General features: G+C 62.3%; 59 protein-coding genes (2 of these 59 running past the window's edge). 37 read left to right on the forward strand and 22 right to left on the reverse strand.

Annotated features, from left to right (window positions below; all coding sequences use genetic code 11):
• Window positions 1-123, forward strand: the 3' portion of a protein-coding gene (locus tag FFM53_RS11450; protein ID WP_138388358.1) for an antitoxin. Its footprint begins 96 nt before the window's first position; 123 of the gene's 219 nt are visible here — the last part of the coding sequence; its start codon lies off the left edge, out of view; it ends in the stop codon at window positions 121-123.
• 141 nt (window positions 124-264) lie between these two features.
• On the opposite strand, the gene FFM53_RS11455 is transcribed toward FFM53_RS11450, so the two are convergent.
• Window positions 265-651, reverse strand: coding sequence for a VOC family protein (locus FFM53_RS11455; RefSeq protein ID WP_138332266.1), 387 nt, complete (start codon window positions 649-651; stop codon window positions 265-267).
• A complete protein-coding gene (locus FFM53_RS11460; RefSeq protein WP_138388359.1) occupies window positions 648-1,898 on the reverse strand; it encodes an MFS transporter in 1,251 nt (416 codons plus the stop codon). The genes FFM53_RS11455 and FFM53_RS11460 overlap by 4 nt, the downstream gene beginning before the upstream one ends.
• A gap of 91 nt (window positions 1,899-1,989) precedes the next feature.
• Between FFM53_RS11460 and FFM53_RS11465 the strand changes: the two genes are divergently transcribed.
• On the forward strand, window positions 1,990-2,868 hold the full coding sequence (locus tag FFM53_RS11465; RefSeq protein ID WP_138388360.1) for a LysR family transcriptional regulator: 879 nt from the start codon (window positions 1,990-1,992) through the stop codon (window positions 2,866-2,868).
• 1 nt (window position 2,869) lies between these two features.
• On the opposite strand, the gene FFM53_RS11470 is transcribed toward FFM53_RS11465, so the two are convergent.
• A complete protein-coding gene (locus FFM53_RS11470) occupies window positions 2,870-3,775 on the reverse strand; it encodes a LysR family transcriptional regulator (RefSeq protein WP_138388361.1) in 906 nt (301 codons plus the stop codon).
• 126 nt (window positions 3,776-3,901) lie between these two features.
• Between FFM53_RS11470 and FFM53_RS11475 the strand changes: the two genes are divergently transcribed.
• The 3 genes from FFM53_RS11475 (at window position 3,902) to coaBC (ending at window position 6,934) form a co-directional block, all read left to right on the forward strand.
• Window positions 3,902-4,666 (forward strand): SDR family oxidoreductase, encoded by a 765-nt coding sequence (locus FFM53_RS11475; protein WP_138388362.1) that lies wholly within the window; start codon window positions 3,902-3,904, stop codon window positions 4,664-4,666.
• A 135-nt stretch (window positions 4,667-4,801) separates the two neighbouring features.
• Entirely contained in the window at window positions 4,802-5,551 is a 750-nt protein-coding gene (locus tag FFM53_RS11480; protein WP_138388363.1) for an SDR family oxidoreductase, read from the forward strand.
• A gap of 177 nt (window positions 5,552-5,728) precedes the next feature.
• The gene (gene coaBC / locus FFM53_RS11485; RefSeq protein WP_138388364.1) at window positions 5,729-6,934 is read left to right on the forward strand and encodes a bifunctional phosphopantothenoylcysteine decarboxylase/phosphopantothenate--cysteine ligase CoaBC; all 1,206 of its coding nucleotides are present in this window, start codon (window positions 5,729-5,731) and stop codon (window positions 6,932-6,934) included.
• 29 nt (window positions 6,935-6,963) lie between these two features.
• Here coaBC and FFM53_RS11490 read toward each other — a convergent pair whose 3' ends face one another.
• Window positions 6,964-7,776 carry a class II glutamine amidotransferase gene (locus tag FFM53_RS11490; protein ID WP_138388365.1) on the reverse strand — a complete coding sequence of 271 codons (813 nt, stop codon included), beginning with the start codon at window positions 7,774-7,776 and terminating at the stop codon, window positions 6,964-6,966.
• A gap of 524 nt (window positions 7,777-8,300) precedes the next feature.
• Between FFM53_RS11490 and FFM53_RS11495 the strand changes: the two genes are divergently transcribed.
• The 4 genes from FFM53_RS11495 to FFM53_RS11510 all read left to right on the forward strand — a co-directional run bounded on the left by FFM53_RS11495 (window position 8,301) and on the right by FFM53_RS11510 (window position 12,369).
• A complete protein-coding gene (locus tag FFM53_RS11495) occupies window positions 8,301-8,978 on the forward strand; it encodes a FadR/GntR family transcriptional regulator (protein WP_138332258.1) in 678 nt (225 codons plus the stop codon).
• A complete protein-coding gene (locus FFM53_RS11500) occupies window positions 8,975-10,267 on the forward strand; it encodes a CynX/NimT family MFS transporter (RefSeq protein ID WP_138388366.1) in 1,293 nt (430 codons plus the stop codon). The genes FFM53_RS11495 and FFM53_RS11500 overlap by 4 nt, the downstream gene beginning before the upstream one ends.
• A 101-nt stretch (window positions 10,268-10,368) precedes the next feature.
• Complete coding sequence (locus tag FFM53_RS11505) at window positions 10,369-11,901, forward strand: S10 family peptidase (protein WP_138388367.1); 1,533 nt, start codon at window positions 10,369-10,371, stop codon at window positions 11,899-11,901.
• A gap of 66 nt (window positions 11,902-11,967) precedes the next feature.
• Window positions 11,968-12,369: a GFA family protein gene (locus FFM53_RS11510; RefSeq protein WP_138388368.1), complete on the forward strand. Its 402-nt coding sequence runs from the start codon at window positions 11,968-11,970 to the stop codon at window positions 12,367-12,369.
• Window positions 12,370-12,395: 26 nt separating this feature from the next.
• On the opposite strand, the gene FFM53_RS11515 is transcribed toward FFM53_RS11510, so the two are convergent.
• The gene (locus FFM53_RS11515; protein WP_138388369.1) at window positions 12,396-12,977 is read right to left on the reverse strand and encodes an Lrp/AsnC family transcriptional regulator; all 582 of its coding nucleotides are present in this window, start codon (window positions 12,975-12,977) and stop codon (window positions 12,396-12,398) included.
• A 27-nt stretch (window positions 12,978-13,004) separates the two neighbouring features.
• On the opposite strand from FFM53_RS11515, the gene FFM53_RS11520 reads away from it, so the two are divergent.
• Complete coding sequence (locus FFM53_RS11520) at window positions 13,005-13,391, forward strand: RidA family protein (RefSeq protein ID WP_138388370.1); 387 nt, start codon at window positions 13,005-13,007, stop codon at window positions 13,389-13,391.
• Between the two features lie 45 nt (window positions 13,392-13,436).
• Here FFM53_RS11520 and FFM53_RS11525 read toward each other — a convergent pair whose 3' ends face one another.
• Window positions 13,437-14,144 carry a glutathione S-transferase family protein gene (locus FFM53_RS11525; RefSeq protein WP_138388371.1) on the reverse strand — a complete coding sequence of 236 codons (708 nt, stop codon included), beginning with the start codon at window positions 14,142-14,144 and terminating at the stop codon, window positions 13,437-13,439.
• 114 nt (window positions 14,145-14,258) lie between these two features.
• On the opposite strand from FFM53_RS11525, the gene FFM53_RS11530 reads away from it, so the two are divergent.
• Window positions 14,259-15,149 carry a LysR substrate-binding domain-containing protein gene (locus FFM53_RS11530; protein ID WP_138388372.1) on the forward strand — a complete coding sequence of 297 codons (891 nt, stop codon included), beginning with the start codon at window positions 14,259-14,261 and terminating at the stop codon, window positions 15,147-15,149.
• Window positions 15,150-15,152: 3 nt separating this feature from the next.
• Here the strand turns inward: FFM53_RS11530 and FFM53_RS11535 are convergent, their stop codons facing one another.
• Window positions 15,153-16,736, reverse strand: coding sequence for a peptide chain release factor 3 (locus FFM53_RS11535; protein ID WP_138388373.1), 1,584 nt, complete (start codon window positions 16,734-16,736; stop codon window positions 15,153-15,155).
• A 91-nt stretch (window positions 16,737-16,827) separates the two neighbouring features.
• Here FFM53_RS11535 and dut point away from each other — a divergent pair, with 91 nt between their 5' ends.
• On the forward strand, window positions 16,828-17,298 hold the full coding sequence (gene dut / locus FFM53_RS11540) for a dUTP diphosphatase (protein ID WP_138388374.1): 471 nt from the start codon (window positions 16,828-16,830) through the stop codon (window positions 17,296-17,298).
• Complete coding sequence (locus tag FFM53_RS11545; RefSeq protein ID WP_138388375.1) at window positions 17,298-18,197, forward strand: GNAT family N-acetyltransferase; 900 nt, start codon at window positions 17,298-17,300, stop codon at window positions 18,195-18,197. Before dut ends, FFM53_RS11545 begins: the two co-directional genes overlap by 1 nt.
• 6 nt (window positions 18,198-18,203) lie before the next feature.
• Here the strand turns inward: FFM53_RS11545 and FFM53_RS11550 are convergent, their stop codons facing one another.
• Window positions 18,204-18,668, reverse strand: a complete 465-nt coding sequence (locus FFM53_RS11550) for an Lrp/AsnC family transcriptional regulator (protein WP_138388376.1) — start codon at window positions 18,666-18,668, stop codon at window positions 18,204-18,206.
• A gap of 99 nt (window positions 18,669-18,767) precedes the next feature.
• Between FFM53_RS11550 and FFM53_RS11555 the strand changes: the two genes are divergently transcribed.
• Window positions 18,768-19,682, forward strand: coding sequence for a DMT family transporter (locus FFM53_RS11555; protein ID WP_173883575.1), 915 nt, complete (start codon window positions 18,768-18,770; stop codon window positions 19,680-19,682).
• Between the two features lie 47 nt (window positions 19,683-19,729).
• Here the strand turns inward: FFM53_RS11555 and FFM53_RS11560 are convergent, their stop codons facing one another.
• The gene (locus FFM53_RS11560; protein ID WP_018485292.1) at window positions 19,730-20,248 is read right to left on the reverse strand and encodes a Dps family protein; all 519 of its coding nucleotides are present in this window, start codon (window positions 20,246-20,248) and stop codon (window positions 19,730-19,732) included.
• 337 nt (window positions 20,249-20,585) lie between these two features.
• Here FFM53_RS11560 and FFM53_RS11565 point away from each other — a divergent pair, with 337 nt between their 5' ends.
• Complete coding sequence (locus tag FFM53_RS11565) at window positions 20,586-21,203, forward strand: LysE family translocator (RefSeq protein ID WP_138388378.1); 618 nt, start codon at window positions 20,586-20,588, stop codon at window positions 21,201-21,203.
• Window positions 21,204-21,348: 145 nt separating this feature from the next.
• Complete coding sequence (cysK, locus tag FFM53_RS11570) at window positions 21,349-22,311, forward strand: cysteine synthase A (protein ID WP_138388379.1); 963 nt, start codon at window positions 21,349-21,351, stop codon at window positions 22,309-22,311.
• Between the two features lie 234 nt (window positions 22,312-22,545).
• On the opposite strand, the gene FFM53_RS11575 is transcribed toward cysK, so the two are convergent.
• The gene (locus tag FFM53_RS11575; protein WP_138388380.1) at window positions 22,546-23,262 is read right to left on the reverse strand and encodes a hypothetical protein; all 717 of its coding nucleotides are present in this window, start codon (window positions 23,260-23,262) and stop codon (window positions 22,546-22,548) included.
• Between the two features lie 422 nt (window positions 23,263-23,684).
• On the opposite strand from FFM53_RS11575, the gene FFM53_RS11580 reads away from it, so the two are divergent.
• A complete protein-coding gene (locus tag FFM53_RS11580) occupies window positions 23,685-23,876 on the forward strand; it encodes a hypothetical protein (protein ID WP_138388381.1) in 192 nt (63 codons plus the stop codon).
• Window positions 23,877-24,027: 151 nt separating this feature from the next.
• On the opposite strand, the gene FFM53_RS11585 is transcribed toward FFM53_RS11580, so the two are convergent.
• From FFM53_RS11585 to rsmI, 5 genes are all read right to left on the reverse strand, one after another.
• Window positions 24,028-25,560 (reverse strand): YifB family Mg chelatase-like AAA ATPase, encoded by a 1,533-nt coding sequence (locus FFM53_RS11585; RefSeq protein WP_130673582.1) that lies wholly within the window; start codon window positions 25,558-25,560, stop codon window positions 24,028-24,030.
• Between the two features lie 172 nt (window positions 25,561-25,732).
• Window positions 25,733-26,680 (reverse strand): glutathione synthase, encoded by a 948-nt coding sequence (gshB, locus tag FFM53_RS11590; protein ID WP_138388382.1) that lies wholly within the window; start codon window positions 26,678-26,680, stop codon window positions 25,733-25,735.
• A 246-nt stretch (window positions 26,681-26,926) separates the two neighbouring features.
• Complete coding sequence (locus FFM53_RS11595; RefSeq protein ID WP_138388383.1) at window positions 26,927-27,430, reverse strand: cupin domain-containing protein; 504 nt, start codon at window positions 27,428-27,430, stop codon at window positions 26,927-26,929.
• 113 nt (window positions 27,431-27,543) lie between these two features.
• On the reverse strand, window positions 27,544-27,912 hold the full coding sequence (locus FFM53_RS11600; protein WP_138388384.1) for a YraN family protein: 369 nt from the start codon (window positions 27,910-27,912) through the stop codon (window positions 27,544-27,546).
• A complete protein-coding gene (gene rsmI, locus FFM53_RS11605) occupies window positions 27,902-28,819 on the reverse strand; it encodes a 16S rRNA (cytidine(1402)-2'-O)-methyltransferase (protein ID WP_138388385.1) in 918 nt (305 codons plus the stop codon). Before rsmI ends, FFM53_RS11600 begins: the two co-directional genes overlap by 11 nt.
• A gap of 259 nt (window positions 28,820-29,078) precedes the next feature.
• Here rsmI and dnaN point away from each other — a divergent pair, with 259 nt between their 5' ends.
• The 8 genes from dnaN (at window position 29,079) to FFM53_RS11645 (ending at window position 35,106) form a co-directional block, all read left to right on the forward strand.
• Window positions 29,079-30,197 carry a DNA polymerase III subunit beta gene (gene dnaN / locus FFM53_RS11610; protein ID WP_003544738.1) on the forward strand — a complete coding sequence of 373 codons (1,119 nt, stop codon included), beginning with the start codon at window positions 29,079-29,081 and terminating at the stop codon, window positions 30,195-30,197.
• A gap of 54 nt (window positions 30,198-30,251) precedes the next feature.
• Entirely contained in the window at window positions 30,252-31,163 is a 912-nt protein-coding gene (locus FFM53_RS11615; protein WP_138388386.1) for a DUF72 domain-containing protein, read from the forward strand.
• A 95-nt stretch (window positions 31,164-31,258) separates the two neighbouring features.
• Window positions 31,259-31,858 carry a phospholipid N-methyltransferase PmtA gene (gene pmtA / locus FFM53_RS11620; protein WP_017990040.1) on the forward strand — a complete coding sequence of 200 codons (600 nt, stop codon included), beginning with the start codon at window positions 31,259-31,261 and terminating at the stop codon, window positions 31,856-31,858.
• A gap of 1 nt (window position 31,859) precedes the next feature.
• Window positions 31,860-32,441 (forward strand): histidine phosphatase family protein, encoded by a 582-nt coding sequence (locus FFM53_RS11625; RefSeq protein WP_138388387.1) that lies wholly within the window; start codon window positions 31,860-31,862, stop codon window positions 32,439-32,441.
• A 6-nt stretch (window positions 32,442-32,447) separates the two neighbouring features.
• Window positions 32,448-33,155, forward strand: a complete 708-nt coding sequence (gene pyrF / locus FFM53_RS11630) for an orotidine-5'-phosphate decarboxylase (protein WP_138332241.1) — start codon at window positions 32,448-32,450, stop codon at window positions 33,153-33,155.
• Window positions 33,156-33,183: 28 nt separating this feature from the next.
• Window positions 33,184-33,471: a DUF1330 domain-containing protein gene (locus FFM53_RS11635; RefSeq protein WP_012759832.1), complete on the forward strand. Its 288-nt coding sequence runs from the start codon at window positions 33,184-33,186 to the stop codon at window positions 33,469-33,471.
• A 217-nt stretch (window positions 33,472-33,688) separates the two neighbouring features.
• Window positions 33,689-34,669 carry a complex I NDUFA9 subunit family protein gene (locus tag FFM53_RS11640; protein ID WP_138388388.1) on the forward strand — a complete coding sequence of 327 codons (981 nt, stop codon included), beginning with the start codon at window positions 33,689-33,691 and terminating at the stop codon, window positions 34,667-34,669.
• Window positions 34,670-34,953: 284 nt separating this feature from the next.
• On the forward strand, window positions 34,954-35,106 hold the full coding sequence (locus tag FFM53_RS11645) for a hypothetical protein (RefSeq protein ID WP_003544729.1): 153 nt from the start codon (window positions 34,954-34,956) through the stop codon (window positions 35,104-35,106).
• Window positions 35,107-35,351: 245 nt separating this feature from the next.
• Here FFM53_RS11645 and FFM53_RS11650 read toward each other — a convergent pair whose 3' ends face one another.
• Window positions 35,352-36,149, reverse strand: a complete 798-nt coding sequence (locus FFM53_RS11650) for an undecaprenyl-diphosphate phosphatase (protein WP_138388389.1) — start codon at window positions 36,147-36,149, stop codon at window positions 35,352-35,354.
• 232 nt (window positions 36,150-36,381) lie between these two features.
• On the opposite strand from FFM53_RS11650, the gene FFM53_RS11655 reads away from it, so the two are divergent.
• From FFM53_RS11655 to FFM53_RS11695, 9 genes are all read left to right on the forward strand, one after another.
• Entirely contained in the window at window positions 36,382-37,074 is a 693-nt protein-coding gene (locus tag FFM53_RS11655) for a glutathione S-transferase family protein (protein WP_003544722.1), read from the forward strand.
• 12 nt (window positions 37,075-37,086) lie between these two features.
• Entirely contained in the window at window positions 37,087-38,244 is a 1,158-nt protein-coding gene (gene queG, locus FFM53_RS11660) for a tRNA epoxyqueuosine(34) reductase QueG (protein WP_138388390.1), read from the forward strand.
• Window positions 38,244-39,116, forward strand: coding sequence for an SDR family oxidoreductase (locus FFM53_RS11665; RefSeq protein ID WP_138388391.1), 873 nt, complete (start codon window positions 38,244-38,246; stop codon window positions 39,114-39,116). Before queG ends, FFM53_RS11665 begins: the two co-directional genes overlap by 1 nt.
• Window positions 39,117-39,522: 406 nt before the next feature.
• The gene (locus FFM53_RS11670) at window positions 39,523-39,885 is read left to right on the forward strand and encodes a septal ring lytic transglycosylase RlpA family protein (RefSeq protein WP_003544717.1); all 363 of its coding nucleotides are present in this window, start codon (window positions 39,523-39,525) and stop codon (window positions 39,883-39,885) included.
• Window positions 39,886-40,029: 144 nt separating this feature from the next.
• Window positions 40,030-41,319 carry an RsmB/NOP family class I SAM-dependent RNA methyltransferase gene (locus FFM53_RS11675; RefSeq protein ID WP_138388392.1) on the forward strand — a complete coding sequence of 430 codons (1,290 nt, stop codon included), beginning with the start codon at window positions 40,030-40,032 and terminating at the stop codon, window positions 41,317-41,319.
• A 213-nt stretch (window positions 41,320-41,532) separates the two neighbouring features.
• Window positions 41,533-42,810 (forward strand): imelysin family protein, encoded by a 1,278-nt coding sequence (locus FFM53_RS11680; protein WP_138388393.1) that lies wholly within the window; start codon window positions 41,533-41,535, stop codon window positions 42,808-42,810.
• Between the two features lie 47 nt (window positions 42,811-42,857).
• Window positions 42,858-44,396 carry a di-heme oxidoreductase family protein gene (locus FFM53_RS11685; RefSeq protein WP_138388394.1) on the forward strand — a complete coding sequence of 513 codons (1,539 nt, stop codon included), beginning with the start codon at window positions 42,858-42,860 and terminating at the stop codon, window positions 44,394-44,396.
• On the forward strand, window positions 44,396-45,496 hold the full coding sequence (locus tag FFM53_RS11690; protein WP_138332234.1) for an imelysin family protein: 1,101 nt from the start codon (window positions 44,396-44,398) through the stop codon (window positions 45,494-45,496). Before FFM53_RS11685 ends, FFM53_RS11690 begins: the two co-directional genes overlap by 1 nt.
• Before the next feature lie 4 nt (window positions 45,497-45,500).
• On the forward strand, window positions 45,501-46,580 hold the full coding sequence (locus tag FFM53_RS11695; protein WP_138388395.1) for a DUF1513 domain-containing protein: 1,080 nt from the start codon (window positions 45,501-45,503) through the stop codon (window positions 46,578-46,580).
• A gap of 56 nt (window positions 46,581-46,636) precedes the next feature.
• Here FFM53_RS11695 and FFM53_RS11700 read toward each other — a convergent pair whose 3' ends face one another.
• Entirely contained in the window at window positions 46,637-47,713 is a 1,077-nt protein-coding gene (locus FFM53_RS11700; protein ID WP_138388396.1) for a DUF2252 family protein, read from the reverse strand.
• Window positions 47,714-47,980: 267 nt separating this feature from the next.
• On the opposite strand from FFM53_RS11700, the gene FFM53_RS11705 reads away from it, so the two are divergent.
• The 3 genes from FFM53_RS11705 to guaA all read left to right on the forward strand — a co-directional run bounded on the left by FFM53_RS11705 (window position 47,981) and on the right by guaA (window position 50,720).
• A complete protein-coding gene (locus FFM53_RS11705; RefSeq protein ID WP_003544704.1) occupies window positions 47,981-48,430 on the forward strand; it encodes a PaaI family thioesterase in 450 nt (149 codons plus the stop codon).
• The gene (locus FFM53_RS11710; protein WP_138332231.1) at window positions 48,427-49,065 is read left to right on the forward strand and encodes a 5'-methylthioadenosine/S-adenosylhomocysteine nucleosidase; all 639 of its coding nucleotides are present in this window, start codon (window positions 48,427-48,429) and stop codon (window positions 49,063-49,065) included. Before FFM53_RS11705 ends, FFM53_RS11710 begins: the two co-directional genes overlap by 4 nt.
• A 92-nt stretch (window positions 49,066-49,157) precedes the next feature.
• The gene (gene guaA / locus FFM53_RS11715; RefSeq protein ID WP_017962899.1) at window positions 49,158-50,720 is read left to right on the forward strand and encodes a glutamine-hydrolyzing GMP synthase; all 1,563 of its coding nucleotides are present in this window, start codon (window positions 49,158-49,160) and stop codon (window positions 50,718-50,720) included.
• A 128-nt stretch (window positions 50,721-50,848) separates the two neighbouring features.
• Here the strand turns inward: guaA and FFM53_RS11720 are convergent, their stop codons facing one another.
• The 5 genes from FFM53_RS11720 to FFM53_RS11740 all read right to left on the reverse strand — a co-directional run.
• Window positions 50,849-52,075: an MFS transporter gene (locus FFM53_RS11720; RefSeq protein ID WP_138388397.1), complete on the reverse strand. Its 1,227-nt coding sequence runs from the start codon at window positions 52,073-52,075 to the stop codon at window positions 50,849-50,851.
• A gap of 55 nt (window positions 52,076-52,130) precedes the next feature.
• Complete coding sequence (locus FFM53_RS11725) at window positions 52,131-53,507, reverse strand: aldehyde dehydrogenase family protein (protein ID WP_138388398.1); 1,377 nt, start codon at window positions 53,505-53,507, stop codon at window positions 52,131-52,133.
• A 25-nt stretch (window positions 53,508-53,532) separates the two neighbouring features.
• Window positions 53,533-53,832 carry a putative quinol monooxygenase gene (locus tag FFM53_RS11730; protein ID WP_138332228.1) on the reverse strand — a complete coding sequence of 100 codons (300 nt, stop codon included), beginning with the start codon at window positions 53,830-53,832 and terminating at the stop codon, window positions 53,533-53,535.
• A 102-nt stretch (window positions 53,833-53,934) separates the two neighbouring features.
• Complete coding sequence (locus tag FFM53_RS11735; protein WP_138332227.1) at window positions 53,935-54,618, reverse strand: type 1 glutamine amidotransferase domain-containing protein; 684 nt, start codon at window positions 54,616-54,618, stop codon at window positions 53,935-53,937.
• A gap of 121 nt (window positions 54,619-54,739) precedes the next feature.
• A protein-coding gene (locus FFM53_RS11740) for an NAD(P)-dependent alcohol dehydrogenase (RefSeq protein WP_138332226.1) crosses the window boundary here: on the reverse strand, window positions 54,740-54,913 show its 3' portion. 882 nt of this gene lie beyond the right edge of the window; 174 of the gene's 1,056 nt are visible here — the last part of the coding sequence; its start codon lies beyond the right edge, outside the window; the stop codon is at window positions 54,740-54,742.

The following is a 54,913-nucleotide window of genomic DNA, read 5'->3' on the forward strand; positions in this document are numbered from 1 at the left end:
CAGGGGCGTGCGATCATTATCGAGCCGATTTCCGATGATTGGGACTGGCTTGCCGACCTGGCCGGTCCGGTCGATGCCGATTTTGCAACAGCGGTGGAAGAACAGCCTGCTGGGCAGGAGTGATCCAAACTGGACTTCTTCAAATGAAGTAGCTGGTTGACGCGAGTGCCGTCATTCCAATGATGAAGGGCAACGATCGTCTCGTCGCAAAACTGGGCAAACACCCGCAAATCTTCGACGGATCGGCTGGAGCCGAGCAGCGCGTCAGGCAATCAGATTGGAGACTTCGATGAGGTTGCCGTCAGGATCTCTGAAATAGACCGAGCGCAGACGTCCTGTCGCACCAGTGCGTTCGACCGGACCCTCTTCGATCGCAACGTCCGCGGCCTGTAGATCAGCAATGACATCGGCAAGCGGTGTCTCGGCGATGAAGCAGAGGTCGCCGGAGCCGGGTGTGGGGTGTCTCGCCTTGGGATCGAATTCGTGGCCGGCCTGGTGCAGGTTGATCTTCTGCCTGCCGAATTTCAGCGCCTTGCGGCCTTCCGCAAAGGTTTCGACCGACATGCCGAGGATGCGGGAATAAAAATCGCAGGTGGTGGCGATATCGGCGACGGTCAGCACGAGATGGTCAAGACGGTCTATGCGGATCATGCTTTTCTCCCCGCGAATTGCTGGGCAAAACAGGCGGAGACAAAGGCCAGCGCCAGCATGGCAAGCGTGAAGATAACGACCGCGGCCCAGCCTTCAACCGCGAAGAACCAGCCGCCCGCCGAACCCATGAGGCTGGAGCCGACATAATAGGCGAGCATATAGAGCGATGAGGCGTGCCCCTTGGTGCCATGCGCCAGCTTGCCGACAAGGCCGCTGGCGATGGAATGGCTCATGAAGAAGCCGGTCGTGAGCACTGTTATACCGAGGATGATGACCGGGAGCGAGGCCGCGAGCGTCAGCGCGCTGCCGGCGGCGGTGAGTACCAGACCGAAGAGAAGCACGGAAAAGTGCCCGATCCGGTCTCCGAGCAGACCGCCGATCGAAGAGGCGCCGATGCCGAAGAGATAGACGGTGAAGATCAGCCCGAGTTCGGTCTGGTTGAGGTCGTAAGGCGACGCCACCAGGCGGAAACCGGCATAATTGTAGATCGTCACGAAGGAGCCCATCGCCAGGAAGGCGATGGCGAAGATGAAAGGCAGCGCTGGATTGGTGAGATGGCCGAGCCAGGCTTTTGCATGAAAGCGCGGATCGAAGCCCGGCCGGCGGACGAAATTGCGTGATGGCGGCAGGAGGGTGATGAAGCCGATCGCGGCGGCAAGGCCGATGGCGCCGATGATGAAGAGCGCCGGACGCCAGGTGAGATATTCGGCGAAGATGCCGGTCAACACACGGCCGGACATGCCGCCGAAGGCCGTGCCGCCGACATAGAGGCCCATGGTAGCGCCAAGGCCGCGCGGATCGATTTCCTCGGCGAGATAGGCCATGGCGACGGCCGGCACGCCGCCGAGAACGAGGCCCTGCAGGGCGCGGATGACGAGCAGAAGGTGCCAGTTCGGGGCAAAGGCCGTGGCGATGGTCAGCAATGCCGCGCCGACCAGCGATATCGACATCAGGCTGCGGCGGCCAAGGCCTTCCGAGACGGCAGCCGCACAGACGATGGCGACCGCGAGGAAACCGGTGGAGAGCGAGAGGGACAGCGAGCTTTCGGCCGGACTGACGGAGAATTGCTGCGAGAAGATCGGCAGCAGCGGCTGGACGCAATAGAGTAGCGAGAAGGTGGAGAATCCGGACAGGAAGAGTGCCAGGCTGGCGCGGCGATAGGCGCCGGTGCCACGGGTCAGGTAGTGCTTCTGCCCTAGGATCGCGGTTGTCTCGGCGGTCTTCGCGGCATGCGCTGACGTCGGCATATCTTCATCCTTCCGACCTCCGATCTAGTCAACGCCGCTCCATTTGTCCAATATATGGGACTGGCGATTTCGATAGGTTTTGGAGATGGCGATGGAGCTGCGGCATTTGAGATATTTTCTCGCGGTGGCAGAAGAAGGCAATTTCACCCGTGCCGCCGGCAAGCTCGGCATCGGGCAGCCACCGCTCAGCCAGCAGATCCGCGACCTGGAAAGGGAAGTGGGCGCGGCGCTGTTTCATCGCGTCCCGCACGGCGCCGAATTGACGGCGGCGGGCGCGGCCTTCCTCGGCGAAGCAAAGGCTTCGCTGGCGGCTGCGGAAAAGGCGAAGCTTGCGGCGCAAAGCGCCAATCGCGGCGAGACCGGCCGGCTGTCGCTCGGTTTCACCGCTTCCTCCGCCTTCAATCCCGTGGTCAGCACGACGATCCGCCGGTTTCGCGCGCGCTGGCCGGAGGTGCAGCTGTCGCTGACGGAAATGAATACGCTGGCGCTGATGCAGAAGCTGGAACGCGGCGAGCTCGACGCCACCTTCATGCGTCCCAGCCTGGACGATCCCGCCGGCATCCGGCTGCGGCGACTGCCGGATGAGCCGATGGTGATCGCCCTGCCCGCCAGCCATCCCTTGACGCGGCACCCCAGCCTGCCGCTTGCGGCGCTGGCGGACGAACCCTTCATCCTCTTTCCCCGGCTCGTGGGCTTGAGCCTTTACGACGATGTCGTGCTTGCCTGCCGCAAGGCGGGATTCGAGCTGACCGTGGCGCAGGAGGCGCCGCAGATTTCCTCGGTCGTCAATCTGGTGGCGGCCGATCTCGGCGTCTCGATCGTGCCGGCCTCGATTTCGCAGATCAAGCTCGAAGGTGTGGCCTACCGGCCGATCGAGGGACCGCCGGCCGTGGCGCGCCTGGCGCTGGCAATGCTGAAAACACATCGCTCGCCGGTCACCGAGAACCTGATCAGCCTGCTGAGTACATGAATTAACCCGCCGGATCCCAATAGGGCGGATCGCCGAAGCTCTTCTTCAGATGATCGGCGATGGCGCGAAGCTTGGCGGAGGGATTGCGGCCTTCGGGATGGGCCATGTAGATGAATTCGGCCTCCGGCCTGTGGCCGACATCGATTTCGGCAAGCCGGCCCTCGCGGATGGCGGGGCCGGCGATGAAGGCGGGCAGCAGCGCGATGCCGAGCCCGGCAATCGCGGCGTCGCGGAGCATGTCGCCATTGTTGATGCCGAGCGCCAGTTTCGCGCGGACGACGATCGCACCCTCTGGCGTCTGGAAGCGCCAGTCGGCAACGCCGCGATTGGTGTAGAAGATGCCGCGATGGCTGTCGAGATCAGAGAGCGACGAGGGAATTCCCTGGCGGGCGAGATAATCCGGCGAGGCGCAGAGAAGGCGGCGGCTATGCGCGAGCTTCCAGGCGACCAGCCTGTTATCGGCGATCGGACCGTTGCGGATGATGGCATCGTAACCGTCCGAGGCGGCATCGACGCGTCGGTCATCGATATCGAGGGTCAGTTCGATCTCGGGATGTTCGGCAAGAAAGGGATAGAGCACCGGGCCGAGATGCATGCGGCCGAAGGTGACGGGGGCAGCGATGCGGATCGGTCCCGATAGTGTTCCGCGCCGCTCGGCCATATCGGCTGCGGCTTCCTCGATCTCGCGCACGATGCGCGCGGCGCGCCCGAGGAAGACCGTGCCATCCTCCGTCAAAGTGAGCTTGCGCGTCGTTCGGTGCAGCAGCATGCCGCCGAGCGACTTCTCCAGTTCCGCCAGCCTTTCGCTGACGACGGATTTGGACAGCCGCAGGCGTCGGGCCGCCTCGCTGACCGAGCCTGCCTCGACCACGGCGACGAAAGCCGCAATACCTTCGATCCTGATCATCGTTCGGCTTTTCCGAATTCGAGTTCCCCGATCTGGAGACTAATCCGAACGAATGGAAAATGCCATCTTCCACTCATCGAAAGGGACGGCAGGGGCCGCCTCACCTTAAACGCAGGAGATGGAACCATGAACCGCTTGAACAACAGGGTCGCGATCGTCACCGGCGCAAGCTCCGGCATCGGCCGCTCCACGGCAAAGCTCTTTGCCGCCGAAGGCGCCAAGGTCGTCGTCGGCGCCCGCCGCCAGGGCGAACTCGACAGTCTCGTCGCCGAGATCAAGGCAGAGGGCGGCGACGCCATCGCCATTGCCGGCGACGTGCGCTCGGAAGACTATCACAAGGCGCTGGTCGCCGCCGCCGTGACGTATTACGGCAAGCTCGATATCGCCTTCAACAATGCCGGCACGCTCGGCGAAGCCGGTGCGAGCACCGCCGTTTCGGAAGCAGGCTTCAGCGAGGCGCTGGCGATCAATCTGACGGCCTCCTTCCTCGCCGCCAAGCACCAGATCGGCGCGATGGTGGAAAATGGTGGCGGCTCGGTGATCTTCACCTCGACCTTCGTCGGCTACAGCTTCGCTTTTCCGGGCGTTGCCGCCTATGCCGCCAGCAAATCCGGCCTGATCGGCCTGACGCAGGCGCTCGCCGCCGAATTCGGCCAGCAGGGCGTGCGCGTCAATGCCATCCTGCCGGGTGCTGTTGATACCGACATGTATCGGGACATGAACGATACGCCTGAGAAGCAGGCCTTCGTTACCAATCTGCATGCGCTGAAGCGTGTCGCGACACCCGAAGAACTCGCCCGCTCGGTTCTCTATCTCGCCTCCGACGATGCGAGCTTCGTCACCGGCACGGCCTCGCTGGTCGACGGTGGCGCTTCGATCACCCGCACCTGAGGCGGCGCGGCGCGATTATCCGCTGCGGGTTGACGATCCTTCAAGACGCCGGCTTATCGCGCCGCTTTTTTCAGAGCATTCTCCCATCCAACAACAACGGGCCGCGGCCCAAAATTCGATCAAAGGAACGTCATCATGTCACGTCTGCAAAACAAGACAGCCCTCATCACCGGCGGCACCAGCGGCATCGGTCTCGAGACCGCCCGCCAGTTCATCGCTGAGGGCGCCCGCGTCGTCGTTACCGGCAGCAGCGTGGCAAGCGTCGAGGCGGCCCGCGCCGAACTTGGCGGCAAAGCCACAGTCATCCAGGCCGATGCCGGCAATGCGGCCGGCCAGAAGGCCGTCGCCGACACAGTGAAAGAGGCTTTCGGCACGCTCGACATCCTCTTCGTCAACGCCGGCGTCGCCGAATTCGGGCCGCTGGAACAGTGGAGCGAAGCCGCCTTCGACAAGTCGGTTGATATCAACGTCAAGGGCCCGTTCTTCCTGATTCAGGCGCTGCTGCCGATTTTTTCGAAGCAGGCTGCGATCGTGCTCAACACCTCGATCAACGCCCATATCGGCATGCCGAACTCCAGCGTCTATTCGCTGACGAAGGGCGCGCTGCTGACGCTTGCCAAGACATTGTCGGGCGAACTCATCGGCCGCGGCATCCGCGTCAACGCCGTCAGCCCCGGTCCGATCGCCACGCCGCTTTACAGCAAGCTCGGGGCATCGGAAGCCGATTCCAAGGCGATGACCGCGCAGATCCAATCCCAGATCCCTGTCGGTCGCTTCGGGAACCCCAGCGAAGTCGCGAAGACGATCGTCTTTCTCGCCTCCGATGAGGCGGCCTATATCGTCGGCAGCGAACTCATCATCGACGGCGGGATGAGCAACCTCTGACCCCACGAGCGCGGCGGAGACCAGCTGCCGCGCTGCTTGCCGCCTTCAGCATGGCGATCGCGATCGTCATGCGGCGGCTGCCCGAGCAGATCCTATGCGTGTCGCCCGCGCGATTGCATGTTCTCCGCCAAAGGCTTAGGGTCGAGAGCGGTCAGAAAAGGCAACGGGAAGAAGGCCATGGCTCTCAGCGGCAAACGCATCCTCCTCATCATCTCCGGCGGCATCGCGGCCTATAAGAGCCTGGATCTGATCCGCCGGCTGCGCGAACGCGGCGCGAGCGTGCGCCCTGTGATGACCAAGGGCGCGCAGGAATTCGTCACGCCGCTTGCCGTCGGTGCGCTGACGGCGGACCATGTCTACCTCGATCTGTTTTCTCGGCAGGACGAACAGGATGTCGGTCATATCCGGCTGGCGCGTGACTGCGACCTTGTGCTGATCGCCCCCGCCACCGCCGATCTGATGGCGAAGATGGCGAACGGGCTTGCCGACGATCTCGCCTCGACCGTGCTTCTGGCGACCAACAGGCCGGTGCTTGCGGCACCGGCGATGAACCCCGCCATGTGGGCACATCCGGCTACGCGGCGGAATGCCGCGATGCTCAGAGCCGACGGCATCCGCTTCGTCGGGCCGATGGCCGGCGAGATGGCGGAAAGCCGGGAGGCCGGGCTTGGCCGGATGGCGGAACCGCTGGAGATCGTCGCTGCCGCCGAAACCATGCTCGACGACGGAGAAAAGCCGCTCAAGGGACGCAAGGCAATCGTCACGTCAGGACCGACGCACGAGCCGATCGATCCGGTGCGCTATATCGCCAACCGCTCCTCCGGCCGGCAGGGGCATGCGATCGCCGCAGCCCTGGCAAAGCTCGGGGCGGAGGTGACGCTGGTATCCGGGCCGGTGACGATCGCCGATCCCGTCGGCGTCAGCGTCGTGCATGTCGAGCGGGCCGAAGAAATGCGTGATGCTGTGCTTGCGGCGCTGCCGGCCGACATCGCGGTGATGGTCGCAGCGGTGGCGGACTGGCGCGTCGCCTCGGCGGCCGACCAGAAGCTGAAGAAACATCCCGGCGAATCCATTCCGACGCTGGCGCTGACCGAGAACCCGGACATCCTGAAAACCGTCGGCCATCATACGATGCGGCCGAAGCTGGTAATCGGCTTTGCCGCCGAGACGCAGGACGTCGAAAGCAATGCAAAGGCAAAACTCGAAAGGAAAGGCGCCGACCTGATCGTCGCCAATGACGTTTCCCCTGCGACCGGGATCATGGGCGGCAGCCGCAACAGGGTTAAACTCATTCGCCGCGACGGCGTCGAGCAATGGCCTGACCTGACGAAGGAAGAGGTCGCCGAAAGGCTGGCGGCGCTGATCGCCAAGCAGCTCCGCTGATCGCCAGCGGCTCAGCTGACGCCAAGCGTTCAGGCAGGAATGGCCACGCGCTGCGGCTTGGAGGCACTGCGCTTCTCCGGCCGGAAGTCGGCGACGTCAATGCCATCTTTGCCGATAGTGACCGCGCTGCCATCCGGAATTTCGGCCCAGGCATCGACATCATCGTTCAACGGCTCGGAGACGAGGCAATAACCGGCGTTGACGGGTGAGGCATAAAGCGTCGGCGCCTTGCGATCTGTTGCATAACGGATCGCATAGAGCGTGTTGCCGTCGGAGAAGGCGGCGGTAAAGCGCAGCAGGATCGAGCCGATGACGCTGTCGGCCAGATCTTCGACGACACCGATCATGTGAGCCATCGCGGCGATCGGCGCCTCACGCAGGCCGAACTGCAGCGCCAGCAGGAACATCAGCTCGGAATCGGTCGTGCCGCCGCGGGCATTGAACAGCTCGTCGTCGAGCATCGCCTCCATTGGCCGGCGCAGGCGCTCGAAGCCGGAGATCTGGCCGTTGTGCATGAAGGACCAGGTGCCATGGGTGAAGGGGTGGCAGTTGTCGCGGCGCGTGCCGCCGCCTGTGGCAGCGCGGACATGGGCGAGAAAGAGCGGCGAACGGATCTGCCGCGCCAGGCTTTTCAGATTGCAATCCGACCATGCGGGCAGGATATCGCGGTAACGGCCGGGCTCGGGCCTGTCGCCATACCAGGCGATGCCGAAGCCATCGCCATTCGTCGCCGTCTTGGCGCGGGTGGCGCAGTGGGACTGCTCGATCAGCGAGTGGGCGGGCGAGGATACCAGTTCCTCGAGATAGAGAGGGTCTCCACGATAGGCTGCCCAGCGACACATGGCTCTTTGCTCCGGAACCCCGCCGCCGCATCGGCGGGAATGCTCTAAATTGTCGAACGTCGCGGCTAATAACAGCTTAACGCGCGGCCGGTTTGCAAGGGCAACATGACGGTTTCGTGGCGCAAAACATCTTCAAATTCGGCGAACAGCTGTGTTCTCTCGTGAACACCCAATTTTCCCAAGACAGCGCATACGTGCATTTCTGCTTGCATCTCAGAAGAATCAGCCTAACTTTAAGCCATCAGCAACAGAACGAAAGGAAGGTGATCCAATGTCTAATGAGATTTCGGACCTCGTAACGGGCATGGAAGAGGTGACGAAGGCGAGGCAGCCCTCGCTCTAATCCCCGCCTTCCTGGGGCTGCATAGACAGTCCAGGCCAGTTTGAGGCCAAACTCATGGAAAGGGTCGCTGAGGCGGCCCTTTTTTATTGTCTTGATGTCCTTATTGTCTCGATGCCGAGCGTTGACGAAAGATTGAAATCCACTACTCATAAGGTCATCAGATGACTTTATGAGTAGTGGGATGCGAGCACTCATCAAGACCAATCTCGCCGATGAGGCGATCGAGGCGATCCGCGGCGACATTCTCGGCAAACGCTGGGTGGTCGGCGAAAAATTGCCGAATGAAGCCTCGCTGTCGGCCATGCTTTCCGTCAGCCGTGGCACGGTGCGCGAGGCGGTGCGCGTTCTGGTTTCCCAGGGTTATCTCGAAACAAGGCAGGGGTCGGGCACCTATGTCCGTGCCACCAGCGACGCCGGCCGGCCGCTGACGATGGCGCGGCGCGCCAGCCTGCGCGACCAGTTCGAGGCGCGCCTGGCGCTCGACGTCGAGGCCGCCCGGCTGACGGCGATCCGCAAGACGCCGGAGACGGTTGCCGGGCTCCGCCGGCTGCTTGCCGAACGCGGCAATTACGACGGCGGCAACCAGGCCGCCTTCATCGAACGCGACATCGCCTTCCACAAGGCTGTCATCGCCGCTTCGGGCAACCGGGCGATGATCGAGATCTACGACTTCTTCTCGGCCTCGATCGCCGACACCATCGCGGCGACGCTCGGCAAGGACATTCCCGAGCCGGATATGCGGGCGCATGCCGATATCATCGACGCCATCGAAACCGGCGATCCCGACAAGGCGGATGCGGCGGTGCGGCGCTTCATGGCACCGGTTCTTGCCGCACTCGAGCGGATGATCCTGTCATGAACACGCCTGCCAACCATGCCATAAGCACGCTTGAGGCGGCCGACGAATTGCTTGTAGACGCCGAGGCCGGCAACCTTCCGCCGTCGCAGGCAACGCCGGTGCGGGGAGCTGCGGGTCGTTTCCTGCTGGGCGCGAGCCTGGTGCTGATCGCCTTCAACCTGCGCCCGGTCTTCTCCAGCGCCTCGGCGCTACTGCCGGAAATCCGCTCGGAGCTCGGCCTGAGCGCGCTCGGCGCCAGCCTGCTGACGACGCTTCCGGTCGTCTGCCTCGGCGCCTTCTCGCCGCTTGCGCCTCGTCTTGCCCAACGCCTCGGTACCGAACGCACGCTACTTGGCGTTCTCCTGCTTCTGGCGCTCGGCACCGCACTGCGCGGGCTTTCCTCCGTGCCGCTGCTCTTCATCGGCACGGCCCTTGCCGGCGCCTGCATCGCCGTCGGCAACGTGCTGCTGCCGGGGCTGGTGAAGCGCGATTTTGCCGGGCACGCCGCGCTGATGACCGGCTTCTATACGATGGCGCTTTGCGCCGGGGCGGCAAGTGCCGCCGGGCTGACGCTGCCGATCGAGCACGCACTCGGCGGCTCTCTCGAGGGCGCCCTCGCCGTCTGGGCGCTGCCGGCGCTCGCCGTCAGCCTGCTCTGGCTGCCTGAGGTTCTTCGCAGCGGCAGACAGGCAAGACGAAACGGCTTCCGCGTCGAAGGCCTCTGGCGCGACCGGCTCGCCTGGCAGGTGACGCTGTTTATGGGGCTGCAATCGGCACTTGCCTATTGCGTCTTCGGCTGGCTGGTCCCGATCTTGCGCGAACGCGGGCTCGACGGCGTTACATCAGGGGCGATCGTTTCGCTGTCGGTGATGGTGCAGGCGGCATCCTGCCTGATCGTGCCGCATATCGCCGTGCGCGGCCGGGACCAGCGGCTGATCAATGCGAGCCTCTGCGGCGTCGCCGTCATCGCCCTGCTCGGCCTGCTCTTCGCGCCGCTTTCGACGGTCTGGCTATGGGCGGTGCTGCAGGGCATCGGCCAGGGAGGGCTGATCGCAGCGGCCATGACGACGATCGTGCTGCGCTCGCGCGATCCCGATGTCGCCGCCCATCTTTCCGGCATGGCGCAATGCGTCGGTTACCTGCTCGCCGCCATCGGCCCGCTCATCGTCGGCCTCATCCGCGGCTGGACCGGCAGCTTTTCCTGGTGCGCAGCCCTCTTCGTCGCACTCGGACTGGGCGCGGCGATCAATGGCTGGAAGGCCGGCCGGGCGGTGGAGATCAATGTCCATGTGGTCGAAAAAGACGGCTGAGCCCTTCGCTCACCTATCCATCACCATCTCTTGATGCCGGTCGTCGGCAGCGGATGCTACGCTATCTCAGCCTCTCATTCCCGATCGCCGGAGGAGACATCTTGCGCATACGAACCCTGTTTCTGCTCGCCGCGCTTGTAGCATCGCTGGCCCCTGCCCTTTCCTATGCGCAGGAAAGCGATCCACCGAGGGCGAATGTCCAAAGCGGCGCGCGCGGCGGCGTATTGAAGCTGCTGCCGGCCGATTCCGTCACAGAGCACGCGCTGACGATCGGCGACCGGAAGCTCGCCTATACCGCCACTGCCGGCACGCTGGATCTCTTCGGCCAGGACGGCGCGCAGACCGGCGCGATCTTCTACACCGCCTATGTCGCGCGGGATGGCGGGCCGAACCGGCCTCTGACCTTTGCCTTCAACGGCGGGCCGGGTGCGGCTTCCGCCTTCCTGCATCTCGGGCTGGTCGGGCCGAAGGTGCTCGATTTCGGGCCGGACGGACGCGACGGCGCCAATGCGAAACTCGTCGACAACCCGCAAAGCTGGCTCGATTTCACCGATCTCGTGCTGATCGATCCGATCGGCACCGGCTGGAGCCGAACGGCAAAGGCAGACGACGCCTCCAATTATTACAACGTCAGTGCCGACGCTGAGAGCATCGCCAAGGCGATCGCGCTCTATATCGCGCACAACAACCGTTCCAACTCGCCGAAATATCTTCTCGGCGAAAGTTATGGCGGCTTTCGCGCCGCCAAGGTCGCCTCGGCGCTGCAGGAAAGCCAGGGCATTATCGTCGCCGGTGCGGTGATGCTTTCCCCCTTGCTCGAGGGCCAGCTGATGTTCAATGCCGATCAGTTTCCGCTCGGCGCCGCGCTGGAGCTGCCGTCGCTGGCCGCCGCCGAACTCGACCGGCACAATGCCTTTGACGAAGAGAAGCAGAAGGCAGCCGAGACCTTCGCGCTCGGGAACTATCTGACGACGCTCGCCGGGCCGCCGCCGATGGGTGCCGACGCCGCCGCCTTCTATGGCAGGATTGCTCGCCTGACGGGAATTCCCGAGGATATCGTCACCCGCAACCGCGGCTTCCTCGGCAGTTCCTTCGTCAAACATTCAGATGAGGGCAGCGGCGAGGTAATGAGCTCTTACGACGCCTCCTTTGCAGCACCCGATCCCTATCCGGAATCGGATTACGATCGCGGCGAAGACGCCATCCTCGACGGTTTCACCCGCGCCTATGGCGGGGCTTTCGCCGACTATGCCCGCAACGAACTCGGTTTCAGGACCGAGATGACCTATTCGCTGCTCGACCGCGATATCAGCCGGCGCTGGGAATGGGGTGGTGGGCGCGGCGGCGGATCGCGCTTCCAGGCAAGCGCCACCGACGACATAAGGCAGCTGCTCGCCGCGAACCCGGCCTTCCATCTGCTGATCGCACATGGCTACAGCGATCTGGTGACACCTTATGGCGTCAGCCGCTACGTGGTCGACCATCTGCCGCCCTCGCTCGCCGGCGGCCGCGTCGGGCTAAAACTCTATCGCGGCGGGCATATGTTCTATACAAGAGCTGATCAGCGGGCCGCCTTCACGGCGGATGCAAAGGCCTTCTACGCCACACATGTGGCCGCTCAGCCGGCGGACTAAAGCGTGGCGATGTCTTTGTCGCTAAACGTTGTACAGTTTTGCGCGACGTGCTTTGGGGACTTGCCGATGCATATTACCGGAGGATGCCACTGCGGCGCGATCCGCTATCAGGCGGAGATCGACCCGGAGCGGGTCTCGATCTGCCATTGCACCGATTGCCAGCGGTTGACTGGCTCGGCCTATCGCATCACGGCGCCGGCGCGGCCGGGAAGTTTCACGCTTACTTCAGGCGAGCCAAGAGGCTACGCGAAGTATGGTGACAGCGGTGGTCTCAGCCGGCAATTCTTCTGCCCGAATTGCGGATCGCCGCTCTACCGCACGGATGGCGACGGCGGCGCGTTCGGCATCCGCGTGGGCAGCATCGACCAGCGGCAGGAACTGGTGCCGAAGAAACAGATATGGTGCCACTCAGCCTTGCCCGGGGTGGAGAATATCGAAACGCTTCCGCGCTTCGAGGGCGAGGATTAGGCTGGCCTCGGCTTAACATCCTGCCTTTATTCCGGCAGAGGCATGTCCGGCCAGCTATCGGTGACGCCGGCCTGTACCGGACGCTCCAGATAGGTGGAAAGCGCGATATAGCTGCGGGTGCCGGTGACACCGGGAACGGCGTGAATCTGGGCGAGAAAAGCTTCCAAGGCCTGCGGGCTGGCGGTGCGGACCTTGAAGAGAACGCTGGCGTCGCCCGCGACCGAATGCATCTCCTCGACCTCGGGAAACTGCAGGACCTGCATCAGTCGCTCGCTCTTGCCCCAGCCCGCAGCCTCCACATGCACGAAGGCAAGCAACGGTTTGCCGAGGGCTGCGCCATCCAGCGCGGCATGCACGCCCTTGATGGCGCCGGATTGTCTCAGACGGCGCACACGCTCATGCACGGCCGGCGCCGAGAGGCCGACCGCTTCGCCAAGCCTGGCATAGCTCTGGCTGCTGTCGGCGGCGAGCGCGGCTAATATTCTTCGGTCGAATGCATCGATGACAGCCTGCTGCCTGCGTCCCTGCCGAAGATCCTCTGTATTTTTCGCCATTCCGCAAACTCCCCTTTCTGCCGAAGAATAATCGCCGATACTGGCACTCTTCAATAGGATATTCGGAAGAGGAGGAATTTCATGGAGACGATCGCGCACAATCCGGCAAACGGGATCTATCCGGCCAGCCCTGATTACATCCATGCGCTGGAGGTCAGGCAAATGTCCCGGCTGCTCTTCGTCAGCGGCACGATGGGTCTCGATCAACAGGGAATGGCCGCGGCCGATCTGGAAGGCCAGTTGGAGCTCATCTGGTCCAATCTGCGCGCCATCCTCACCTCCGCTGATATGACGGTGGACAATATCGTGCGGCTGACGAGCTATCTCAGCGACGGCGCCTTTATGGAAGCGAACCAGAATGCCCGTCTTCGGGCGCTTGGCGGCCGCGCCGTGCCGACCACGGCGATCATCGTCGAAACGCTGCGCGACGACTGGCTGGTCGAGATCGAGATCATCGCCGCCGGCTGACGGCAGATCGACCGCCGCACCGCAGGGGCGCGACGGCTGGGGCGATCAGGCCGCCTGTTTCAACAGGCCGAGCGCCTCGGCCAGATCGACCTCACCGCGGAAACCGCCGCTGCTTTTCGCCTCCTGCCGATGCTCGATGGCATGGGCAAAACGCACGGCCGGCTCCTGCTGCATGCGTTCATAAAGGCGATGCAGGCCGGGAAACTGACGGCGGTCGACGACCTTGTGAAAATCGTTCCAGCGGGTGATGCCGACGAAATAGGCGTCCGCCAGGCTTGACCCACTGCCGAGAAGCCATTCGCGGCCGTCGAGCAGACGCTCCAGCGTATGATGCGCCTTTTCGACCGCGGCGATGCCATAGGCCGTGAGGGCCTGCTTCTGCTGCGGCTCCAGCGGATGCTCGATCGCATACCAGAGCGGGCCGAATGCCTGGAAGAAGGTGGTGTTGAGAAAGGCGAGCATCTGGTTCAGGCGATCGAAATCCGCCGAGCCCTGCGCAACGCCCAGACCGCTGTCGATCGTGCGGGCGCCGATATGGTGCAAGATCGCCATGCTTTCGCTGATCGTCCTGCCATCTTCGAGCAGCAGCGATGGCGTTTCGCCGACCATGTTGATCCGCTTGTATTCTTCGCTGGAGACTATTTCCGGCATCTCGACGCGGCAGAGCCGATAAGGAAGGCCGGACCATTCCAGCGCGACGATCGAGCCGAAAGAGCAGCCCTCCGGAACGCCGTAAAACAATATGGGTGACATCAATCGTTCCTTTCAGAATTGAACCCGTTTGGACGCGATCAATGTGAAGACATGGACGATCCCGCGGTAGAGGCTATAAATGCATCGCAATGTCCACATATCTGGAAGCTGACGATGGCGCTTTTCAACCTCAACGATCTCCATCTTTTCGTGCAGGCCGTCGACAGCGGCAGCTTTACCGCCGCCGCCAGGCATCTCGGCATTCCGAAATCGACGGTGAGCAAGCGGGTTGCGGAGCTGGAGGCACGGCTTGGCGTGCGGCTGATCCAGCGCACGTCGCGAAGCTTCGCGCTGACCGAACTCGGCCGGGAATTCTTTCAGCATGCCCAAGCCTCGATCATCGAGGCGGAGATGGCCGAGGGCATCGTGCGGCGGCATCTGGCCGAACCTGCCGGCAGCGTTCGCCTGACCGCCTCGGTGCCGACGGCGCAGTTTACCTTGACGGAGCATCTGCCGGCGCTGGCGGCGCGCTATCCGAAACTCCGGCTCTCCGTGCATGTGACGGACCGCTTCGTCGATATCGTCCAGGAGGGTTTCGATATCGCGCTGCGCAACCACCGGACACCGCTGCCGGATTCGGCCCTGGTGCAGCGGAAGCTTGCCAGCCACCCCTTCTTCATCCTCGCCTCGCCGGATTATGTGAATGCCCATGGCGAACCGCGTCGGCCGGAGGAGTTGGCACAGCATGCGACGATCATGACCAGCCTGACGGAGGACCAGTGGCAGCTTTATTCGGGCGGCGACGAGGTTGTCGTCACACTGCATTCCGTCATGGCGGCGGATGAGCCTTATGTCTTGATGGAAATGGCCATGTCGGGCCTCGGCATTACCTGTCTGCCGACATCCGTCTGCCGCAAGGCGCTGGCGGACGGGCGGCTGGTGCGGGTGCTGCCGGAATGGACGGCGGGCAGCATCGAGACGACGATCCTGATGCCGCACCGGCGCGGCCAGCTGCCGGCGGTGCGCGCCGTCGTCGATTTCCTGGCGGAACGGCTGGTGGGGTGATGTTCACGCCGCCTTGGCGGCGTGATATTCCTTGATCGCGACCATCTTGATCGCCGGATGTCGCTCGGATTCGTAGCGCAGCGAAAAACCATCCTGGGCGAGGAAGACCGGATCGCCGTCGAGATCGCGGGCGATATCGCCGCGCTTGACGGTGAGGAATTTTTCCAGATCGGCCGGCTGATCGGCCGAGATCCAGCGGCAGACCGAGAAACGCGACATTTCGAAGGAGACCGGCAGGCCGTATTCGGCCATCAGCCGCTCCTTCAAGACGTCGAGCTGCAGGGCGCCGACGACGCCGACGATCGCCGGCGAACCGTCTTCCGGCGAGAACAGCTGGACGACGCCTTCTTCAGCCATCTGCTGCAGGGCTTCCTTGAGCTTCTTCGCCTTCATCGCGTCTTCCAGGCGCACGCGGCGCAGGATCTCCGGCGAGAAGTTCGGCACGCCTTGGAAGACCAGCGATTCACCTTCGGTCAACGTATCGCCGATCCGGAGCGTGCCGTGGTTGGGAATGCCGACGACGTCGCCGGCATAGGCCGTGTCGGCCAACTGGCGCTGCGAGGCGAAGAAGAATTGCGGCGCCGTCAGGCCGAGCTGCTTGCCGGTGCGGGCGAGCCTTGCCTTCATGCCGCGCTCGAGCTTGCCGGAGCAGATCCGGGCAAAGGCGATGCGGTCGCGGTGGTTGGGGTCCATGTTCGCCTGGATCTTGAAGACGAAGGCCGTCATCTTGTCGTCGGTCGCATGCACGGTCCTGGTGTCGGCGACCTGGTCACGCGGCGGCGGCGCAAAATCGCCGAGCGCGTTGATGAGATCGCGAACGCCGTAATTGCGCAGCGCCGAGCCGAAAAAGACCGGCGTCATATGGCCTTCCAGGAAGGCCTGGCGGTCGAACGGACGGCAGGCCTCGATCGCCAACTCGGTCTCCTCGACGAAGACCTGGCGCTCGTTTTCCGGCAGCCTGCCGGCCACGCTTTGTGGACCGTTGACCGGCGTTCCCTCGATTTCGGTATCCGAACCGCGCACCGTGTTGGCGGCGATATTGTAGGTGCCGCAAAAGGTCTTCGAGCGGCCGATCGGCCAGGTGATCGGCGCCGTATCCAACGCCAGCTTTTCTTCCACCTCGTCGAGGATCTCGAAGGGATCGCGGCTTTCGCGGTCCATCTTGTTGATGAAGGTAATGATCGGGATATCGCGCATGCGGCAGACTTCGAAGAGCTTCAGCGTCCGCGGCTCGATGCCCTTGGCGGCATCGATGACCATGACGGCGGCATCGACAGCCGTCAGCGTGCGATAGGTATCGTCGGCGAAATCCTCGTGACCCGGCGTGTCGAGGATGTTGAAGACATTGTCGTTATATTCGAAGGTCATCACCGAGGTGACGACGGAGATGCCGCGTTCGCGCTCGATCTTCATCCAGTCGGAGCGCGTCTGCATGCGATCCTTCTTGGCCTTGACTTCGCCGGCAAGCTGAATGGCGCCGCCGAACAGCAGCAGCTTTTCGGTGAGCGTCGTCTTACCCGCGTCCGGGTGGGCGATAATAGCGAATGTGCGGCGGCGGGAGACCGCCTCGGCGAGACTTTCGGCCATACTTGTGAATCCTGTGGAATTGCCGCTTAACTAGCGACTAAAGGCCGGCTTTGCAATTGACCTTGTCCTTCCACGCGCAAAGTAATGGGCCATGAACATTCATCACGACACGCGCCCGACGCTGAACCTGATCCGCTTAGCCAATGGCGAAGGCCTCGACCTGCCCACCTATGAAAGCAAGGGAGCGGCCGGCATCGACCTGCGCGCCGCCGTTGAAGAGGCAGCACCGCTGACGCTTCTGCCCGGCAAGCGGGCGCTGGTGCCGACCGGCTTCATCTTCGAGATCCCCGAAGGTTTCGAGGGACAGGTGCGGCCACGCTCCGGCCTGGCGTTCAAAAACGGCATCACCTGCCTGAATTCGCCGGGCACCGTCGACAGCGACTATCGCGGCGAGGTGAAGGTGCTGCTGATCAATCTAGGCGAGGAGCCCTTCGTCATCTCGCGCGGCATGCGCATCGCCCAGATGGTGATCGCGCCGGTGACCCAGGCACGGGTGGCCGAGATCACCGCGGCCAGCGAAACGGTGCGTGGCGCAGGCGGCTTCGGCTCCACCGGCGTCTGATGGCCAAGCGCCTCGACAGCGCTGGCCTGACCTTCCGGCAGGACTATTTCGGCGATCCCGCCGGCTGGGCGGCGCTGGTCTGCCTGCTCAAGGATATTTTCGGCATCGATATCGGGCCGCTGCAACAGCTTGGCGGACCCGATCCTACGAGCATGCCCTTCGGCTGGTTTGATGCCGAAGGTGAGCTTGCGGCCAATATCTCAGCCTTTGCGCTGCCCTTCGTCCTCAACGGCAGGATCGTCCATGCCGCCGGGCTGCAATCCGGCACCGTGCGGCCGCCATGGCGCGGCCGCGGGCTCTATCGCGACGTGACGGTGAAGGCGCTCGACTGGTGCGATCAGCAGGGTTTTGAAGCCGTCATCCTCTATACCGACAAGCCATCGCTTTACGAGCCCTATGGTTTCCACGCGATACCGCTGCACCGATACGAGGGAGCGGCACCCGACCCTTCGTCTTCCGCCGCCCGCGCCCGGCCGCTTTTACCGACGAATGCGGATGATCTTGCCCTGCTGCAATCGCTGCTGAAAGGACGCAGCCCGGTTTCGACCTCGCTGGCGGTCACAGTCAATGCGGCGATGTTTCTCATCAACACCCAGCTCGATCCCGATATCCGTGTCAGCTTCCTCGAAGACAAACAGGCGGTGATCGCCTGGAAGGTCGATGAGGCGGGCCGCTTCAGCCTCCTCGACGTCGTGGCGGCTGAGATACCGTCGCTTGCCGCGATCCTCGGCGGGCTGGAGATAGCCCCCGCCTCCGTCGAGGTGCTTTTCCGTCCCGACAAGCTCGGCTGGGAGGGTGTTCCACAATCGTTGGAAAGCGGCACGAGGCTGATGCTGCGCGGGCTCGGCAATGCCACCCCGGATTTTCCGGCGATGTTGTCGCCGATGGCAGAATTCTAGATCTCCCTATTTCCGGCGTGACAGCGGCGGCAGGCGGCGTTTGACAGGCGAGGCTTTGATCATCGCGGTGTTGGTCTCCGCCCTTTCGGCAACCCGGTCGAGGATGCCGTCGAGGTCGGCCATCGAGCGGATGACCAGGCGGGCGATAAAACAATCATCACCCGTCACCTTGTCGCATTCGATGATTTCGGGAATTTCCTGGATGATCCGCTCGACGATGTGCAGCTGTCCCGGCAGCGGGCGCACGCGCACGATCGCCTGCAAGGGGTAACCGACCGTGGCGGGATCGAGATCGATGGTGAAGGCCTTGATGACGCCGCGTTCCTCCAGCCGGCGCAGGCGCTCGGCGGCACTCGGCGAAGAGAGGCCGACCTGCTGTGCCAGCTCCTTCAGCGAGATCCGCGCATTGCCGGCCAGCGCCTCCAGAATGGCCTGATCGATTTCGTCGAGCGATTGCACATCATTAGCCACAGCGAGTGATTCCCCTAGTATGATTAGGCTACATCGGTCATTTTCCTTTTTATCCTTATATAAAATCGCCTTCCGGCGCAATATTCTTATGCCATCGAAATGGAGGCAATCATGGGCAGCGACATCAAAAGAGGCACGGCGGAAATGACGGCGGCGATGCTGATCTCGGGGACGATCGGCTGGTTCGTCGTCATGTCGGGACAACCGGTCAGCGGCGTGGTCTTCTGGCGCTGCCTGTTCGGCGCGCTCACTTTGCTTGTCATCTGCGGCGCTCTCGGGCTGCTGCGGCCCGGCATCATCACGCTGCGCGCCTTCGGCATCGCGATTTTCGGCGGCATCGCCATCGTCTTGAACTGGCTGCTGCTCTTTGCCTCCTATTCGCATGCGACGATCTCGGTCGCGACGACGGTCTACAACACCCAGCCTTTCATGCTGCTGGTGCTCGGCGCGCTCTTTCTCGGCGAGAAGATCACCGCCGCCAAGCTGTTCTGGCTGGCGCTCGCCTTCGCCGGCATGGTGGCGATCGTCCAGGCGAAACCCGGTGCGGGCGGCGCTGCGTTCGACGGTTACGGCCTCGGCATTCTGATGGCGTTGGGGGCTGCCTTCTTCTACGCGCTCGCCGCCCTTGCCGCGAAGTGGCTGAAAGGCACGCCGCCGCATCTGATCGCGCTCATCCAGGTCGCAACCGGCATGCTGATGCTGGCGCCGATGACGGATTTTTCCCATCCGCCCGGCGATATTGGGTCCTGGGCGATCCTGGTGACCGTCGGCGTCGTCCATACCGGACTGATGTATGTGCTGCTCTACGGTGCGATCCAGAGGCTGCCGACGCATCTCACAGGAGCCCTGTCCTTCATTTATCCGATCGCCGCGATCCTCGTCGATCGGCTCGCCTTCGGCCATGCGCTGCAGCCGATGCAGATATTAGGCGCGGCGATCATCCTGCTTGCCGCCGCCGGCATGAATCTCGGCTGGACACCGCGCTGGCTGCGGCCACGGGCGCTGGAGAGCTGAGAACCGGGCGTCCCGATCGGGATGGCTGAGACGTCCGGTTGCCGATATTACCTCTGCGGGCGCGTCGTTTCGAACAGGAACCAGGTGCGGCGCTCGCCCTCGTCGATCCAGTTCTCGATCAGGCTGGCGGTTGCGACATCATTATGCTCGTCGCAAAGGCCATGCACCTCGCGCAGCAGCGAAACGAGCTGAACGTTATCCTCGCGCAGTTCCGACAACATGTCCTCGGGCGTGACGAAATCCGCGTCATTGTCCAAAAGGCGCTGCTGACGAGCGATCTGGCCGATGGAGCGCAGCGTCGTGCCGCCGATCTTGCGGGCACGCTCGGCAATGTCGTCGGTCATGGCGAAGATCTGCTCCGCCTGTTCGTCGAGCAGCAGATGATAGTCGCGAAAATGCGGGCCGGACATGTGCCAATGGAAATTCTTGGTCTTCACATAAAGCGTAAAGACATCGGCGAGCAGTGCGGTCAGCGCCGCCGAAATATCGGTAATGGCGTTGGTCGACAGGCTGGACGGCGTCTTGAGTGGCGAAAGCCTGCGGGTTTCGGCTGGCGTATGGGACATTTAATCTCTCCTTGGTGATGAAAATCTCTAGCGCCACCGGCCGGGACAACCGCGACAGGCCGCGCTGATCGCGCATTTGCAGAGAGGGAAATAGCAAGGCCGGGTCGCTTTCCAAGTGGATCATGGTCTAAAGCGCGTCGCGATCTTTCAGATTCGCTCTTCGCGCTTTAGGTCTTTGTTTTTACGCATGTCGTTCTCGCAAAACCGCTGCACACTTTTGCGCGACATGCTCTAGCAGACCTATTCCTTATGGTTATGGACCGATCAGCGCCAAAGCATTGATGAGGAAGCGGCGCTTGCCTATAGATGGGCGGTGGAAGCCCTGAGGGTTAAGAAGATGAGCCTCACCGTCCTGATCACCTATGCCGGAGCGCTGTTCATCGCCGCGGCCATTCCGGGACCCGGGATTACCGCGATCGGTGCGCGTGCGCTCGGCTCGAATTTCCGCGAGACCTTTTTCATGGGTCTCGGCCTGGTGCTCGGCGACATGACCTATCTCACAGCGGTCATTCTCGGCCTTGCCTTCGTGGCGCAGACCTTTACCGAGGTGTTCATCGCCATCAAGATCGCCGGCGTCCTCTATCTCGGCTACATCGCCTGGAAACTCTGGACGGCGGGGCTGCTGCCGCAGGATATCGCGGCGCGGAAATCCACCAATATCGGCATGTCTTTCCTCTCCGGCCTGCTGGTGACGCTCGGCAATCCGAAGACGATGCTCTTCTATGTCGCCCTGGTGCCGACGCTGATCGATATCGGTAATATCGGCATGCGCGACTATGCGCTCCTGCTCACCACCACCTTCGTCGTGCTGATCGTCGTGCTCGTGCCCTATATGCTGCTTGCCTCGCGGGCCCGCACGATGCTGAAGCAGCCGCGGGCCTTGCAGGCGCTGAACCGGGTTGCGGCCGGCATCCTCGCCGGCACGGCAGCCTTCATCGCCACGCGGGCGGCCTGAAATAAACATTCGGCAAGAAACGGTTTTCAAAGGTTTTTTTCTCTCCTGATCGCCTCTCCAGGTCGAACGCGGTCTGGTCTAGACGGGCCTTTGACCCTATTCTCCCCCTCGATTTCAGGAGCAGGATTTCAAAGGGAGAGCACCCATGTCGCACAAGCCTGGCCGCGGCCGCATCTATTCCTCGATCACCGAGACCATCGGCGACACGCCGCTCGTGCGCTTCGACAAGCTGGCGCGGGAAAAGGGCGTCGTGGCGAACCTGATCGGCAAGCTTGAATTCTTCAACCCGATCGCCTCGGTCAAGGACCGCATCGGCGTTGCAATGATCGAGGGCCTCGAAGCCCAGGGCAAGATCACTCCCGGCAAGACGGTGCTGATCGAGCCGACCTCCGGCAATACCGGCATCGCGCTCGCCTTTGCCGCCGCCGCCAAGGGTTATCGGCTGATCCTCACCATGCCGGAGACGATGTCGGTAGAGCGCCGCAAGATGCTGGCGCTGCTTGGCGCCGAACTGGTGCTGACTGAGGGAGCAAAGGGCATGAAGGGCGCTATCGCCAAGGCCGAGGAACTGGCGTCCTCTCTTCCCGATGCCGTCATTCCGCAGCAGTTCGAAAACCCTGATAATCCCGAGATCCACCGCAAGACGACGGCCGAGGAAATCTGGAACGATACCGACGGCACGGTCGATATCGTCGTCTCAGGCATCGGCACCGGCGGCACGATTACCGGCGTCGGACAGGTGCTGAAGAGCCGCAAGCCCGAGATCAAGATCATCGCCGTCGAACCCGCGGATTCGCCGATCCTCTCCGGCGGCAATCCCGGCCCGCACAAGATCCAGGGCATCGGCGCCGGCTTCGCGCCGAAGATCCTCGATACCGGCATCTATGACGAGGTCGTCACCGTGACCAATGACGAGGCCTTCGAACAGGCGCGCCTGGTCGCCCGGCTCGAAGGCGTGCCGGTCGGCATCTCCTCGGGTGCGGCACTGACAGCGGCGATCAAGGTCGGCATCCGTCCCGAGAATGCCGGCAAGAACATCGTCATCATCATCCCCTCCTTCGCCGAGCGCTATCTTTCGACGGCGCTGTTCGAGGGGCTTGGGAGCTAAGGCTGGGCTTTGGTTGGGGCTTTCCCGGCTATCATCTTCGCAGAGTATCGGGGCGCTTCGGCGCCCCTTCTTGTTACGCCACAGCCGTCAGACGTTTACCGGCGATGAGGTACTCGTCGCCTTCGAGCGACCGACATAGCCCGCGGCTGTAATCGTACCCAAGCGCGACGACAGTAAGTGCCGTTAGCGTGAGTCGAAGTTTGGTCGGTGTCGGGGATTTTGGCAGCACGCAAGCTAGTCTGACAAGAAATCCTTGAGGGCAGCAATTTTCTTCTCCAGCTTTTCAAGACCCTCCCTGTTGAGGAGAGCCGAAACTCTGACTGTATCGCCCGTGATCTCGGCATTGATTTTGTTCAACTCCAAAAACGGAGCGGGTGGCGGAGCGGCCGCAGCGATGGTCTGGGGCGTATGCATCTGATTTTTCTCCGATTTTTCAGAACTCTCGTTGAATCCTGCACCTAAATCAGATTGATCGCCACCACTTTCGAACGCTTTCGATTGCTCAAGAAACTTCATCGTTTCGAGATACGCTTTTGTTACCGGATTGATGGCGCGATCAAGAAAATTTTCTCGCATCAGCCATCCCTTTAGAGCACCTTCCGAGGGGATACCGTCGTTAAATCGAGCTCTAATGTCACGAAAGATAGAAGGAGAAAAACCTGCCTCCTGGAGCGCCGCACGTTTATCCTCCGCGCTGTCAGGATAGAGGATATCGACAAGAGTCTGCGTAACACGCAATTGACCCTTTCCTGCTTTCTCTACAAGGGCATAATGAGCAAGCGTTCCAAGACTCTTGTCAGCCGCGCCGCTGGAGCCACTGTAGCCGATATGCTGCGCGGCCACATCCCGATCGATGGCATTTTTCCTATCTTTTTCAAAGATTTGAGACGCGAGATCAATTGCTTTCTCAAGTGGAAAATTGGGGTATCCAGGGCTTTGTTTCTGGGTCATATGTGCGCGCTCCTTGAATTGCTTCTTCACAGCTTATATCAGAAGCAATTATTACAAGCAATCGAGACTAGCAATTGGCGGAAAATCGGAGCAATGGCGTTGTAATCGATGCAATGATGTGCATGAATACAAATCGCCGAGGTTGGAGCCTCGGCGATTCGCAACATTCGGAGAATGCGATGGAGCCCATATAACAACCGCTTCCTGATCTAACGGGGTCTGATCCACCCGGTTAGATTCAGCAGTCGCCGCAAGGGCGATAGGAGCCGGGGCGAGAATGCCTCGGTTCCACTCCGGTTCGAAAATAGTTTCGAGCCAGAACAATGGCCGCGTAACGGACATCTGAACGATTTTGACAATGATTCATTTGCCGAATCTCGTCAATCGTTATTCGGTCGCAACCTTTTAGCAAAGGAAGAGACATGCAAGACCGAAAGGTAACTCCGGATATGGTTCCGGTGATCAAACTGGCCCGTGGACTGAAATACAACTATGCACGCATCGCATCGTATTTTCAGATCAACCAAGGCCGCATTGCGGACGTAATGAAGGGGCGCCTGTTCCCCAACATTCCGCCGGCAGGAAATCTCCCTCCCGATTTCCCGCAAGCTTAAAGAGGATTTGGGGGCGGCCTGACAGTCGCCCCTTTTCAGTTTCCGGATTTTATTGCGGAAACTGCGAAGTCCAGCATCAAGACCAGCGCGCTCAAGGATTATTCGTCAGTTCGTTTTCGCAGGATATCGGGGCGTTTCGGCACTCCATCTGTTACGCCGCCGCCGTCAACCTCTCACCCGCGATGCGGTAGGAGATCGCTTCGGCGAGATGGATGCGGCCGACCGTTGGCTTGCCGTCGAGATCGGCCAGCGTGCGGGCGACCTTGAGCACGCGGTGGTAACCGCGGGCGGAGAATTTCATCTTTTCGGCGGCGTCGCGCAGCAGCTGCAGGCCGCTGGCATCGGGCTCGGCCAGTTTCTCGATCATCGCGGTGGAGCAGCGGGCATTGGTGCCGATGCCCTTTGCGCCTGTGCTTTCGAAGCGCTCCTGCTGGATCTCGCGGGCGCGGGCGACGCGGCGGGCAACGTCGGCGCTGGTTTCGGCCGCCATCGGCCGGATCAGATCGGCAGCGGAGACGGCCGGCACGTCGATGCGGATATCGATGCGGTCCATCAGCGGGCCGGAGATGCGGGCCTGGTAATCGCTCATGCAGCGCGGGCCGCGGGCACAGGTATGGCCCGGCTCGCCGGCCATGCCGCAGCGGCAGGGGTTCATCGCCGCGATCAGCTGGAATTTGGCCGGATAAGAGACGCGGTGATTGGCACGCGCGATGACGCATTCGCCGCCTTCAAGCGGCTGGCGCAGCGCATCGAGCGCCTGCGGCGTGAATTCGGGAAACTCGTCGAGAAACAGCACGCCGTGATGGGCAAGCGAGGCTTCGCCCGGACGGGCGCGCAGGCCGCCGCCGACGAGGGCCGCCATGGTGGCGGAGTGATGCGGGGTGCGGAAGGGCCTTCGATCGGAAAGCTTGCCGCCGGAGAGTTGGCCGGCGATCGAATGGACCATCGATACTTCCAGCAGCTCGGCGGCCGAAAGCGGCGGCAGGATCGATGGCAGCCTTGCCGCCAGCATCGACTTGCCGGAGCCCGGAGGACCGACCATCAGCAGATTATGGCCGCCGGCGGCCGCGACCTCGAGCGCCCGCTTGGCGCTTTCCTGGCCCTTGATCTCGGCAAGATCCGGCAGGTTCGCGGCATTGGCGCGGATCGACGCCTCCGGCCTAGAGAGGACCTGCGTGCCGCGGAAATGATTGGCAAGGGCAATCAGGCTGCGCGGCGCGAGGATATCGACTTCCGAGCCTGCCCAGGCGGCTTCGGCGCCGCTTTCGGCCGGGCAGATCAGCCCCTTGCCGAGCGCATTGGCGCCTATCGCAGCCGGCAGCGCGCCTGATATGGCGGCGATCGTGCCGTCGAGGTTGAGCTCGCCGACGACGACAAAGTCCGACAGCGCATCGGCGGGAATGGCGCCGAGAGCGGCCATCAGGGCAAGCGCGATCGGCAGATCGAAATGAGAGCCTTCCTTCGGCAGGTCGGCAGGCGCCAGATTGACCGTCACGCGCTTTGCCGGCAGCGCCAGGCCGGAGGCGTGGAGGGCCGCCTGCACGCGCTCGCGGCTTTCGGCCACCGCCTTGTCGGGCAGGCCGACGATCTGCATTCCGACCTTGCCGGGAGCGACCATGACCTGGACCTCGACCGGCACACCTTCGATGCCCTGAAATGCCACCGTACTGACACGCGCGACCATATGCCCATCCCTTGCCCGCAAACTCTTATAGCGCCTGCAACCCTTCAGGGCCAGCGGTTGCAATCTGGCACGGAAGGAGGAATAAAACAAGAACAATAAAGGAACGTAGTCGGATATACACTGTGACCGGGGTTGTATCCGGTCAGCAGACGCTTGGGGTCAGGAGGCGAGATCAGCCGCGCTTGCGCTCGATCGCATCCCAAAGCAGCGCTGCTATATCGGCGCCGCCGAACTTCTTGACCTCGCGAATGCCTGTGGGCGAGGTGACGTTGATCTCGGTCATGTAATCGCCGATCACGTCTATGCCGACGAGCAGGAAGCCGCGCTCCCTCAGCGCCGGGCCGATGCGGGCGCAGATTTCCTGTTCGCGCGGCGTCAGTTCGGTCGCCTCGGCGCGGCCGCCGACATGCATGTTGGAGCGGCTGTCGTGCTCGGCCGGCACGCGGTTGATGGCGCCGGCGAATTCGCCGTCGACCAGGATGATGCGTTTGTCGCCCTTGCGCACGTCGGGCAGATATTGCTGGGCGATGAAGGGCTCGCGGAAAAGCTGGCCGAACATTTCCAGCAGCGAAGAGAGATTGCGGTCGTCGCGGGTCGAATGGAAGACGCCGGCGCCGCCATTGCCGTAGAGCGGTTTCAGGATGATGTCGCCCATCTCGTCGCGGAAGCGGCGGATCTCGGCGGCATCCTTGGTGATCAGCGTCTTCGGCATCAGGTCGGAGAATTCGGTGACGAAGATCTTCTCCGGCGAATTGCGCACCCAGGCCGGATCGTTGACGACGAGGGTCTTCGGATGGATGCGCTCGAGCAGATGCGTCGAGGTGATATAAGCCATGTCGAAGGGCGGGTCCTGGCGCAGCAGCACGACATCCATGGTCGAAAGATCAACGCGCTCCGGCGCGCCAAGCTCGTAGTGATCGCCCTTGACGTCGCGCAGCACCATCGGCTCGACGCTGGCATAGAGCCGGCCGTCGCGGAAACTCAAGCGATCGGGGGTGTAATGGAAGAGCTTGTAGCCGCGCGCCTGCGCTTCCAGGCTCATGGCGAAGGTGGAATCACCTGCGATATTGATGCCTGCGACATGGTCCATCTGGACCGCTACATTGGTGATCTTGGCCATTTCCATCCCTCGCTGAATGCCGGACAGATGTAGGTCGGCCAGATTTCAAACGCAACGGTCAATCAAGGGCTTCCGGTCGCCAGAGCGCCGCGCGTCCAATAGGACGCGCTAAGGACGCTCTGTTGCTTTGAATTGGCGCATAATCCTTTCCGAAAATCGATTCCGATTTTCGGGGTTATGCGCTAGCGCCGCGCGTCCACCAGGACGCGCTAAGGACGCTCTGCCACTTTGAATGGGCGGCGAAAATCAGGCGGCGATGCCCTGGTTGCCGCTGTTGCGCAGCATGTTGCGGAGGCGGTAGGCGATCGCCAAGGGCTTCGGGAAGGGCTTGCGCAGGAAGGCGACCTTGCGGACGTAATTGTCGACCCGCCAGCTTGCCCAGGTTCCACCGGCGAAAAAGGCGACGTCGCCGGCGCGCAGAGTTCGTTCGGTGCCGTCCTCGGCGGTGATATGGACCTCGCCTTCGAGGATCATCACCGTCTCGTCCCAGCCGAAATACCAGCGGAATTCGCCCGCCGTGCAATCCCAGATCGCCGTCAGCGATGCTTCGTCATGGCCGCGCGAATGTTCGGCGGTGCGGGCCTGCGGATTGCCGCTGATAACCCAGTCCGGATTGATCGGCGTGGATTTCAGCGGCAGCAGATCGCTCGCATGCGCGACGAAGGATTTTCCGGCCGGCTTCGCCACGGCATACGGCACCGAGCGCGCGGCCATGGCGACCGCACTTGCAAGCATCAGCTTCCAGGCCATGAAACAACCCCCAATTGCTACCCTACCGAGTCGATAGCAGAGAGTCGTAAGGACCTCGTTCAAGCGGGGACTAAAATTTTAACGATCCGGAAATCGGATGGGGCGAAAGGAGGTCAGAAGGCATCAATAAAATGCCGCGGCAGCCGGCCCGGCATGATCGCCACGATATCATAACGCTGGGAAAGGCGGGCCTGATCCGCCTGGCGGGCAAGCCAGAGATCGCTTGCCGCCCGTATCCGCTTTTGTGCGGCGACAGAGACGGCGTCGACCGCCGCCGCCTCGCCATGGCGGGCCTTGACCTCGACGAAGACGGCGAGATCGCCCTTGCGGGCGATGATATCGATCTCGCCGAGCCGGGTGCGGTGTCGCAGCGCCAGGATGCGGTAGCCCTTCAGCATCAGGAAGACGGCCGCGACATATTCCGACATGCGGCCCCGGCGCAGCGCCTTCCTTCTGATCGCGGTGAGATCATTATCGCCCATCGGCGTTCTTGATCTCCAGCAGGCGCTGGTAGAGCACCTTGCGCGGCAGGCCGGTGAGGCGGGCGGCTTCGGTGGCGGCGCCTGCCGTCGGCATTGACTTCGACAGGTCGGCCAGCACGGCTTCGACATCGGCCTTAGACGTCTCGACCGGCTCCGGCGGACCGATCACCAGGACGATCTCGCCCTTGACGTTTTCCACCTGCTGATAATGCGCCGCAAGGTCGGCAAGCGTGCCGCGGCGGAACTCCTCATAGGTCTTGGTCAGCTCGCGGCAGACGGAGGCGGGCCGAGTGCCGCCCAGCACATCGGCGGCGGCCAGAAGCGTTGCGCCGATGCGATGCGGCGATTCAAAGAAGATCAGCGTCGCGGGCGCTGCTGCAAGTTCACCGAGGCGGTCGCGGCGGGCCTTGTCCTTGGCCGGCAGGAAACCGGCGAAAAGGAAAGCATCGTTCGGCAGACCGGAGCCGACAAGGGCTGCGAGCGGCGCGGAGGCGCCGGGAATGGGAATGACACGGTAACCTGCCGCTATCGCCTGTTGCGCCAGCCGATAGCCTGGATCGGAAACCAGCGGCGTGCCGGCATCCGAAACCAGCGCCACCGATCGCCCGGCTTCGAGCGCCTGCAGCAGCCTTGGGCCAGCTTCGTCGGCATTGTGCTCATGATAGGCAAAGGGGCGGTTCTGGATGCCGTAGCGGTCGAGCAGCACGCGGGTGACGCGCGTATCCTCGCAGGCAAGCACATCGGCGCCGGCCAGCGTTTCGAGCGCCCGCAGGGTGATGTCGCCGAGATTGCCGATTGGAGTGGCGACCAGATAGAGCGCCGGCTCCAGCGGCCGCGCCGGCACCGTTGCATTGTGCAGGCGGAAGCTTCGCCGGGTGGCGGCGTCCGCTGTCGTTTCCTCATTCATGCCATTTGCTTTCGTCCCGCCGGCTCGTCGCCGGCATCGAACCCTTATGGGCGAGCCGCACCGCTTCGGCAAGGGTTCGGATTTCTGTGAGCATTGCTCTGGAAAACCGCAAATGCAGGGGTGCCGACGTCCATGCCTCTTGCAAAGCAATGCTGAAGTCTGCCATTTTGCCCGTCCACTCCCCCGGCCTCAAGCCGGGACAGCATTCTTCGGGTGCTCGACGCGCCCGGACAGTCACGGTCGAAAGCGGTAGCATCCCATGCGTATTACTATTGAGCGGTCAAACCTGTTGAAATCGCTGAACCACGTCCACCGCGTGGTCGAACGTCGCAACACGATCCCGATCCTGTCCAACGTATTGCTCAAGGCCGACGGCCAAAAGCTCGACATGAAGGCGACCGACCTCGACCTCGAAATCACCGAGGCGACCCCTGCTAGCGTCGAGCAGCCCGGCGCCACCACCGTTCCCGCGCATCTCCTCTACGATATCGTGCGCAAGCTTTCCGACGGCTCGGAAGTGCTGCTTGCCACCAGCCCGGATGGCGGCGCGATGACCGTGCAGTCCGGCCGCTCGAAATTCTCGCTTCAGTGCCTGCCGGAATCGGACTTCCCGGATCTCACAGCCGGCACCTTCACCCATTCCTTCAAGCTGAAGGCGGCCGATCTGAAGATGCTGATCGACCGCACGCAGTTCGCGATCTCGACGGAAGAGACGCGTTATTATCTGAACGGCATCTTCTTCCACACGATCGAGAGCAACGGCCAGCTGAAGCTGAGGGCGGTTGCGACCGACGGCCACCGGCTGGCGCGCGCCGATGTCGATGCGCCCTCCGGCTCCGAAGGCATGCCCGGCATCATCATTCCGCGCAAGACGGTCGGCGAGTTGCAGAAGCTGGTCGACAATCCCGAGGTGATGGTGACCGTCGAGGTCTCCGACGCCAAGATCCGGCTGACCATCGGCTCGATCGTCATGACCTCGAAACTGATCGACGGCACCTTCCCGGATTATCAGCGCGTTATCCCCACCGGCAACGACAAGGAAATGCGGGTCGACTGCACGAGTTTCGCACAGGCCGTCGACCGCGTCTCGACGATCTCCTCCGAGCGTGGACGCGCCGTCAAGCTGGCGCTTTCCGAGGGGCAGCTGATGCTGACCGTCAACAATCCCGATTCCGGCAGCGCGACGGAAGAAGTCGCCGTCGGCTACGACACGGATGCGATGGAAATCGGCTTCAACGCCAAATACCTGCTCGACATCACCGCCCAGCTTTCCGGCGAGGAAGCGATCTTCCTGCTTGCCGATGCCGGCTCGCCGACGCTGATCCGCGACACGGCGGGCGACGATGCACTCTATGTGCTGATGCCGATGCGCGTCTGACGGGAACGAAGGCCGCCCGCTGCCGTTTTTCCTCCTGTCAAAACGGAGGATCCCATGACCAAAAAGACGGGAGCGGTGCGCATCGGCATATCCGGCTGGACCTATACGCCCTGGCGCGGCCAATTCTACCCGAAGGACCTGCCGCAGAAGCAGGAGCTTTCCTACGCCGCCCGGCACTTCCGGTCGATCGAGATCAACGGAACCTTCTACGGATTGCAGCGACCCGAAAGTTTCGGCCACTGGCGCGACGAGACGCCGGATGATTTCGTCTTCGCGGTCAAGGGACCGCGCTTCATCACCCATATGCTGCGGCTGCAGAATATCGAGACGGCGCTCGCCAATTTCCTCGCTTCCGGTCTGCTGCGGCTTGGCCCCAAACTCGGGCCGATCCTCTGGCAATTCCCGCCGAACATGGCCTTCGACCCGTCCCTGTTTGACAGTTTCTTGTCGCTGCTGCCGCATGACCGCGACGCGGCGATAGCGCTTGCCAAGCGGCATGACGGGCACATCAAGGGACCGGCCTGGCTTGAAAGCGACGGGCACCAACCGATCCGCCATGCGCTCGAAATCCGCCACGAGAGCTTCCGCTCGCTGGCTTTCATCGAAATGCTCAGGCGTCACAGGGTCGCACTCGTCTGCGCCGATACGGTGAAATGGCCGCTGCTGATGGATGTCACCGCCGATTTCAGCTACTGCCGCCTGCATGGCTCGGAAAAGCTCTATGTCAGCGGCTACGATGACAAAGCACTCGACATATGGGCGCAACGTATCCGCGCCTGGGCCACGGGCGGAGAACCCGAGAATGCGACGCGGGTGCTGGCGCCCGTAGCGGCGCGCAACAAGGGCCGCGACGTCTATCTCTATTTCGACAATACCGACGTGAAGCTGCGTGCCCCAGTCGACGCCGATCACTTGAGCGAAAGGCTCGCCGATCTCATGCCCGGTTCAGCGCCGAAAGCCGCATGAACTGTTGATGCCGATGTCCTTGTTGCGAAAATCCTTGTCCCTTAAGCGACAAGCGGCATATTAAGGCATTCGATCAACATGCGGATGGGTGGAGAATGAGCTTACGGGTCAAGGTGAAGGAACGGTTCGGGAAGAGGTTCGACGACGAGATCCGCTTCTTCCGGGGCATGATGCAGGGGCCGAAGACGGTGGGCTCGATCGTGCCGACCTCCTCGATCACGGCCAAGCGCATGGCAAGCGTCGTCGACATCCATTCCGGGCTGCCGGTGCTTGAACTCGGACCGGGCACGGGCGCCATCACCAAGGCCATTCTCGGCCGCGGCGTCCGTCCGGAAAATCTCGTCGCAATCGAATATTCGACGGATTTTCATAAACATCTGCAGCGGACCTATCCCGGCGTGCACTTCATCAACGGCGATGCCTTCGATCTTCAGGCCACCCTTGGCAATTTCAGCGGTCTCACCTTCGATTCCGTCGTCTCGGGCATTCCGCTGCTGAATTTCCCGATGGCGAAGCGCATCTCGCTGCTCGAAAGCCTGCTCGATCGACTGCCGGCCGGCCGGCCGATGGTGCAGATTTCCTATGGCGCGATCTCGCCGATCGCCGCCAATCCCGACCGCTACCATATCCAGCATTTCGACTTCGTCATGCGCAATATTCCGCCGGCGCAGCTCTGGATCTATAAGCGCGGCTAAGATGTTCGGGATCTACATCACTCATCCGCAGGTCAGGATCGACGCCAACGTGCCAGTGCCGAAATGGGGACTTTCCGATGTCGGCGCGGCGCGCGCCCGCAAAGCGGCAGAGAGCGGCTGGGCCAAGCAATTGCGGCGCATCGTCTCCAGCGACGAGACGAAGGCGATCGAGACGGCCGAAATTCTGGCGAAAGCTTCCGGTGTGACCGTGGAGATCGTCCACGCGACCCACGAAAACGACCGCACGGCCACCGGCTTCCTGCCGCCGCCGCAATTCGAAGAGGCGGCCGACTGGTTCTTCGCCCATCCGGAACAAAGCTTCAAAGGCTGGGAGCGCGCCGTCGACGCGCAGGCCCGCATCGTCGAGGCCGTTAATGCCGTTCTCGCCACGCATGATGCGACAGCGCCGATCGCCTTTGTCGGCCACGGCGGCGTCGGCACGCTGCTCAAATGCCATCTGGCGGGCAGCCCGATCGCGCGCGACCGCGACCAGCCCGGCGGCGGCGGCAATCTCTATGCTTTCGGTCTTGCGGATCGGCGCCTAACATGCGACTGGACGCCCATCGAAGACTGGCAGGGGTGACTTCAGATGGACGCACGCGAGCGGTTGATCGTCGGCCTGGATGTTCCAACGATCGGCGAGGCGGAAAGACTGGTTTCCACGCTCGGCGACGACATTCTCTTCTACAAGATCGGCTATCAGCTGGTCTTTGCCGGCGGCCTGGAATTCGCCCGTGATCTTGCCGCCAGCGGCAAGAAGATCTTTCTCGACATGAAGCTGCTCGACATCGACAACACCGTTGCCTCCGGCGTCGAGAACATCGCCAAGATGGGCATGTCGATGCTGACGCTGCATGCCTATCCGAAAGCCATGAAGGCGGCGGTCGAGGCCGCGGCCGGCTCCGGCCTCTGCCTGCTGGGCGTGACCGTGCTGACCTCGATGGATGCCGACGACCTCGCCGAGGCCGGCTACAGCCAGGATCCGCACAGCCTGGTGCTGCGCCGCGCCGAACAGGCGCGCACAGCCGGTATGGGCGGTATCGTCTGCTCGGCGGAGGAAGCGGCTGCGGTGCGCGAAATCGTCGGACCCGACATGGCGATCGTCACCCCCGGCATTCGCCCTGATGGTAGCGACAAGGGCGACCAGAAGCGGGTGATGACGCCTTTCGACGCGCTGAAGGCAGGAGCGACGCATCTCGTCGTCGGCCGGCCTGTCGTCAAGGCGCCGGATCCCCGGGATGCCGCCCGCGCGATCCTCAGCGAGATGGTGACGGCACTCTGGCCGGCAAACCGCTAATAGTTTCAACGACAAAAGGGAGAAGATCATGGCCAAGGGATATTGGATCGCCCGCGTCGATGTTCGCGATGCCGAGCGCTACAAGGATTACGTGGCGGCGGCCAAGCCGGCCTTCGAAAAATATGGCGCGAATTTCCTGGCGCGCGGCGGCGCCTTTACCGAACTCGAGGGCAAGGCGCGCGTCCGCAACGTGGTGATCGAATTCCCGTCGATGCAGCATGCGGTCGACTGCTATAATTCGCCGGAATACCAGATCGCCGCGAAAATCCGCCAGGAAGCCGCGGATGCGGAAATGGTCGTCGTCGAAGGCGTCTAGAGCGCCGTGCGTCTTTCGGACGCACAAAGGACGCTCTAGCACTTTAAATCTACTCATCGTGCCTTCCGAAATCGATTCCGATTTTTGGAAGGCACGATGCGTTAGGCGCCCTCGCATTCGCAAAAAACTGACGGCGTGATGGGCCTTCCCGTCGCGCAGGGATTCGGCTAAGACGGAGCCAATCAAGCATTCCGCAAAGCCTTTCGAGGAGCCTGCCATGACCCTTGCCAACCTGCCGCCGCTCGTCACCGTGTTCGGAGGGTCGGGCTTCGTGGGCAGGCACGTGGTTCGGGCGCTGGCCAAGCGCGGCTATAACATCCGCGTCGCCGTGCGCCGTCCCGATCTCGCCGGCTTCCTGCAGCCGCTCGGCAATGTCGGCCAGATTTCCTTCGTGCAGGCGAACCTGCGCTACCGCGGCTCGATCGATCGCGCCGTCGACGGTGCGAGCCACGTCGTCAACTGCGTCGGCATTCTGCAGGAGACCGGCCGCAACACTTTCGACGCCGTGCAGGAATTCGGCGGTCGTGCGATTGCTGAGGCGGCGCGCAGCGCGGGTGCGACGCTGACGCATATTTCGGCGATCGGCGCCGACGCGAAATCCGATTCGGACTATGGCCGCACCAAGGGTCGCGCCGAAACGGCCATCCTCTCGGTCAAGCCCGATGCGGTGATCTTTCGTCCGTCGATCGTCTTCGGACCGGAGGACAGCTTCTTCAACAAGTTCGCCCAGATGGCGCGCATGTCGCCGATCCTGCCGCTCATCGGCGGCGGCAAGACGAAATTCCAGCCTGTCTATGTCGAAGATATCGCCGAGGCCGTCGCCCGCGCCGTCGACGGCAAGGTTGCCGGCGGCAAGGTCTATGAGCTTGGCGGGCCTGAGGTGCTCAGCTTCCGCGAATGTCTCGAGACGATGCTGAAGGTAACGTGCCGCAAGAACCCGCTGGTATCCCTGCCCTTCGGCATCGCTTCGATGATCGGCAGCATCGCTTCGCTGGTCCCCTTCATAACGCCGCCGATCACGCCGGATCAGGTGCGCATGCTGAAGCGCGACAATATCGTCTCCCCGGAAGCCGAGGCGGAAGGCCGCACGTTGAAGGGCCTCGGCATTGCGCCCACCATGGTGGCATCGGTGCTCGGCTCCTATCTGGTGCACTATCGTCCGCACGGCCAGTACACCGGCACCGGCAAGGCCGCCTGACCATCTTTTCCAACCGATGAGATTGGCCGTCTGCGGATCCCGCGAGCGGCCTTTTGGCGTTGCCGTGTCCTGCAAAGCCCGGCGCAAGTTTGAAGTGTTTTGGTGCTCGGCATATTCAGCGGCGTTGCATAAAAGACGCATCGGAAATTTTGTGGAATTAACACCAAATTTAGCAGGAACGTTTATTGCTATTTGTCATTCCACTGACTACCAAACCCGCGCGTCTTCCAACGGACTCAACGCCTGCGGTCGCGCGCGGCAATCACTGTGAAAGGCAATTCTCAATGGGCAAGTCAATCGCGCTCCTGTTTGCGTGTGCGGCGCTGGTTATCCTTGCAGGCTCTTTCGTTGCGCCCGGTTCGGTCGCGGCGGTAAAGGGCGATTGCTCGCCGGCCTACGGCGTCGATCCTTGCTCGACGGCTTCGATCATCCATTGACGAAAAGCCCGGCCCTGCGCCGGCATCCTGCTCCAAGCAAGCAGTCGATCGAAACGCCTGATACAGGGCGCTTCTAGATCATCGCTCAGTTTCGCCTGCTTCAAAGCGGCGGTGGGAGCGTTTCCCCTCAATGACCAACTGAAAAATTCGGCGCCTTGCCGGTAACCGGGTGCCTGTTTGTGCGGTCCGACGGGGCATTTGCATTCGCGCCGGGAGTTGCGCGAATGCAATGCAGGGCGGGTGTCTCAGGCAATCAAGCCGGTCGCGGCCATGCCGAGCAGCAAAACACCGAGAATGATGCGGTAGATGGCAAACAGGGTAAACCGGTTGCTCCTGATATATGCAAGCAGCCATTTGACCGCGATGAAAGCGACGACGGTGGAGACAACGAAGGCGATGCCGAGCGCCGTCCAGTCTTCGCCTGCCGCTCCGCCATCCCTGAAGGTCTTCAGCAATTCATAGGCGCTGGCCGCGTACATTGTGGGAATGCCGACGAGAAAGGCAAACTCGGTCGCCGCGGCCCGGTTGCCCGTGCCTGCCAGCATGGCGACGAAGATCGTGGCGCCGGAGCGCGAGGTTCCCGGGAAGACGCCGGCAACGATCTGGGCGATGCCGACCAGGATGGCGACAAGCCAGGTAATCTCTTTATGCGGCGGCCTGCGGGCGGCCGCCCATTCGGCAAAGATCATCCAGATGCCGCCGATGATGAGCGCCCAGGCGATCGGTGTCGCAGTCTCCGGCAGTTCAAAGCCGAGCTTCTTGACGACCAGTCCGAGAATGGCGGTGATGAGAAAGGCGACGATCAGCTTGGCGGCATAATCGCGGTTGGCGGGGTCGCGCCAGCCAAGCACCAGATCCACCAAGCGACGCCAGTAAATGATGGTGACGGCGAGGATGGCGCCCGCCTGAATAACGATGTTGAACATATCCGACCGATGTCCGAGCCATTGCTCGGCAATGATCAGGTGGCCGGTGCTCGAGATCGGCAGGAACTCGGTGATCCCTTCTATGACGCCGAGAATTGCAGCATTTATATAATCCATACATTGTCTCCGGTTTAAAGTTCGGCCGGGTCTGAGCGCTTGGGTCGATCAGGCCGCCGTTTCCAATCATTCGTTAGACCGTGTTTCGCCATTATCAGATGGCCTGAAAAATCCGATTCGCTTGTATTGGCGGGGCCAAGCTCCTATAGCTTCAACCAATGAGTCATGACTAGGGCGCTATAATCGAGCTGCCACACAGTCCTGTAACAGCAATCACAAAGCCCGAGTATCTATGCCCACGCTTTATCATCATCCCATGTCATCCGCATCTCGCTTCGTCCGGCTGATCCTGGCGGAATACGGCTATCAGGCGGATCTGATCGAGGAGCAGACATGGGAGAAGCGCCGGGATTTCCTGGCGCTCAATCCGGCCGGCACGCTGCCGGTCTATGTCGACGACAGCATGCGCGCGCTCTGCGGCGCGAGCGTCATTTCCGAATATCTGGACGAGACGCACGGCGTCTTGAAACGCGACCGGCGGCTGCTCGCCGAAGACCCTTTCCAGCGGGCGGAAATCCGCCGGCTGACCGAATGGTTCATGCAGAAGATGGAAAACGATGTGACCAAGCCGCTCGCCCGCGAGCGTGTCTATAAGTTGCAGATGACCGCCGATCAGGGCGGCGGAGCGCCGGATTCGAAGGTTCTGCGCACGGCCCGCGCGAATATCCGCCAGCATATGCGCTATCTCACCTGGCTTGCCGGCTCGCGTCAGTGGCTGGCGGGCGAGCGGATGAGCTATGCCGACCTTGCCGCCGCGGCCTCGATCTCGATCCTCGATTATCTCGGCGAGATCGAGTGGGCGGATTCGCCAGTCGTCAAGGACTGGTACCAGCGGCTGAAGTCGCGTCCGTCCTTCCGGCCGATGCTGACCGAGCGCGTGCGCGGCCTGACACCGGTTTCACACTATGCCGATCTGGATTTCTGACGAGGGCTCTTCATGCCCGAACCTGACAATGACGACAAAGAGCGCCGCCGCCGCGACAATTTGACCGAGTTCGTCCGGGCAGAATCTGCCGCCAAGGGCTTCGATCTCTGCCGCATCACGCGCCCGGATGCGATCCCGCAAGCGAAAGAGCGCCTCGGCCAGTTCATCGATGCCGGGCGCCACGGGACGATGGATTGGATGGCGGAGACGCGCGACCGGCGCGGCGATCCCCTGACACTCTGGAGCGAGGTGCGCTCCGTCGTCGTCTTCGGCCTCAATTACGCTCCGGAAGAAGATCCCCGCGCTATCCTCGACAAGCCGGACAAGGCAGCGATTTCCGTCTATGCCCGCAACCGCGATTATCACGACGTCATCAAGGGCCGGCTGAAGGAGATCGCCACGCGCTTTGCAGCGCGGGCAGGCGCCGACGTGAAAGTGTTCGTCGATACGGCGCCGGTCATGGAGAAACCGTTGGCGGCGGCGGCCGGGCTCGGCTGGCAGGGCAAACATACCAATCTCGTCAGCCGCGTTCACGGTTCTTGGCTGTTCCTCGGCACGATGTTCACCACCGCCGATCTTGCCGTCGACGCGCCGGAGATCGATCATTGCGGCTCCTGCCGCGCCTGTCTCGACATCTGTCCGACGGCTGCCTTCCCGGCGCCTTACCAGATCGACGCGCGGCGCTGCATCTCCTATCTCACCATCGAGCACAGGGGACCGATCGACGCCGATTTGCGCGTATTGATCGGCAATCGCATCTACGGCTGCGACGACTGTCTTGCCGCCTGTCCCTGGAACAAGTTCGCAAGCTCCGCCTCCGAGATGAAGCTCAAGGCGCGGGAGGATCTGAAGGAGCCGTCGATCGCCTTTCTGCTGACGCTTGACGATGCCGCCTTCCGTGCCTTCTTCAGCGGCTCGCCGGTGAAGCGGATCGGCCGCGACCGTTTCGTCCGCAATGTGCTGATCGCCGCCGGCAATTCCGGCGACAAGGCGCTCATCGGGCCGTGTCGCGGGCTTTCGGAGGATCCCTCGCCCGTGGTGCGCGGCATGACGGTCTGGGCGCTTTGGCGGCTGATGGAGGCTGGCGAATTTGCGGACTTTGCCGCACAAAGGGCGGACGAGAGAGATGACGACGTCCTGAACGAATGGCGATTGGCGGGAGTGGGCTGATGCATGTGATGATCTTTGGCTGCGGTTATTCCGGCACGGCAATCGCCAAGGCCTTTGCCGGCGACGGCGTGCGGGTTTCCGGCACCACGCGCTCGCCTGACAAAGTGGAAGCGCTCCGCCAGAACGGCATCGAAGCATTCCTTTTCGACGGCGAGAGCATGGAAGAGGGGTTGCGCCAGGCTTTGGACGGCGTCACCCACCTGGTTCAATCGATCGCCCCTGGAAAGGCCGACCCGCTGCTGCGGCTGCTTGATAAAGACGGCGCACGCCTGCTGCCGAAGCTTGAATGGATCGGTTACCTCTCCACCGTCGGCGTCTATGGCGATCACCAGGGCGCCTGGGTGAGTGAGGAAACGCCGTGCCTGCCCGTTTCCGGACGGTCGACCGAGCGGCTCGAGGCGGAAGAGGGCTGGCTGGCGATGGGCCGGGAGCGCGGCGTGCCGGCGGCGGTGCTGCGCCTTTCCGGCATCTATGGGCCGGGCCGCAACGCCTTCTGCAATCTGGACAAGGGCACGGCGCGACGGCTGATCAAGAAGGACCAGGTGTTCAACCGCATCCGCGTCGAAGATATTGGCGCAGCGACACGCTTTCTGTCGGAGCGCGGCCTCGGCGGCATCTATAATGTCACCGACGACCGGCCCGGCCCGCCGCAGGATGTGATCGTCGAGGCAGCCCGCCTGATGGGCGTCGAACCGCCGCCGGAGCAGGCGTTCGAGACCGCCGAATTGACGCCGATGGCGCGCACTTTCTACGGCGAGAACAAACGGGTTTCGAATGCAAAACTCAAGGCCGCCGGCTTCGCATTTTCCTTCCCGAACTATCCTATGTCGCTTGCGCAATTGTGGCGGGATGGATGCTGGTGGGGGGAGTAGAACTCAGTCCTGTTTGCGACGGATGCGATCACCCAAAATGAGTAGGAAATTCCTACTTTCCCGCTTTGGCCGGATAATTTTCGCCGCATATTATGGTTAACGGCCTTTGAATTTGCCCAAATGTGGCAGTAAATATGGCGAAATCGGAAAAATATTTTCGCGATTTTCGTGAACGCCGAGGCGTTAACTATCCCTTCGGAAAATTCGTTCGGATTTTAGCTGATTTTATTAGGTTTTTTCTACCTTTTGGCGCGGCGCTCATTCCTGGAATCCCGACATTACCCTCACGAATGTTACGGATTGTAATAATCCGTGAACTGGCGCGGCACTTTTTCGCCACTTTTTCACAGATTTAAGCCCCGCCGCCTGCAAGGGCGTGAGTTCAATAGTTGAGGGATACTCTGTTTTGAAGAACATACGTCGTTCTATTATCGCCGCTGTAACTATTGTAGCCTGTTCTTCCATGCTTCCGGCAGAGGGTTTTGCTGGCAATGGCTGTGGCGGTGCTTCATGGTACGCACTTCGCTCCAAAACTGCTTCCGGGGAACGTATGAATCCTGCCATCTTGACTGCTGCACATCGTTCGCTTGCTTTCGGCACCAAGGTGAAGGTCACCAACCGCAACAATGGCCGCACAGTCGTCGTTCGCATCAACGATCGTGGTCCGTTCATCCGTGGTCGTGTGATCGACCTGTCGCGCGCCGCCGCCCAGAATATCGGCATGGTGAGCTCCGGCACTGCGAAGGTCTGCTACCAGGTCGTCAGCTGAGGCCGCCACTGACTGTGCCGGAAGCGGCGCTTGCTCTTGCCGTCAATCGCGGTTACCACCCGGTTGAGACTTGTGAACAATTGACTGCGTGACACTCGCGTTTGCGCTGATCGTTCACACGCCACGGCAACAGGAGACATGTGAATGCGTCTGGGCGGCCGCCTCGAAGGGGCGATTTCTGTGCTCGCGGACATCGATGCCCGCAAGCGGCCCGTCGCCGACGCGCTGAAGGACTGGGGCCTCGCGCACCGCTTCGCCGGCTCCGGCGATCGTGCAGCGATCGGCAACATTGTCTATGACGCACTGCGCATGCGGCTTTCCCATGCCTGGCTGATGGATGACGACAGTCCTGCTGCCATTGCCCATGGCGTCATGTTCCGCCAATGGGGTTTTTCACCTGACAGTCTTGCCACTGAGCTGGCGGACGACAAGTTTGCGCCGGCGCCACTTTCAACCGACGCTGTTGCGGCCTTTCAAAGCCGCTCGCTCGACGATGCGCCGCCGCATATCCGCGGCGATATTCCCGAATGGGTCCAACCCTCCTTCGAACAGGCCTTCGGCGCCGCCTGGCTTGCCGAGGCACAGGCGCTCGCCGCCCGCCCGACGCTCGATCTGCGCGCCAACCTGCTCAAAGCCTCTCGCGACAAGGTCGTCAAGGCGCTCGAAAGAGCCAACGCGCATGCAGCGAAGATCGCCCGCTACGGCATCCGGATTGCCGCTGGCGAAGGCGCCTCGCGTCTTCCCAACGTGACTGCCGAGCTTTCGTTCCAAAAAGGTTGGTTCGAAGTTCAGGATGAGGGATCGCAGATCGTCGCCGACCTGGTGCTCGCCCATGATGGCGAACAGGTTCTCGACTATTGCGCCGGCGGTGGCGGCAAGACGCTCGCCATGGCGGCGGCCATGCAGAACAAGGGACAGGTTCACGCCTATGATGCCGACCGCAAACGGCTGGCGCCGATCATCGAACGGCTGAAGCGGGCGGGCACGCGCAATGTCCAGGTGCATGACGACGCCAGGGCGCTCTCCGCCCTTGCCGGACGCTGCGACAAGGTGCTGGTCGACGCGCCCTGCACCGGCACCGGCACGTGGCGCCGCCGCCCCGATACGAAGTGGCGGCTGACGGCGAAGAACCTCGACGAGCGCATCGCCCAGCAGCAGGACGCGCTGGCGCAGGCGAGCGGCTTCGTCAAACCCGGCGGCGATCTGATCTATGTCACCTGCTCGGTCCTGCCCCAGGAAAACGAGGAGCAGGCGCGCCGCTTCACGGCCGACAATCCTGATTTTCAGCTCGTCAGCGCCCTGCCCGCCTGGGAAGCCCTGTTCGGCAAGGACGCCCCGCGTCCGCATTCGTCCGACGGCCTGACGGTGACGCTGACGCCCGCCTCCACCGATACCGACGGCTTCTTTTTCTGTCGTATGCAGCGGAAGGGCTGACGCGGTTTAGCGAAGGCCCGCTACGGATCGTGATGCCGCGGCGGAATGCGCGGTTGCTGCCAATTTTTCAAGCGGATGCCGTTCAAAAAAGCCAGGTTGGCAACGTCTGTCCGTTCTTAAAACCATTCCAAACTAGAGCGTTTGACACAAGTTTGCTTTTGCGCGAAGAGACGGAGCCCGATTAGACGGAAAATCCCGTCACAGGAGAGGATCATGAAGCTCAACCGCAAATTCCGCGCAGCCGTGCTGGCGATCGCCCCCGCCGCCCTGCTCGCCCTTCCCGCGCATGCCGAGACTGATGCTGCCGCCGTGGTGAAACACTATGCCGGTGTGGCACATGCGAAATACGAGGACTCGCTGACGACGGCCAAGGCGCTCGACGCCGCGATCGACGCCTTCCTGAAGGCGCCGACCGATGCGACGCTCAAGGCCGCCAGAGACGCCTGGATCAAGGCGCGCGTCCCCTACCAGCAGACGGAAGTCTATCGCTTCGGCAATCCGATCGTCGACGACTGGGAAGGCAAGGTCAATGCGTGGCCGCTCGATGAAGGCCTGATCGACTATGTCGACGCTTCCTACGGCACCGAGAGCGACGAGAATTCTCTCTATGTGGCAAATGTCATCGCCAACAAGACGATCAAGATCGACGGCAAGGATGTCGACGCTTCCAAGCTGACGCCGGAATTCCTCTCCGGCACGCTGGCCGAGGCCGGCGGCATCGAAGCCAATGTCGCGACCGGCTATCATGCCATCGAATTCCTGCTTTGGGGTCAGGATCTGAACGGCACGGGACCCGGCGCCGGCGACCGTCCGGCAACCGACTACGACCTCAAGAACTGCACGCACGGCAATTGCGACCGCCGCGCCGAATATCTGAAGTCCGCCTCCACCCTGCTCGTTTCCGACCTGCAGGAAATGACCGACAACTGGAAGCCGGACGGTGCAGCGACGAAGAACGTCGAAACCGATCCGAAGGCCGGCCTCGTCGCGATTCTGACGGGCATGGGTTCGCTTTCCTACGGCGAGCTTGCCGGCGAGCGGATGAAGCTCGGCCTGCTGCTGCACGATCCCGAGGAAGAGCATGATTGCTTCTCCGACAACACCTACAATTCGCATCTCAACGACGCGATCGGCATCGCTGCCGCCTATACCGGCAACTATACCCGCGTCGACGGCACCAAGCTCAGTGGCCCGTCGCTGCATGATCTGGTGGCCGCCAAGGACAAGGCGCTCGATGCCGAAGTGGAAGGCAAGCTCAACAAGACGCTCGAAGCGATGAATGCCATGGCAAAGCGCGGCGAGACCGTCGAGAAGTACGACCAGATGATCGGCGAAGGCAACAAGGAAGGCAACGCCGTCGTTCAGGCCGCTATCGACGGGCTGATCGACCAGACGAAATCGGTGCAGCGCGTTATTGCCGCACTCGATCTCGGCACGGTTCAGCTTGAAGGTTCCGACAGCTTGGATAATCCTAACGCCGTCTTCAAATAAGCAAAAAGGCGGGCCGCTTCGAAAGCCGGAGCGGCCCGGACCCTGAAATGTCGCATGCCCCGGCCCGCCGATTTTTCGCCAGCGCAACGCTCTGCGCCACGCTTGCCGGTTTTTCCGTCAGCATCGCAGCCGGTTTCGACCTGCCGACGAAACGCACCGACCTCTCCGAATCCGATCTGCAACGCGTCGCCGACGTCACCCGGCCGACAGCGGATTTTTCCAAAGCCGAACAATACGAAGCGATGCAGGCAGGGGCTACGACCTCGATCGACCCTGTCACCGAGGACAGTTTCTCGCATACTTCGGCCAACATTCCCTTCGAGGAAGAGCAGAATTTCAAGCTCGGCAATGCGCTCTTCCGCAAGCTCTGGGTGTCCGCTCCCTCCTCGACGCAGGCTTCCGATGGTCTCGGGCCGCTGTTCAACGCCCGCTCCTGCATGAGCTGCCATGTCAATGACGGCCGCGGCAAACCGCCGGAGGGAGGCCCGAGCGCCACCTCGATGTTCCTGCGGCTTTCCCGCGCCGCCACGACGCCGGAGGACGAAAAGGCCATCGCACAGGCTGATGTCGTCAATTTTCCCGATCCGGTCTACGGCCATCAGCTGCAGGATCTCGCCGTTCCTGGCCTTGCTGCCGAAGGGAAGATGGTGATCAGCTACCGCGAAGAGAGGGTGACGCTCGGCGACGGCGAGACCGTGTCGCTGCGCCGGCCGAGTTATGCGGTGACGAACCTTGGTTATGGGCCGCTCGACCCCGCGACGACGATTTCGCCGCGGGTCGCCTCGGCGATGATCGGCCTCGGACTGATCGAGGCCATTCCCGAGGCCGACATCCTTGCCCATGCCGATCCTGATGATGCCGACGGCGACGGCATCTCCGGCAAGGCGGCGATCGTGCGCGACCACCGCAGCGGTGGGATCGCGCTCGGCCGGTTCGGCTGGAAGGCGCAGAACGCCACGGTGCGCGACCAGAGTGCCGATGCCTTCGCCAATGATATCGGCATCTCGACGCCCGATCACCCGGATGCGCAGGGCGACTGCACCAAGGCGGAAGAGAAATGCCGTGATATGCCGACCGGCGTGCAGAAACGGCTGGGCGCGGAAGAAGCGCCGGGTCCCATTCTCGACCTCGTCACCTTCTATTCCGGAAATCTTGCCGTTCCGGCACGGCGCAAGGCGAGTTTCGCCGAGACGCTGCAGGGCAAGCGGATTTTTTACGAAAGCGGCTGCATTTCCTGCCACATGCCGAAATTCGTCACCCGGCGGGATACGCCGGACAAGGCACAGTCCTTCCAGCTGATCTGGCCCTATTCCGACTTTCTTCTGCACGACATGGGCGACGGGCTTGCCGACGGGCAGCAGGTCGGCCTTGCAAGCGGACGTGAATGGCGCACGCCGCCGCTATGGGGTATAGGACTGACCCGGACTGTCAGCGGACACAGCTTTTTCCTGCATGACGGCCGTGCGCGGAGCCTCACCGAAGCGATCCTCTGGCATGGCGGCGAAGCTGAAAAGGCCCGCAACGCTTTCTCCTCCCTGTCGACAGACGACAGGGCGGCCCTGATTACATTCCTGGAGTCACTTTGATGCGCCTTTGGCACCCCCTGCTCTGCCTTACTCTGATCGGCCTCGCGACATCAGCGGCCGCCCAGACGGCCACTCCCCCGGCAGGGCTGAACGAGGATGCCGTTCCCGCCGTCATGCAGCGCGCCGTCGACGAGGTGATCCGTCCCGGCTATCGTAACATGCAGCAATCAGCCGCCCGGCTGACGACGGCAATGAAGGATCTTTGCGCCGACGGCACGCAGCAGACGCTCGACAAGGCGAAGTCCACCTTCGACGACACGATCCGCTATTGGTCGATCATCGAGATCGTCCAGACCGGACCTGTCATCCAGGACAATCTCTTCGAGCACATCCTGTTTTATCCCGACCGTAAGGGCGTCGGCCTCAAGCAGGTGCAGGCGCTGATCGCCAAGGCCGACCCGAAGGATGCGACGGTCGATGCGATCGCCGGCAAGAGTGTTGCGCTGCAAGGCCTGACGGCACTGGAATACGTCCTTTATGGCAATGGCTCCGACGATCTCGTCGGGCAGAAGGGCAGTTTCCGCTGCCTTTACGGCGAGGCGGTCGCCGGCAATATCCAGCGTGAGGCCGGCGAAGTCGTCGCCGCCTGGGAAAAGCCCGACGGCGTGCAGGCGAGCTGGAAACATCCAGGCCCGCAGAGCAACGACTTCATGGACAACAAGGAAGCGGTGACCGCTCTGCTCGGCATTCTCGTCCATGGCGCCGAGAATGTCCGCGACCAGCGGCTGGAGCAATTCTACAAAGGCAAGGACACCGCGCCGCGGCCGCGCATGGCGATTTACTGGCGCTCCAAAAACACCTGGAAATCGATGACCGCCAATCTGGAGGGCCTGCGCACGCTCTGGCAGAAGGCCGGCATGGCCGAACTTCTGCCGCCGGACAAACAGCCGATCGCCGCCTCGATCGACGAGGACTTCAAATCGCTGCTCGACAGCGTGCCGAAGCTCAATCCCGACATCGACGTCGCCACAAGCGATGCGGAGAAGGCCAAGCTCGATACGCTGCTTGCCGAAAGCCGCGACCTGATCACCCGGATCAGCGACGAATATGGCGCAGCCATCGGCCTTTCGGCCGGCTTTTCCTTTTCGGACGGAGACTGAAACGATGATGCGAAGTGCCGCGATCGACCGACGCAACTTCGTCAAGGCGGCCGGCCTTGGCTTCCTTGCTTCTTTGGCGCCGAGGTCGCTGATGGCGCTGGAGCGGACTGATGCGGTCTATGCCTCGGGCATTCGGGCAGCCGACGGCTCCTTTGCCATTGCGACCGTGACCGAGCGCGGCGAGATCGTCGATCAGGTGGCTCTTCCCGCCCGCGCCCATGGCATGGCGTTCAGCGCCAGCACCGGCAAGACTGTCGCCTTTGCACGCCGGCCCGGCACCTATGCGATGATCTTCGATCCCTGGAACAAAAGCGAGCCGATCGTCATCAGCTCCAGGGAGGACCGGCATTTCTACGGCCACGGCGCCTTCTCTCCTGACGGCCGTTTGCTCTACGCCAGCGAGAACGACTTCGATGGCAATCGCGGCATGATCGGCCTCTACGCCGCCACCGACCGCTTCTCCCGCATCGGCGAATTCGAGACCTACGGCATCGGTCCGCACGACATGACGGTGTCCGACGACGGACGCCTGCTCATCGTCGCCAATGGTGGCATCGAGACGCATCCGGATTTCGGCCGCACCAAGCTCAATCTCGGAGAGATGCAGCCGTCGCTTGTTCTGATCGATGCGGCAACCGGTGCGCTGGTCGAAAAACATGTGCTGCCGGCGGAATGGGCAGAACTCTCTACCCGCCATGTCGATCTCGACGGCGCGGGCCGCATCTGGTTCGCCTGCCAGTATGAAGGCCACCGCAAGGATTTGCCGCCGCTTGTCGGCCATTTCGCCAAGGGCGAAAATCTTACCTTCATCGACCTGCCGGAGGAGACGACGCGCCGGCTCGCCAATTACGTCGGAGCGATCGCCGTCAATCGCAGCGAAGGTCTCGTCGGCATCACCTCGCCGAAGGGCGGCGCCTCGGTGACCATCGACGCTAGGACGGGCAAGATGCTGGCCGAGACTTCCGTTCCGGATGCGGCGGGCATCGCGCCGGCAAGAAGCGGCTTTGCCGTTTCCTCCTATGACGGCGATTTCCTGTCGACCCGCAGCGATGTCGCCTGGGACCAGCACATCGTGCGGATCTAAATCAGAGAAGCGCAATTCCGGACGCAAAACCGCTGCACACTTTTGCTGGAATTGCTTTAGCCGGCGCGGAAATAGGCTTTCTGCTCGGCGCTGACGCTCGATGCCGCGGTCCTTGCCGCCTCGTACAGCCAGTCGTTTCCCCGCGCCGCCAAATCCTTCAGGATCACCGCAACCGCCGCCGCATCGTCGGAATGGCAATTGGCGATCTCAAAGCCCATCAGTTCGAGCATCGTCGGCGAAAGCAGGATCTCGGGATGCCGGTCGATTTCGATCTTGCAGCTATTTGGCGAGAGCCGGCGCATGAGGATGCGGCCGGAAACCTGGTAGTGAGGATCGGCTGAGCGCGCCCGCCCATTGGCGATCTCGCTTGCATGGATCGCCACATCCTGCGGCCTGTGGCGAAGCGACCAGGCGGACGGCACCAGCGCCTTTGCCTCGCGCAGCACCGGTCCACCTTGCCATTCGGCATAGGCGACGAAACGCGGCCGGCCGAGGCTGCCGGTACCGCCGCTGCGCGGCTTCGCCATGAAAGGTCCTGATCCCAACGGCAGCGCGTCTGCGAGCGCCTTGACATAGGCTGATGGTGCCGGCTTCTTGCCGGGCTGCAACATTTCATATTTCTCCCAGAATTCCCGGCGTTCGGAATTCGGCAGCAGCAGCGCCTTGCGCAGCCATTTGTGGTCGCGCTCGAGGATGACGGGCAGCGGATTTTCAAGACCCCGGCGATAACCGCTCAAGATCAATTCGCCGATCATGCGAACCGAGGGACCGTCGCCGCCGCGGGCCAGGACGGCGCTTGCCGCAAGGCGAACGAGATCCAGCGCATAGGGCATCACCGCCGCGTCGTCGAAATCATTGACGCCCCAGACGAGCCGGCCCTCGATATCGCGCCAAGTACCGAAATTCTCCAGATGCGTATCGCCGATCGCCAGCACCTCAGGCGCGCCTGACAGTTCCGGGCAGATATCGAGGATGATCTCGCACCAGCGCCAATAGGTAGCGCGCAGGAAGACGAAATCGCCGCTTCGCATCTTCTCGTGCTTCTCCCGGAGATCGTCCTTGACGAGATCGTCGCCGAGTTCGCCGGCCAGCCAGGTCTCGAAATTCCGGACCGATTGCGATATCGTTATCATGCCGGCACTCCATCATTTCGCGACGCGACGCGGAGAATACGCGTGCCGCACGAAGCTGCAATCGTCTTCGCATCGGATCGCCACAATCGAGCGGTACTGGCCAGCGGTACCGGCCAGCTGTGCCGGCTTGCACGGTGACGGAAAGGTGAAAGGTTGCCCCGGCGACACGGTCCCGGGTTTCCATCGCCGCCCAGACCGATTTCAGCAATGTCCAGCTTGTCGAATGCGGCGCGCCATGCCAATTTCGCGGCTGCAAGAGGGGCAGACATGAGCGAGACCGACAGGGGCGATTTCCGCGCGCGAATCCGCCGTAATTTTGCGCGGCAGGCGGCGATGGAAACGATCGGCGCGGAGCTGACGCGCGTCGAGCACGGCGTCGTCGAGATCGAGCTACCCTTCGACGTCAAACTGACACAGCAGCACGGAATCCTGCATGCGGGCATCATTTCCGCGGCGCTCGATTCGGCCTGCGGCTTTGCCGCCTATAGCGTTATCGACCCGGAAGCCTCGATCCTGACTATCGAGTTCAAGGTCAATCTCATGTCGCCGGGGCGGGGCGATCGTTTCCTGTTTCGCGGGGAAATCACCAAACCCGGCTCCACCATCATCGTCGCCGACGGACGAGGCTACGCGATCAGCGACGGGCCGGCGAAACTCATCGCCTCCATGACCGGAACGATGATGGTGATCCGCGGTAGAGAGGGCATTACGGGATGAAGTTCGAACTGAAATCGGTCGCGGGGAAATCCATCCTTTTCGTCATGGCGGCGGAGGCCGAATACGGTCCCTTCCTGCGTTCGCGCATCGAACCTTTGATGACAGGCGTCGGCCCGGTCGAGGCGGCCATCGCGCTGAGCAAAACATTGGCGCGGCTGGATGCCGTCGACGACCTGCCCGATCTCGTCGTGTCCCTCGGCTCGGCCGGCTCCGCGAAACTGGAGCAGACCGAAATCTATCAGGTGACCTCGGTTTCCTACCGCGACATGGACGCCTCGCCGCTCGGCTTCGAAAAGGGCAAGACACCCTTTCTAGACCTGCCGGCAACGCTCGATCTGCCGCTGCGCATTCCCGGCATTGCCGAAGCAAGCCTTTCCACCGGCGGCAACATCATTTCGGGCGCCGCCTATACCAATATCGACGCCGACATGGTCGATATGGAGACCTATGCGGTGCTGCGCGCCTGCCAGGGTTACAAGCTGCCGCTGATCGGCCTTCGCGGCATTTCCGACGGCGCCGTCGAGCTACAGCATATTTCGGGCTGGACCGAATATCTGCACATCGTCGACCGCAAGCTCTCTTACGGCGTCGACAGCCTGTTCACGGCGCTGGAGGACGGGGTTTTCTGGTTCTGAGCCCCTGAATGCGGGACAATTGGAACAATAAAAACCTGATGCCGCCGATTTCCCGGATTGCAAGGCGAGGCGCTTTTCATTAAAGCCTCGCCATGACCCAGACAGCACATCCCGACTCCGTTCTCATCGTCGATTTCGGCAGCCAGGTGACCCAGCTCATCGCACGACGCGTGCGCGAGGCCGGCGTCTATTGCGAGATCGTTCCCTTCCAATCGGCCGAAGAGGGCTTCCACCGCCTGCAGCCGAAGGCCGTGATCCTGTCCGGCAGCCCGGCTTCCACGGTGGACGAGGGATCGCCGCGAGCGCCCCAGATCATCTTCGACAGCGGTCTGCCGGTGTTCGGCATCTGCTATGGCCAGCAGACGATGTGCATGCAGCTCGGCGGCAAGGTCGAGAGCGGCCATCACCGCGAATTCGGCCGCGCCTTCCTCGAGGTCGACAGGGACTGCCAGCTGTTCGAGGGCCTCTGGTCCTCCGGCTCGCGCCATCAGGTCTGGATGAGCCATGGCGACCGCGTCACCGCGCTGCCGGATGGTTTCGAAGTGGTCGCCACCTCCTCCAACGCGCCTTACGCCTTCATCGCCGACGAGAAGCGTAAATATTACGGCGTGCAGTTCCACCCGGAAGTCGTGCATACGCCTGATGGCGCCAAGCTGATCGGCAATTTCATTCACAACATTGCCGGCATCAAGGGTGACTGGTCGATGTCGGCCTATCGCCAGAAGGCGGTCGAGCAGATCCGCGCGCAGGTGGGCGACAAGCGCGTCATCTGCGCGCTTTCGGGCGGCGTCGACAGTTCCGTCGCGGCTCTCCTGATCCACGAGGCCGTCGGCGACCAGCTGACCTGCATCCTCGTTGACCACGGGCTGATGCGCAAGGACGAGGCGGCCGGCGTCGTCGCCATGTTCCGCGAGCACTACAATCTGCATCTGCTGCACGTCGATGCCGCCGATCGCTTCATCGGCGAGCTCGAAGGCGTCAGCGACCCGGAAACCAAGCGCAAGATCATCGGCCGGCTGTTCATCGAGACCTTCGAGGAAGAGGCAAAGAAGCTCGGCGGCGCCGACTTCCTCGGCCAGGGCACGCTTTATCCCGACGTGATCGAGAGCGTTTCCTTCACCGGCGGCCCGTCGGTGACGATCAAGTCGCACCACAATGTCGGCGGCCTGCCGGAGCGCATGAAGATGCAGCTCGTCGAGCCGCTGCGCGAACTCTTCAAGGACGAGGTGCGCGCGCTCGGCCGCGAACTCGGCCTGCCCGACAGTTTTATCGGCCGCCACCCCTTCCCAGGCCCCGGCCTGGCGATCCGCTGCCCCGGCGGCATCACCCGCGAAAAGCTGGAGATCCTGCGCGAAGCCGATGCGATCTATCTCGACGAAATCCGCAAAGCCGGCCTCTACGACGCCATATGGCAGGCCTTCGCCGTGCTGCTCCCCGTCCAGACCGTCGGCGTCATGGGCGACGGGCGCACCTATGAATTCGTCTGCGCGCTGCGCGCCGTCACCTCCGTCGACGGCATGACGGCGGACTTCTACCACTACGACATGGAATTCCTCGGCCGCGCCGCCACGCGTATCATCAACGAGGTGCGCGGCATCAACCGCGTGGTCTACGATGTTACGTCGAAGCCGCCGGGCACGATCGAATGGGAGTGAGCGGGCAATCGTGGCTTAGTTTCGACGGCAGTTTGCGCTGCCCTTCGGCTGCCATTCCCATTGTTCCTCGCTCTCGCCTGGTGATGTTGGATCTCGCAGCTTCGGCCAGCGCCTGGTTTTTTGCGCGTCTAAGCCTGCACGACCGAAGCGCTTCGCGGAAGCGCGATGAAGTAGACGAGCAGCCCTGCAGCGGTCAGCACAAATCCGGCAAGCGGTGAAAAGAGGACGCTGTATCCCGCAGCGATGACCAGTCCACCGCCCCAAGCCCCAAGAGCATTCGCGACATTGAGGGCCGCCAGGTTCATCGCCCCCATCAGTGTCGGTGCTTCCGGTGCAAAATGCGTCATCCGCACCTGGATGGTTGGAATCGCCGCCATCATAGCAGCACCCACGCCGAAGAGGCAGGGCATGAAAACCCATGCGTTCGTCCCAAAGCACGACAAGATAACAAGGAGGATGAGCGTTATCCCGTACCCAAGGATGAGGCCGCGAAACGCAAAAGTGTCTGCGAGCTGACCACCGACAGCGTTGCCGACCGTCATGCCGACGCCAAAGACACCAAGCGTAAGGGGGATCGTGGATTGATCGAGCTGCACCACATCGGTCACCAATGGTCCGATAAAGGCATAGACCGCAAAAATGCTCGATATTCCGAGCGCGGCAACAACGATTATTGCCCAAACATTCCATCGACGAAGCCCGGATAACTCATGGAAGACCGAGCCCCCGTGAAGGGCATCCGTGCGCGGCACGAACAGGAACAGCGCAAGAAGCGCGACTGCGCCGAGCGCGGCCATGGCGAGATAGGTGTTCCGCCACCCCAGCGTCTGACCAAGGAAGGTTGCCAAGGGCGAACCGAAGATCGTTGCGATCGTCAGACCGGTCATGACCAGCGCGAAAGCCTTTCCGGCGCGGTCTGCGCCGAAGAAATAGGCCGCGACAACCGCCCCCGCTCCAAAATAGGCGCCTTGCGGCACACCGCTTATGAACCGGGCGGCCGCAAACAGGCCGATATTGCTCGCCATCGATGAGAGGACGTTTCCAACTACCCATAGCGCCATCAGACACAGCAGCAAAGTCCGACGATTGAGTCTGGCCGCGACAAGCGTGGCGAGCGGCGCGCCAAGGACGACGCCGAAAGCATATCCGGTAATCGCATTCGTCGCCGTTGGAATATCGATCCCGAAGTCTTCGGCATATAATTGTATGATGCCCATGCTGGCGAATTCTGACGTTCCGATACAGAAACTGCCCAGTGCAAGCGAGAAAAGAGCCAGCGCCTGGCTCTCATGGTGAGCACTGGACGGGGCAAATTTCGTTGCCTGGCATTGTGCTTCGTAGGCCTTTCCAAACATCGACCGATCTCCAATCCGGTGGCTACAAGGCATAATTTTAGAAGATGCGCCGGCGCTAGCGCTTGAAGACGATCATCTTCTCCGCGGTCATTTCGCGCGCCGTAAAGGGAATGCCGCCGACGCCGTAACCGGATTCGCGCCGGCCGGCAAAAGGCATCCAGTCGGTGCGGAACGCGCTGTGATCGTTCACCATCACCGCCGAAGCGTCGAGCTTTTCGGCCGCGTTGAACGCGACATCCAGATCGCGTGTGAAAATGCTGGCTTGAAATGCTACCGGCAGGGAATTTGCGGCAGCAATCGCATCCTCGACCTCGTTATATCCGTAAACGCAGGTGACAGGCCCGAAAATCTCATGCGTCGAGACCTTGGTGTCGCGCGGTGGATCGACGAGTATGGCCGGCCTGAGCGTGGTATCGCTCAGGCGTCCGCCGCCGATCCGACGGGCTCCTGCCGTTGCGGCTTCATCGATCCACGCCTCGACCCGCGTGGCTTCTTCAGGCGTGATCAGGGGGCCGACCTCTGTTTCGGCGCGGGTGGGATCGCCGACACGGAGCTGGTCGACCCGCGCGGCGAACCGCTCGGTGAAAGCCTCCTTGAGTTCGGCGTGTACATAAATGCGCTGGACGGACACACATACCTGGCCAGCATGATAATAGCCGCCTTTGGCAAGGGGCTCGATGATCGCGTCGAGATGGGCACTCCGGTCGACAATGACGGGTGCGACGCCGCCATGCTCAAGGGCGCAACGGGTGCCGGGAGCCAGGTTTGCGCGCAGGCGCCAGCCCACTTCCGCCGACCCGATGAAGCTCAGGAACGCGATGCGCGCATCGCTCGCAAACGCGCTTGACAGAATGCGACTTTCGGGAAGAAAGGCCTGCACCCAGCCCTCCGGCATCCCGGCCTGATGAACCAGCTTGACCAGTTCGAGACAACAAAGCGGCGTAGCTGCTGCCGGCTTGATGATGACGGGGCAGCCGGTTGCAATCGCCGGTGCCACCTGATGGACGATGAGATTGAGCGGGTGATTGAAGGCGGAAATGGCGGCCACGACACCGATCGGCTCCTGAATGGTCCAGGCACGTCGATTGTCACTTGCCTGCGTAAGGCCCATCGGGATCTCGACGCCACCGCGGGTCCGCAGCACGTCGGCAGCATTCCGAATGCCGTCGATCGCGCGGTCGGTCTCGACGAGCGCGTCGGTGTAGGGCTTGCCGCCTTCGCATGCAATGCGCTTGGCGAAGACCTCGCGCTGCAGCGCGACAAGGTCTGCGAGTCTCCGCAGCACTGCCATCCGTTCATGCGGCGCAAGCCAGTCGTTGCGATTCAGAAAACGTGCGCGCGCAGTCTCGAGCTTCGATTCCAAGGCCGCAGCATCGTCCGTCGGCAGATCGGCGATGTGTTTCCGATCAAAGGCTTGCACCACTTCAAGCATGGATGTTCTCCGATCCTCGACAGAACTACGACACGGCTACCGCCTCGAGTACCAGCGCCGACCGCTCTGCCAGCGAAGGAATGCGCGCCAGATAATCCTGGTAGTGCGGCGTCCGGCGATGCGCCTCCACCGCCTCACCGTCGCGATAGAGCTCATCCAGAACGTAGCGCTCGGGAACGGCCTGGTCGCGCCAGACATCCCAGCGCAGATTGCCGGGTTCGGCTCTGCAAAGCGGCGCCATGCCGACAAGCAGTGATCGCAGGGCAGCGGCTTTGCCGGGGAGAGCAGTAAGGACGGCAGTGATCTTGGCCGGCGATTGAGTCATGCGATAGGCTCCCGATAAAATGCGCATGTGCACTCGTTTGAGTTACGAGCGCGGTCGAGGTATGGGGGCGCGCCCGAATGTTTCAGCCTGCATCTCATCAATTCACGCCGGAACGGCAGCCCGTTTGAGGGCGGCGACCAGTTCTTTTCCCAGCGGCCCCGCCGAGGCGGGGTTCTGGCCGGTGATAAGGCGGCCATCAACGACGACGTGAGGTTCCCAGTTGGATGCAGATGAGTACTCGGCACCCTCCGCCCTTAACGCATCCTCAAGTTCGTAAGGCACGTCATCGCGGGCGTAGTCGTATTCTTCCTTCTTCGAGAACGACGTAAGCTTCTTGCCGCGCACGAACGGCGTGCCATCACCGAGGTCGACGCTGAGCAACGCGCACGGACCGTGACAAACAGCGGTTACGAGCTTTCCGGTGGTCCAGGCGCGCACAATGGCCTTCTGGACATCCGCGTTACGCTGGATGTCGACCATGGGCCCGAGGCCACCGGGCACTAGGATGGCGTCGTAGTCCGCAGCGTCCACTTCGGACAACTTTCGGCTATGATTCAGGCGACGAAAGGCCTTGCTCTCGAGAAACTCCTTTTGGGCGGGGTCTTTCTCGTCGTACGCGTCGTAGGGCGTCCATCCGCCAGCGGGAGACGCGAACTCTACGGCGACCCCCGCCTTGTCGAGCACGTCGAAAGGATGAGCGACCTCGGCGAAAAAGAAGCCGGTCTTGCGATTGTGCGGACCGATCACGGCTGCGTTGGTGACGATGAACAGGACATGTTGAGTCACAATCTTCTCCTTGAATAAATTATGATGCGTTCAAATATTGGGTTTCATTCGGACATGAAGTCACTTCGGGCGCAGGATACTTGGCGCGGCAGTAATCCGGTCTCGTTGCGCCCTCACGCTGTCAGAACATCACGACGGCACGCCCAACGATTTTATTGTCGCGCATCAGGTCGATATATTCGTTGATGTCGTCGAAGGAGATCGTCTTGATCGTGTGCTGGATTTTGCCTTCGGCCGCGAGCGCCATTACCTCGGTGAGATCCGCGTTGTTGCCCCAGAACGATCCGTGAAAAGT

This window comes from Rhizobium indicum, assembly GCF_005862305.2.
GTDB lineage: Bacteria > Pseudomonadota > Alphaproteobacteria > Rhizobiales > Rhizobiaceae > Rhizobium > Rhizobium indicum.

Excerpts from the sequence above, each read along its gene's own strand:
- FFM53_RS11455 (WP_138332266.1), bottom strand. The coding sequence starts at position 651 with ATGATCCGCATAGACCGTCTTGACCATCTCGTGCTGACCGTCGCCGAT.
- FFM53_RS11460 (WP_138388359.1), bottom strand. The coding sequence starts at position 1,898 with ATGCCGACGTCAGCGCATGCCGCGAAGACCGCCGAGACAACCGCGATC.
- FFM53_RS11465 (WP_138388360.1), top strand. The coding sequence starts at position 1,990 with ATGGAGCTGCGGCATTTGAGATATTTTCTCGCGGTGGCAGAAGAAGGC.
- FFM53_RS11470 (WP_138388361.1), bottom strand. The coding sequence starts at position 3,775 with ATGATCAGGATCGAAGGTATTGCGGCTTTCGTCGCCGTGGTCGAGGCA.
- FFM53_RS11475 (WP_138388362.1), top strand. The coding sequence starts at position 3,902 with ATGAACCGCTTGAACAACAGGGTCGCGATCGTCACCGGCGCAAGCTCC.
- FFM53_RS11480 (WP_138388363.1), top strand. The coding sequence starts at position 4,802 with ATGTCACGTCTGCAAAACAAGACAGCCCTCATCACCGGCGGCACCAGC.
- coaBC (WP_138388364.1), top strand. The coding sequence starts at position 5,729 with ATGGCTCTCAGCGGCAAACGCATCCTCCTCATCATCTCCGGCGGCATC.
- FFM53_RS11490 (WP_138388365.1), bottom strand. The coding sequence starts at position 7,776 with ATGTGTCGCTGGGCAGCCTATCGTGGAGACCCTCTCTATCTCGAGGAA.
- FFM53_RS11495 (WP_138332258.1), top strand. The coding sequence starts at position 8,301 with ATGCGAGCACTCATCAAGACCAATCTCGCCGATGAGGCGATCGAGGCG.
- FFM53_RS11500 (WP_138388366.1), top strand. The coding sequence starts at position 8,975 with ATGAACACGCCTGCCAACCATGCCATAAGCACGCTTGAGGCGGCCGAC.
- FFM53_RS11510 (WP_138388368.1), top strand. The coding sequence starts at position 11,968 with ATGCATATTACCGGAGGATGCCACTGCGGCGCGATCCGCTATCAGGCG.
- FFM53_RS11520 (WP_138388370.1), top strand. The coding sequence starts at position 13,005 with ATGGAGACGATCGCGCACAATCCGGCAAACGGGATCTATCCGGCCAGC.
- FFM53_RS11525 (WP_138388371.1), bottom strand. The coding sequence starts at position 14,144 with ATGTCACCCATATTGTTTTACGGCGTTCCGGAGGGCTGCTCTTTCGGC.
- FFM53_RS11530 (WP_138388372.1), top strand. The coding sequence starts at position 14,259 with ATGGCGCTTTTCAACCTCAACGATCTCCATCTTTTCGTGCAGGCCGTC.
- FFM53_RS11535 (WP_138388373.1), bottom strand. The coding sequence starts at position 16,736 with ATGGCCGAAAGTCTCGCCGAGGCGGTCTCCCGCCGCCGCACATTCGCT.
- dut (WP_138388374.1), top strand. The coding sequence starts at position 16,828 with ATGAACATTCATCACGACACGCGCCCGACGCTGAACCTGATCCGCTTA.
- FFM53_RS11545 (WP_138388375.1), top strand. The coding sequence starts at position 17,298 with ATGGCCAAGCGCCTCGACAGCGCTGGCCTGACCTTCCGGCAGGACTAT.
- FFM53_RS11555 (WP_173883575.1), top strand. The coding sequence starts at position 18,768 with ATGGAGGCAATCATGGGCAGCGACATCAAAAGAGGCACGGCGGAAATG.
- FFM53_RS11560 (WP_018485292.1), bottom strand. The coding sequence starts at position 20,248 with ATGTCCCATACGCCAGCCGAAACCCGCAGGCTTTCGCCACTCAAGACG.
- FFM53_RS11565 (WP_138388378.1), top strand. The coding sequence starts at position 20,586 with ATGAGCCTCACCGTCCTGATCACCTATGCCGGAGCGCTGTTCATCGCC.
- cysK (WP_138388379.1), top strand. The coding sequence starts at position 21,349 with ATGTCGCACAAGCCTGGCCGCGGCCGCATCTATTCCTCGATCACCGAG.
- FFM53_RS11575 (WP_138388380.1), bottom strand. The coding sequence starts at position 23,262 with ATGACCCAGAAACAAAGCCCTGGATACCCCAATTTTCCACTTGAGAAA.
- FFM53_RS11580 (WP_138388381.1), top strand. The coding sequence starts at position 23,685 with ATGCAAGACCGAAAGGTAACTCCGGATATGGTTCCGGTGATCAAACTG.
- FFM53_RS11585 (WP_130673582.1), bottom strand. The coding sequence starts at position 25,560 with ATGGTCGCGCGTGTCAGTACGGTGGCATTTCAGGGCATCGAAGGTGTG.
- gshB (WP_138388382.1), bottom strand. The coding sequence starts at position 26,680 with ATGGCCAAGATCACCAATGTAGCGGTCCAGATGGACCATGTCGCAGGC.
- FFM53_RS11595 (WP_138388383.1), bottom strand. The coding sequence starts at position 27,430 with ATGGCCTGGAAGCTGATGCTTGCAAGTGCGGTCGCCATGGCCGCGCGC.
- FFM53_RS11600 (WP_138388384.1), bottom strand. The coding sequence starts at position 27,912 with ATGGGCGATAATGATCTCACCGCGATCAGAAGGAAGGCGCTGCGCCGG.
- rsmI (WP_138388385.1), bottom strand. The coding sequence starts at position 28,819 with ATGAATGAGGAAACGACAGCGGACGCCGCCACCCGGCGAAGCTTCCGC.
- dnaN (WP_003544738.1), top strand. The coding sequence starts at position 29,079 with ATGCGTATTACTATTGAGCGGTCAAACCTGTTGAAATCGCTGAACCAC.
- FFM53_RS11615 (WP_138388386.1), top strand. The coding sequence starts at position 30,252 with ATGACCAAAAAGACGGGAGCGGTGCGCATCGGCATATCCGGCTGGACC.
- pmtA (WP_017990040.1), top strand. The coding sequence starts at position 31,259 with ATGAGCTTACGGGTCAAGGTGAAGGAACGGTTCGGGAAGAGGTTCGAC.
- FFM53_RS11625 (WP_138388387.1), top strand. The coding sequence starts at position 31,860 with ATGTTCGGGATCTACATCACTCATCCGCAGGTCAGGATCGACGCCAAC.
- pyrF (WP_138332241.1), top strand. The coding sequence starts at position 32,448 with ATGGACGCACGCGAGCGGTTGATCGTCGGCCTGGATGTTCCAACGATC.
- FFM53_RS11635 (WP_012759832.1), top strand. The coding sequence starts at position 33,184 with ATGGCCAAGGGATATTGGATCGCCCGCGTCGATGTTCGCGATGCCGAG.
- FFM53_RS11640 (WP_138388388.1), top strand. The coding sequence starts at position 33,689 with ATGACCCTTGCCAACCTGCCGCCGCTCGTCACCGTGTTCGGAGGGTCG.
- FFM53_RS11645 (WP_003544729.1), top strand. The coding sequence starts at position 34,954 with ATGGGCAAGTCAATCGCGCTCCTGTTTGCGTGTGCGGCGCTGGTTATC.
- FFM53_RS11650 (WP_138388389.1), bottom strand. The coding sequence starts at position 36,149 with ATGGATTATATAAATGCTGCAATTCTCGGCGTCATAGAAGGGATCACC.
- FFM53_RS11655 (WP_003544722.1), top strand. The coding sequence starts at position 36,382 with ATGCCCACGCTTTATCATCATCCCATGTCATCCGCATCTCGCTTCGTC.
- queG (WP_138388390.1), top strand. The coding sequence starts at position 37,087 with ATGCCCGAACCTGACAATGACGACAAAGAGCGCCGCCGCCGCGACAAT.
- FFM53_RS11665 (WP_138388391.1), top strand. The coding sequence starts at position 38,244 with ATGCATGTGATGATCTTTGGCTGCGGTTATTCCGGCACGGCAATCGCC.
- FFM53_RS11675 (WP_138388392.1), top strand. The coding sequence starts at position 40,030 with ATGCGTCTGGGCGGCCGCCTCGAAGGGGCGATTTCTGTGCTCGCGGAC.
- FFM53_RS11680 (WP_138388393.1), top strand. The coding sequence starts at position 41,533 with ATGAAGCTCAACCGCAAATTCCGCGCAGCCGTGCTGGCGATCGCCCCC.
- FFM53_RS11685 (WP_138388394.1), top strand. The coding sequence starts at position 42,858 with ATGTCGCATGCCCCGGCCCGCCGATTTTTCGCCAGCGCAACGCTCTGC.
- FFM53_RS11690 (WP_138332234.1), top strand. The coding sequence starts at position 44,396 with ATGCGCCTTTGGCACCCCCTGCTCTGCCTTACTCTGATCGGCCTCGCG.
- FFM53_RS11695 (WP_138388395.1), top strand. The coding sequence starts at position 45,501 with ATGATGCGAAGTGCCGCGATCGACCGACGCAACTTCGTCAAGGCGGCC.
- FFM53_RS11700 (WP_138388396.1), bottom strand. The coding sequence starts at position 47,713 with ATGATAACGATATCGCAATCGGTCCGGAATTTCGAGACCTGGCTGGCC.
- FFM53_RS11705 (WP_003544704.1), top strand. The coding sequence starts at position 47,981 with ATGAGCGAGACCGACAGGGGCGATTTCCGCGCGCGAATCCGCCGTAAT.
- FFM53_RS11710 (WP_138332231.1), top strand. The coding sequence starts at position 48,427 with ATGAAGTTCGAACTGAAATCGGTCGCGGGGAAATCCATCCTTTTCGTC.
- guaA (WP_017962899.1), top strand. The coding sequence starts at position 49,158 with ATGACCCAGACAGCACATCCCGACTCCGTTCTCATCGTCGATTTCGGC.
- FFM53_RS11720 (WP_138388397.1), bottom strand. The coding sequence starts at position 52,075 with ATGTTTGGAAAGGCCTACGAAGCACAATGCCAGGCAACGAAATTTGCC.
- FFM53_RS11725 (WP_138388398.1), bottom strand. The coding sequence starts at position 53,507 with ATGCTTGAAGTGGTGCAAGCCTTTGATCGGAAACACATCGCCGATCTG.
- FFM53_RS11730 (WP_138332228.1), bottom strand. The coding sequence starts at position 53,832 with ATGACTCAATCGCCGGCCAAGATCACTGCCGTCCTTACTGCTCTCCCC.